46 protein-coding genes (1 of these 46 running past the window's edge) are annotated in these 57,671 nt (G+C 55.3%); 25 read left to right on the forward strand and 21 right to left on the reverse strand.

The annotated features are described in order from the left end of the window. Together ABQ298_14300 and ABQ298_14305 are read left to right on the forward strand one after the other, a co-directional pair. The coding region (locus ABQ298_14300) for a glycoside hydrolase N-terminal domain-containing protein (protein MEQ9825553.1) at positions 1–2,034 on the forward strand (2,034 nt) is incomplete at its 5' end. Between the two features lie 52 nt (positions 2,035–2,086). Continuing rightward, on the forward strand, positions 2,087–4,930 hold the full coding sequence (locus ABQ298_14305; GenBank protein ID MEQ9825554.1) for a glycoside hydrolase family 2 TIM barrel-domain containing protein: 2,844 nt from the start codon (positions 2,087–2,089) through the stop codon (positions 4,928–4,930). Positions 4,931–5,500: 570 nt separating this feature from the next. Here the strand turns inward: ABQ298_14305 and ABQ298_14310 are convergent. Continuing rightward, a complete protein-coding gene (locus ABQ298_14310) occupies positions 5,501–9,340 on the reverse strand; it encodes a two-component regulator propeller domain-containing protein (protein ID MEQ9825555.1) in 3,840 nt (1,279 codons plus the stop codon). Positions 9,341–9,514: 174 nt separating this feature from the next. Continuing rightward, complete coding sequence (locus ABQ298_14315) at positions 9,515–12,607, reverse strand: glycoside hydrolase family 2 TIM barrel-domain containing protein (protein MEQ9825556.1); 3,093 nt, start codon at positions 12,605–12,607, stop codon at positions 9,515–9,517. A 268-nt stretch (positions 12,608–12,875) separates the two neighbouring features. Here ABQ298_14315 and ABQ298_14320 point away from each other — a divergent pair, with 268 nt between their 5' ends. Further along, complete coding sequence (locus tag ABQ298_14320; protein MEQ9825557.1) at positions 12,876–14,246, forward strand: BNR repeat-containing protein; 1,371 nt, start codon at positions 12,876–12,878, stop codon at positions 14,244–14,246. Between the two features lie 186 nt (positions 14,247–14,432). On the opposite strand, the gene ABQ298_14325 is transcribed toward ABQ298_14320, so the two are convergent. Both ABQ298_14325 and ABQ298_14330 read right to left on the reverse strand, forming a co-directional pair. Then, the gene (locus tag ABQ298_14325) at positions 14,433–17,015 is read right to left on the reverse strand and encodes a DUF3516 domain-containing protein (GenBank protein ID MEQ9825558.1); all 2,583 of its coding nucleotides are present in this window, start codon (positions 17,013–17,015) and stop codon (positions 14,433–14,435) included. Between the two features lie 97 nt (positions 17,016–17,112). Then, entirely contained in the window at positions 17,113–18,117 is a 1,005-nt protein-coding gene (locus tag ABQ298_14330) for a 3'(2'),5'-bisphosphate nucleotidase (GenBank protein MEQ9825559.1), read from the reverse strand. A gap of 224 nt (positions 18,118–18,341) precedes the next feature. Between ABQ298_14330 and ABQ298_14335 the strand changes: the two genes are divergently transcribed. Together ABQ298_14335 and ABQ298_14340 are read left to right on the forward strand one after the other, a co-directional pair. Further along, positions 18,342–19,181, forward strand: coding sequence for a hypothetical protein (locus tag ABQ298_14335; protein MEQ9825560.1), 840 nt, complete (start codon positions 18,342–18,344; stop codon positions 19,179–19,181). Between the two features lie 109 nt (positions 19,182–19,290). Continuing rightward, complete coding sequence (locus ABQ298_14340; protein MEQ9825561.1) at positions 19,291–19,854, forward strand: iron-sulfur cluster assembly protein; 564 nt, start codon at positions 19,291–19,293, stop codon at positions 19,852–19,854. Between the two features lie 35 nt (positions 19,855–19,889). Here ABQ298_14340 and ABQ298_14345 read toward each other — a convergent pair whose 3' ends face one another. The 3 genes from ABQ298_14345 to ABQ298_14355 all read right to left on the reverse strand — a co-directional run bounded on the left by ABQ298_14345 (position 19,890) and on the right by ABQ298_14355 (position 23,153). Further along, entirely contained in the window at positions 19,890–21,947 is a 2,058-nt protein-coding gene (locus ABQ298_14345; protein MEQ9825562.1) for a tetratricopeptide repeat protein, read from the reverse strand. A gap of 24 nt (positions 21,948–21,971) precedes the next feature. Then, positions 21,972–22,610 (reverse strand): riboflavin synthase subunit alpha, encoded by a 639-nt coding sequence (locus tag ABQ298_14350; protein MEQ9825563.1) that lies wholly within the window; start codon positions 22,608–22,610, stop codon positions 21,972–21,974. 99 nt (positions 22,611–22,709) lie between these two features. Then, positions 22,710–23,153: a bifunctional nuclease family protein gene (locus ABQ298_14355; protein ID MEQ9825564.1), complete on the reverse strand. Its 444-nt coding sequence runs from the start codon at positions 23,151–23,153 to the stop codon at positions 22,710–22,712. Positions 23,154–23,432: 279 nt separating this feature from the next. Here ABQ298_14355 and ABQ298_14360 point away from each other — a divergent pair, with 279 nt between their 5' ends. Then, the gene (locus ABQ298_14360) at positions 23,433–23,987 is read left to right on the forward strand and encodes a shikimate kinase (protein ID MEQ9825565.1); all 555 of its coding nucleotides are present in this window, start codon (positions 23,433–23,435) and stop codon (positions 23,985–23,987) included. A gap of 29 nt (positions 23,988–24,016) precedes the next feature. Here ABQ298_14360 and ABQ298_14365 read toward each other — a convergent pair whose 3' ends face one another. Together ABQ298_14365 and ABQ298_14370 are read right to left on the reverse strand one after the other, a co-directional pair. Further along, the gene (locus ABQ298_14365) at positions 24,017–24,667 is read right to left on the reverse strand and encodes a hypothetical protein (GenBank protein MEQ9825566.1); all 651 of its coding nucleotides are present in this window, start codon (positions 24,665–24,667) and stop codon (positions 24,017–24,019) included. 130 nt (positions 24,668–24,797) lie between these two features. Next, positions 24,798–25,211, reverse strand: coding sequence for a DUF2721 domain-containing protein (locus tag ABQ298_14370; protein ID MEQ9825567.1), 414 nt, complete (start codon positions 25,209–25,211; stop codon positions 24,798–24,800). 286 nt (positions 25,212–25,497) lie between these two features. On the opposite strand from ABQ298_14370, the gene ABQ298_14375 reads away from it, so the two are divergent. From ABQ298_14375 to ABQ298_14400, 6 genes are all read left to right on the forward strand, one after another. Next, complete coding sequence (locus ABQ298_14375) at positions 25,498–25,872, forward strand: VOC family protein (GenBank protein ID MEQ9825568.1); 375 nt, start codon at positions 25,498–25,500, stop codon at positions 25,870–25,872. Further along, on the forward strand, positions 25,872–26,237 hold the full coding sequence (locus ABQ298_14380; protein MEQ9825569.1) for a DUF2200 domain-containing protein: 366 nt from the start codon (positions 25,872–25,874) through the stop codon (positions 26,235–26,237). The genes ABQ298_14375 and ABQ298_14380 overlap by 1 nt, the downstream gene beginning before the upstream one ends. A gap of 9 nt (positions 26,238–26,246) precedes the next feature. After that, on the forward strand, positions 26,247–26,945 hold the full coding sequence (locus tag ABQ298_14385) for a class I SAM-dependent methyltransferase (GenBank protein MEQ9825570.1): 699 nt from the start codon (positions 26,247–26,249) through the stop codon (positions 26,943–26,945). Between the two features lie 342 nt (positions 26,946–27,287). Beyond that, positions 27,288–27,923 carry a hypothetical protein gene (locus ABQ298_14390; GenBank protein MEQ9825571.1) on the forward strand — a complete coding sequence of 212 codons (636 nt, stop codon included), beginning with the start codon at positions 27,288–27,290 and terminating at the stop codon, positions 27,921–27,923. A 120-nt stretch (positions 27,924–28,043) separates the two neighbouring features. Then, the gene (locus ABQ298_14395; GenBank protein MEQ9825572.1) at positions 28,044–28,505 is read left to right on the forward strand and encodes a cupin domain-containing protein; all 462 of its coding nucleotides are present in this window, start codon (positions 28,044–28,046) and stop codon (positions 28,503–28,505) included. 106 nt (positions 28,506–28,611) lie between these two features. Continuing rightward, complete coding sequence (locus ABQ298_14400) at positions 28,612–29,523, forward strand: sugar phosphate isomerase/epimerase (GenBank protein MEQ9825573.1); 912 nt, start codon at positions 28,612–28,614, stop codon at positions 29,521–29,523. A 409-nt stretch (positions 29,524–29,932) separates the two neighbouring features. On the opposite strand, the gene ABQ298_14405 is transcribed toward ABQ298_14400, so the two are convergent. Continuing rightward, positions 29,933–31,261 (reverse strand): serine hydrolase domain-containing protein, encoded by a 1,329-nt coding sequence (locus tag ABQ298_14405; protein MEQ9825574.1) that lies wholly within the window; start codon positions 31,259–31,261, stop codon positions 29,933–29,935. 419 nt (positions 31,262–31,680) lie between these two features. Here ABQ298_14405 and ABQ298_14410 point away from each other — a divergent pair, with 419 nt between their 5' ends. Next, a complete protein-coding gene (locus ABQ298_14410) occupies positions 31,681–32,133 on the forward strand; it encodes a hypothetical protein (GenBank protein ID MEQ9825575.1) in 453 nt (150 codons plus the stop codon). Positions 32,134–32,551: 418 nt separating this feature from the next. Beyond that, positions 32,552–33,247, forward strand: a complete 696-nt coding sequence (locus ABQ298_14415; protein MEQ9825576.1) for an SDR family NAD(P)-dependent oxidoreductase — start codon at positions 32,552–32,554, stop codon at positions 33,245–33,247. A 19-nt stretch (positions 33,248–33,266) separates the two neighbouring features. On the opposite strand, the gene maoP is transcribed toward ABQ298_14415, so the two are convergent. Together maoP and ABQ298_14425 are read right to left on the reverse strand one after the other, a co-directional pair. Next, positions 33,267–34,898, reverse strand: a complete 1,632-nt coding sequence (gene maoP / locus ABQ298_14420) for a DUF413 domain-containing protein (protein ID MEQ9825577.1) — start codon at positions 34,896–34,898, stop codon at positions 33,267–33,269. 5 nt (positions 34,899–34,903) lie between these two features. Then, positions 34,904–36,028, reverse strand: a complete 1,125-nt coding sequence (locus ABQ298_14425) for a fatty acid desaturase (GenBank protein ID MEQ9825578.1) — start codon at positions 36,026–36,028, stop codon at positions 34,904–34,906. Positions 36,029–36,366: 338 nt separating this feature from the next. On the opposite strand from ABQ298_14425, the gene ABQ298_14430 reads away from it, so the two are divergent. Beyond that, positions 36,367–37,695, forward strand: coding sequence for a cytochrome ubiquinol oxidase subunit I (locus tag ABQ298_14430; protein ID MEQ9825579.1), 1,329 nt, complete (start codon positions 36,367–36,369; stop codon positions 37,693–37,695). Continuing rightward, the gene (locus tag ABQ298_14435; GenBank protein MEQ9825580.1) at positions 37,692–38,702 is read left to right on the forward strand and encodes a cytochrome d ubiquinol oxidase subunit II; all 1,011 of its coding nucleotides are present in this window, start codon (positions 37,692–37,694) and stop codon (positions 38,700–38,702) included. Before ABQ298_14430 ends, ABQ298_14435 begins: the two co-directional genes overlap by 4 nt. A 77-nt stretch (positions 38,703–38,779) precedes the next feature. Here the strand turns inward: ABQ298_14435 and ABQ298_14440 are convergent, their stop codons facing one another. Continuing rightward, the gene (locus tag ABQ298_14440) at positions 38,780–39,928 is read right to left on the reverse strand and encodes a cellulase family glycosylhydrolase (GenBank protein MEQ9825581.1); all 1,149 of its coding nucleotides are present in this window, start codon (positions 39,926–39,928) and stop codon (positions 38,780–38,782) included. 466 nt (positions 39,929–40,394) lie between these two features. Between ABQ298_14440 and ABQ298_14445 the strand changes: the two genes are divergently transcribed. After that, on the forward strand, positions 40,395–41,795 hold the full coding sequence (locus ABQ298_14445; protein ID MEQ9825582.1) for a Gfo/Idh/MocA family oxidoreductase: 1,401 nt from the start codon (positions 40,395–40,397) through the stop codon (positions 41,793–41,795). Here ABQ298_14445 and ABQ298_14450 read toward each other — a convergent pair. Then, a complete protein-coding gene (locus ABQ298_14450; protein ID MEQ9825583.1) occupies positions 41,740–42,945 on the reverse strand; it encodes an alkaline phosphatase D family protein in 1,206 nt (401 codons plus the stop codon). The genes ABQ298_14445 and ABQ298_14450 overlap by 56 nt on opposite strands. A gap of 437 nt (positions 42,946–43,382) precedes the next feature. Between ABQ298_14450 and cls the strand changes: the two genes are divergently transcribed. The 3 genes from cls to ABQ298_14465 all read left to right on the forward strand — a co-directional run bounded on the left by cls (position 43,383) and on the right by ABQ298_14465 (position 47,184). After that, positions 43,383–44,792, forward strand: a complete 1,410-nt coding sequence (gene cls, locus ABQ298_14455) for a cardiolipin synthase (protein MEQ9825584.1) — start codon at positions 43,383–43,385, stop codon at positions 44,790–44,792. 468 nt (positions 44,793–45,260) lie between these two features. Further along, positions 45,261–46,724, forward strand: coding sequence for a RimK family protein (locus ABQ298_14460; GenBank protein ID MEQ9825585.1), 1,464 nt, complete (start codon positions 45,261–45,263; stop codon positions 46,722–46,724). Continuing rightward, positions 46,714–47,184: a GNAT family N-acetyltransferase gene (locus ABQ298_14465; protein MEQ9825586.1), complete on the forward strand. Its 471-nt coding sequence runs from the start codon at positions 46,714–46,716 to the stop codon at positions 47,182–47,184. The genes ABQ298_14460 and ABQ298_14465 overlap by 11 nt, the downstream gene beginning before the upstream one ends. Positions 47,185–47,217: 33 nt before the next feature. On the opposite strand, the gene ABQ298_14470 is transcribed toward ABQ298_14465, so the two are convergent. The 3 genes from ABQ298_14470 to ABQ298_14480 all read right to left on the reverse strand — a co-directional run bounded on the left by ABQ298_14470 (position 47,218) and on the right by ABQ298_14480 (position 51,426). Next, positions 47,218–48,330 (reverse strand): Gfo/Idh/MocA family oxidoreductase, encoded by a 1,113-nt coding sequence (locus ABQ298_14470; protein MEQ9825587.1) that lies wholly within the window; start codon positions 48,328–48,330, stop codon positions 47,218–47,220. Positions 48,331–48,454: 124 nt separating this feature from the next. Continuing rightward, a complete protein-coding gene (gene panC / locus ABQ298_14475; GenBank protein ID MEQ9825588.1) occupies positions 48,455–49,297 on the reverse strand; it encodes a pantoate--beta-alanine ligase in 843 nt (280 codons plus the stop codon). A gap of 1,031 nt (positions 49,298–50,328) precedes the next feature. Further along, entirely contained in the window at positions 50,329–51,426 is a 1,098-nt protein-coding gene (locus ABQ298_14480) for a methylated-DNA--[protein]-cysteine S-methyltransferase (GenBank protein ID MEQ9825589.1), read from the reverse strand. Between the two features lie 497 nt (positions 51,427–51,923). Between ABQ298_14480 and ABQ298_14485 the strand changes: the two genes are divergently transcribed. Together ABQ298_14485 and ABQ298_14490 are read left to right on the forward strand one after the other, a co-directional pair. Continuing rightward, positions 51,924–52,196, forward strand: a complete 273-nt coding sequence (locus ABQ298_14485; GenBank protein ID MEQ9825590.1) for a BrnT family toxin — start codon at positions 51,924–51,926, stop codon at positions 52,194–52,196. Beyond that, positions 52,193–52,519, forward strand: a complete 327-nt coding sequence (locus tag ABQ298_14490; protein ID MEQ9825591.1) for a hypothetical protein — start codon at positions 52,193–52,195, stop codon at positions 52,517–52,519. Before ABQ298_14485 ends, ABQ298_14490 begins: the two co-directional genes overlap by 4 nt. Positions 52,520–52,948: 429 nt before the next feature. On the opposite strand, the gene ABQ298_14495 is transcribed toward ABQ298_14490, so the two are convergent. Then, positions 52,949–53,482 (reverse strand): hypothetical protein, encoded by a 534-nt coding sequence (locus tag ABQ298_14495; GenBank protein MEQ9825592.1) that lies wholly within the window; start codon positions 53,480–53,482, stop codon positions 52,949–52,951. 140 nt (positions 53,483–53,622) lie between these two features. On the opposite strand from ABQ298_14495, the gene ABQ298_14500 reads away from it, so the two are divergent. After that, positions 53,623–53,808 carry a BrnT family toxin gene (locus ABQ298_14500; protein ID MEQ9825593.1) on the forward strand — a complete coding sequence of 62 codons (186 nt, stop codon included), beginning with the start codon at positions 53,623–53,625 and terminating at the stop codon, positions 53,806–53,808. Beyond that, positions 53,798–54,079 (forward strand): hypothetical protein, encoded by a 282-nt coding sequence (locus ABQ298_14505; GenBank protein ID MEQ9825594.1) that lies wholly within the window; start codon positions 53,798–53,800, stop codon positions 54,077–54,079. Before ABQ298_14500 ends, ABQ298_14505 begins: the two co-directional genes overlap by 11 nt. Positions 54,080–54,579: 500 nt before the next feature. Here ABQ298_14505 and ABQ298_14510 read toward each other — a convergent pair whose 3' ends face one another. Genes ABQ298_14510 through ABQ298_14520 form a run of 3 tightly spaced genes read right to left on the reverse strand, consistent with a single transcriptional unit; the run spans position 54,580 to position 56,743 of the window. Further along, a complete protein-coding gene (locus tag ABQ298_14510) occupies positions 54,580–55,158 on the reverse strand; it encodes a helix-turn-helix domain-containing protein (protein ID MEQ9825595.1) in 579 nt (192 codons plus the stop codon). Further along, positions 55,155–55,724, reverse strand: coding sequence for a redoxin domain-containing protein (locus ABQ298_14515; GenBank protein MEQ9825596.1), 570 nt, complete (start codon positions 55,722–55,724; stop codon positions 55,155–55,157). The genes ABQ298_14510 and ABQ298_14515 overlap by 4 nt, the downstream gene beginning before the upstream one ends. 2 nt (positions 55,725–55,726) lie before the next feature. Next, positions 55,727–56,743, reverse strand: a complete 1,017-nt coding sequence (locus ABQ298_14520; protein MEQ9825597.1) for an NAD-dependent epimerase/dehydratase family protein — start codon at positions 56,741–56,743, stop codon at positions 55,727–55,729. A gap of 281 nt (positions 56,744–57,024) precedes the next feature. Between ABQ298_14520 and ABQ298_14525 the strand changes: the two genes are divergently transcribed. Next, a protein-coding gene (locus ABQ298_14525; protein ID MEQ9825598.1) for an alpha-L-fucosidase crosses the window boundary here: on the forward strand, positions 57,025–57,671 show its 5' portion. The gene runs 451 nt beyond the window's last position; only the first 647 of its 1,098 coding nucleotides appear in the window; its start codon is at positions 57,025–57,027; its stop codon lies off the right edge, out of view.

The raw sequence follows: 57,671 nt of genomic DNA on the forward strand, positions 1-57,671 counted from the left end.
TACCAGATGCTGGCCGCCCTGTACCTGAGCTTTCCCCACGACTCAGCATCGCAATACCGGCGCGAACTCAACCTGCTCGATGCCACCGCGCGGATTTCCTACTCCCACAGGGGTATCCACTTTCAGCGCGAATTTTTCAGCAGTTTCCCCGACCAGGTGATGGGTATTCGCCTCAGTGCGGACCAGAAGGGCGCACTCGACTTCACGGTCTCGTTGCGGCGCCCACAGACCTCTGCCACTGTGAGTCATCCTGCAGCAAATCGCATCCTGCTAAGTGGACAAATGCAGGAACCGTATGGGGCTGAGGGGCTGCGCTATGCGACCTTGCTCTCCATTGAACTGAGGGAAGGTACGATCCAATCCCTCGAGGATGGCTCCCTCTCGATCAGTGGTGCTGACGAAGCGATTCTCTGGATCACGACCGCCACCAACTACGCCGGGATGCTCTCCTATCCCAACTTTCTCAGCAATGACGATCCCGTGACAACTGTGACGCACACTCTCGACGGACTCGATCTATCCGACTGGAGCACCCTGCACCAGCGGCATGTTCACGATCACCGCTCGCTCTACGAGCGCACCACGCTCAAGCTCTATCCTGACAGTGCCAACCCCGCCGCCCCGCTGCCCACCGACCAGCGCCTGCAGCGTGTGATCGAGGGCAGTCCCGACCCGGTGCTCGATCAGCTCTATTTCAATTTTGGCAAATACCTGCTCATTGCCTCCTCCCGTCCCGGGGCACTGCCCGCCAATCTTCAGGGACTGTGGTCCGATGCGATCTGGGATGCGAAGGAGCAATCCTGGAACTACTACACGCCCTGGAACGGAGACTACCATACCAACATCAATGTGCAGATGAATTACTGGCCCGCTCAAGTGCTGCAGCTCTTTGAGTGCGCCGAGCCTCTCAATGACCTGATCCGTGGCATGGTGGCACCCGGAGAGCAGACAGCACGCATCCAGCATGCCTGTGGTGGATGGACGGTGCACACCCTGCACAATGTCTGGGGTTCCACAGTGCCGGGAGGCTGGGCAACATGGGGTCACTTCCCGATGGCTGGACCATGGATGACCTCCCACCTCTGGGAACATTACCGCTTCACACAGGACGAAGCCTTCCTTGCTTCCGTTTGGCCAGTGATCGAAGGTTCCGCACGCTTTGTGATGGATTGGCTCGTGCAGGATCCGGAAACAGGGAAATGGGTATCCGGACCGTCTGCTTCCCCCGAAAACAAATATACCCTGCCCGATGGCACCGAAGGGTTCTTTTGCATGGCTCCCACCATGGATCAGATGATTGCCTGGCAAATGCTCACCATTGCCGACACCGCCCAGCGCAAGGTGTTGCAAGCCGACCAGTGGAATGATGCCTACCTCACCCTGCGCAAGCATCTCAAGGCTCCAGAAATCGGTCCCGATGGTCGCCTGCTCGAGTGGGCAGAAGCCTACGACGAACCCGAACCGGGACACCGTCACATTTCCCACCTCTATGGCCTGCACCCTGGTGATCAGCTGACCCTGGAACAAACTCCGGATCTGCTCGAGGCCGCCCGAAAATCCCTGGAATATCGTCTGGCACACGGTGGCGCACAGACCGGATGGAGTCGAGCCTGGGTGATCAATTTCTGGGCGCGCTTGCACAAGGGTTCCGAAGCCCACCACCATCTGCAGCAGTTGTTTCAGCACTCCACCCTGCCCAACTTGTTCGACACCCACCCGCCGTTCCAGATTGACGGAAACTTCGGGGCCACTGCCGGAATCTGTGAGATGCTGCTGCAAAGTCACGAAACCAACACGACGGGAAATCCCCTGTTGCGCTTGCTGCCAGCACTTCCCGAAGAGGCTTGGTCCACAGGCAGCATGGAGGGCCTCATGGCGCGCGGTGCGATCCAGGTGGATCTGCAATGGGAAAAGGGCACCTTGCAATCCGCAATCCTGACTGCGCAAGCGGATCAGCGCGTAACCGTGGTCTACCGGGATACCCGGCAAGAACTGCTGCTGCCTGCCAATACTCCCATTTCGCTTTCACTCTAACGGAATAAGTTTCACTCTCTTCGAGCACATCCCGCAACATCTCATCCACATCATGAAACGTTACCTCAATCCACTGCAGTGCTGCACCTTGCTCACCGTTCTGCTGGCCCTGAAACTGAGTGCCTCAACCGTCACCACGCTCTCCGACGGCTGGTATTTTCAGCATGGAGAACTTCAGGAAACCGACTTCAATCCCGACCTGCCACTTGACGATTGGCTGGCAGTCACCGTGCCACACGACTGGGCAATTGCGGGTCCGTTCGACACCACTCCCGATGTGCATGGCGGCACGGGTCGCCTGCCCTGGAAGGGGATTGCGCGATATCGCCGCAGTATTGAGTTTTCTGAAACCGCTGCCGATCAGCGACACTACCTCGACTTTGACGGGGTCATGGCCAATGCAAAGGTTTATCTCAATGGCGAACTCGCGGGTCAATGGGACTACGGATATACGCCTTTTCGCATCGACCTCACACCGCATGTCCGCGCTGGGCAACGCAACCTGCTGGTCGTCGAAGTGGATACACGCGAGTGGTATTCCCGCTGGTATCCAGGCGCCGGAATCTACCGCAAGGTACAGCTTGTGAGCACTCAACCGGTTCACTTTGCCAACTGGGGGGTATTCTCGCGTCTTGCCGATCCCGAACGCGTGGACCTGCTTCACGTCGAAGCCACTGTGGAAAATCATCGGCAGATAAACAGCGCCGTTCAAATCCGTTTCACCCTGCGCGATGGTTCCGAAACCATAGCCTCTGCCGATACCACCCTTGAGCTTTCCGCCGATTCGCAAGCCACCACGAAGGTTGAACTCATGATCGACAATCCGCGTCGCTGGGATATTGACGATCCGCACCTCTACCAGCTGCACAGTGAGCTGCTGCTCGACGGTGTGGGGGTTGATGCGATGACCACTCCCGTGGGGTTGCGCACCATCCGCTTCACCGCAAATGATGGATTCTATCTCAACGGTCGTCGGGTACAACTCAAGGGCGTCAACCTGCATCACGATCTCGGACCGCTCGGAGCCGCGTTCAATACTTCTGCAGCCCGACGCCAGCTCGAGATCATGCAATCCATGGGCGTGAACGCGATTCGCACGGCGCACAACCCTTCGGCCAGGGAAGTGCTTGAACTCTGCGATGAAATGGGGCTGCTCGTCTGGGACGAAGCGTTCGATAAATGGGAGGCCACCGCAGGTCGCCGAGCAGTCGATGATCCGCCACTCGACACCTTTGGCAAGCGTCACCTTGAGGCGATGATCTACCGTGACCGCAACCATCCCAGCGTGATCGTCTGGTCCATTGGCAATGAATTGCTCGGCGGAGAAATGGGCATTACTCCCGAAAATGTGTCCATGATGACCGCCTTTGCCAAGCAGGCCGACGACAGCCGCCCCATTGCACTGGGTTGCCACATTCCCAGCCTGAGCTACGGCGGCAACTTTGACGCACTCGACCTCACGGGTTGGAACTACGCTCGCCGCTATGCCACCTTTCGCGAGCAATACCCCGACAAACCCATTCACTACAGCGAGTCCGCCTCCACTCTCAGCACGCGTGGGTATTATGCCTTCCCGCTGCCAGTGCGTCACACCGATACGCTCGACAGTCATCAGATGAGTTCCTACGACCTCGGCTCAGCCGCATGGTCCGATATTCCCGATGTGGAATTCCAGCTGATGGAGCAGGATGACTGGGTACACGGAGAGTTTGTGTGGACCGGATTCGACTACCTCGGTGAACCAACGCCCTACGATCTGCACGCACGCAGCTCCTATTTTGGCATCGTCGATTTGTGCGGGTTCAAGAAGGATCGTTTCTACCTCTACCAAAGCCATTGGCGGCCCGATCATAACAGTGTGCACATCCTTCCCCACTGGAACTGGCCCGACCGCATTGGTAAAACTGTTCCGGTCTTCGTTTATACCAACGGAGACAGTGCCGAACTCTTCCTCAATGGAAATTCCCTCGGCATGCGCCGCAAGGGGGAGCGCCCTGATCGCCCCGCCAATCTCCTCGACTCTGCCAAGCTCACGCTCAACGGTGAACCCGCCAACGATGCCCTTCAGGCCCTTCGGGATGGTGACCCGGAAACCCGTTGGAATGGTGCTCAGCCCGGCCCTGGTGACCGCCTGATCTTTGATTTTGGTGAAGCGCAAACCGTCGGATACCTCGCCCTGCAATTTGGAGAACCCGAAAAATACTACGGTTACACGGTCTGGGGAAGTGAGGATGGAGAAAACTGGCGTTTTCTGCTCGAAAAACCGACCAGCTCCATTCCCCAATGGGGAGGTCCAGAGCGCATCTATCATGCAGTTGAGGGAGAGTTTCAGCTGCTGCGCATCCAGTTCGAGCGCGTCATGCAGGAAGACCGTAACCGCTCCGTCTCCCTGCGCGAACTCGCCATCTTTCCCGAAGCGGTAGAGTCCGACTATTTTGACGTCACCTACGACTATCGCCTGCGCTGGAATGAGGTGAGCTATGAACCCGGAGAACTTCGAGCAGTTGCCTACAAGAATGGTGAAGTCATCGCCGAAAGCACCGTCGAAACCACGGGTGACCCGGTATCTGTTCGCCTGAGTCCGGACCGGCAGTCCATCAACGCTTCACAGGACGAACTCGTGTTCATCACCGTCGAGTTAATCGATGCCGAAGGACGCCCCTGTCCAACCGCAATGCACGAGATTGCCTTTGACATCTGCGAAATGGGGCAGCTCGCTGGTACCGGCAATGGCAATCCACTCTCATTTGAGTCCTTCCACAGCTCCACCCAAAGCCTTTGGGCGGGCAAGGCCTTGCTCATCGTGCGTGCCGCTCCCGGTGCAACCGAACCCATCACCATTCACGCCCACGCTGAGGGCATGCAGTCCGCCACCATCACCGTGGACCTCGATTGACCGTTCCGATCTCCGATTGTGCATAGCGAATCTCAAATTCAAGCATACCGGATCTGCATTCCGATCATCTCAAATTCTTAGCATTCCACACATCAAGTTCGTAGCATATCGCATCCAACCTGAACACACCCATCCCCATCGTAACCGTATCCCGACCTGAACATCCTGAACATACCGGATCTCCACCTGTAACCGTACCCCACCTGTAACCGTAACCCCCACCTGCAACCGTAACCCCACCTGCAACCGTACCCCACCTGCAACCGTACTCCACCTGTAGCCGGATCCCCCCATCTGTAGCCGGATTCGGAAGAATTCGGTATCCGTCTCTCAGGGCGAACCCGCAATCTCCCGAATCCTCGAAGATCCCCATTTCGGAATTTTTCCAAATTCCGCTACGGATGCATTGATTGCATCTCCAATCTGGCATTCTGTATCCTCAAATTTAGCCGTATTCCCCATCGTTTCCGTATCTCCATCAATACAGGATCCCCATCATTTCAGGAACATCTTTGTGGCCGTAACCCTGCCGCCTGCAGGCGGATTCGGGAGAATCCGGCATCTGCTGGTTCACTCCATGAATGGAGCAATGACACTGAGAAAACGTTCGATCTGGAAGGGTTTGGTAATGCACTGCTGAAATCCCTGCCCAAGGATTTCGTGTACCTCCGTATCCATGGCATGGGCGGTTTGGGCTACGGCTGGAATGTCTGGTGACAGTTTTCGAATTTGGGTAAGGGCTTCCACACCCGTGAGTTTTGGCATTTTGATATCAAACAGCAACAGGTCCGGCTTAGGGTCACATTGCTCAAACAAGCGCACCGCCTCTTCTCCATCTCTGGCTCGAATGACAGTGACTCCGGTGGGTTCCAGAATTTTGCAGATCAGCATGTAATTGAGGTCGATGTCCTCGGCCACCAAGATGAGACGGTCCGACCAGTCGGGTGCGTTACATAACACACTTTCCTCTACAGACTTTCCATGCAGTTCTCCCTCAGTCAAACCTACGCCATGGATGGGCATCCGGACCTCAAATACAGAACCCTTGCCCGGTGTCGACTGCAAGCCCAACTCCACCCCGAGATGTTCGGCAAGGCTTTTGCAGATCGACAGACCCAGCCCCGTTCCGGGAATAAACGCTCCTTCGCCATCCACGACCTTAAAAAATCGCTCAAAGACCGCCACCTGGTCTTCTTCACGAATGCCACGTCCACTGTCGGCGACCCAAAACCTCAGATTGGCAAGGTCCGTCATCTCGACCCCCAATACCACTTCACCACGCACGGTGAACTTACAGGCGTTTGAAATGTAGTTGGAGAGGATCTGACGCAAGCGGATGCGGTCCGTCATCACCACAGGTATGGCGTCCGGCGGCAAGCGGTTGTCAAACCGGAATTGCACCTCAGCCGATGCACGTTCACGCACATACTGCTCAAAATCAACGCTGAGACTTTCGGCAAACTCCACCACATCCAACTCCGTCAGAACCAGTTTCACGTTGCCCGATTCAATGATCGAAAAATCGATGATGTCATCGAGCAAATGCACCAGCATCTCCGAGTTCTCCGCAATGCGCTGCACATATTCCTCAAACTCAGGATTCCCCTCCGACTCCTCCGCGATGAGATGGGAAAATCCCATGATCGCATTCAGCGGTGTTCGGATTTCGTGGGACATGTTCGCAATAAAGGCAGATTTCAGGCGGTCCGATTTCTCCGCCCGTTCTTTTGCGGTCTCAAGCTCAAGCGTTCGCTCCCTGACCGTCTTTTCAAGATCCGTCTTGTTCAGCAACAGTTGCCGGTTTTGATGCTCAATCTCCCTCCCCTGAGACGCCAACTGTTCCTTCTGCTCGCGAAGTTGTGCGTTTACACGCTGAAGTTCTCCCGTGCGCTCTGCAACCTGAGCCTCGAGCCGTTGCTTTTGGGCACGCTCACGACGGATGCCGCTGAGGTGAATGGCAATCAATACCATCAGGAGGGTTAGCAACACAACATAGCGAAACCACGCCTTTTTCCAGAAGGGGTTTAGAACGGTAAACGCAAATGAGCCTTTGCCCCCGTGAGAATAATCAGATTCATTCGGGTTCACTCCATAAACTTCAAATCGATATTCCCCAGGGGGGATGGAGGTATATCGCACCGCATTTCGGGATCCCGATTCGATCCAATCGGCGTCAATGCCATACAGACGGTATCGGTAGCGGTTTGAACCTGGAAAACTGTAGTCGAGCAGAGAAAAATTGATGCTGACCACGTTCTCATGATGTTCCAGCATCAACTCCGGGACCTCCGTTCCGTTACGGAAGCGATCTTCCCCATTTATTCGGATCGATGAGAACACCAATGGTGCTTCATAGCGAAGCCGTCTCACTTGATCCGGTTTGAACTGATTGAAACCATTGGCCCCACCGAAAAAGATCCAGCCATTTTCCGTCTGAGCAGCACTGTGATTCTCAAAAATCATACCCTGAATCCCATAGGCCATATCGAACACTTCGGCTTCGGATGATTCCGGGTTGAAGCGAATGATACCCCGGTTTGACGACAACCAAAGTGTGCCATCGGTATCGGTCACAATTCCGTAGATCGACTGTGTTGGCAGTCCATCTTCTACACCATACCGACGAGCCTGAAGCGTCTCAGGATCCACTCCAAACAACCCCTCCAGTCGAGTACCGATCCAAAGTTTCCCCTGTTCATCTTGCTCAAAAAACCGGGGTGTGCGCACTTGAGGAAGTTTGGCTTTAGTCCCTTGTTCGGCAAAGAGTGTAATTTTTTCAAGCTGATCGCGGACCGGATCATATCGCCACAGTCCATGGAGATAGGTGGCAATCCAAATACTGCCGCTGCGGTCCCTGAAAAGGGTTCGCGTGTCGATTTCAGCAAGTAAACTCAGGCTTTCCCGTCCTGCCGGGGAGCGCGAATCAAAAGTTCCACTCGACGGATCAAAGAAATAAACCCCGTTTGAGGTTGCAACGAGGTATTGCCCATCCCCAATCGGCGATATGCTGCGGCACACCCCAAAAGGATAGTTGGTAATCTCATTCGTTTGTGGATTAATCAGGGTCAACCCACCAAGCGTGGACAGCCAGACGTTCTGCGGATCCTCCACTTGTATGCCCTCGACCCGACTGGCAACAATACCGTGGCTATGCTCGGTTTTGGGAGCATAGTGCACGCTCTCCCCGGTCTCCGGGTCGTAGCGATAGGCTCCCGAATACAAGGTCCCCACCCAGAGTTCATTTCCCTGTGCAGCGAGCGCAAAGACAGCCGAGTCCTTCAATCCGTCTTCAAACCAGGGCGAACCCTGAACATGCCTGAACATTTCCCGACGGGAATCATAGAGGTGGATGCCGCCAAATTTGGTACCAATCCAGATCAATCCATTCTTATCCTCATACAGGTCCCGTATGAAATTACTGCGCATCCCTTTGGAAATACGAGGATCATCATAACGTCCCACCATTTCCCCACTTTCGGGATCGATAATGCGCAGACCCGCATTCCAGGTGCCCACCCAAAGGAATCCACGCCTGTCGAGCAGCATGCAGGAAACATCGGATTCTTTCGGTTCCCTTCCATGCTCGGACAGGTTGAAGAACGCGTCTTCACCCGAATTGAAATCGTAGCGGATCAACCCCAAATCGGTTCCGATCCAGAGTCCACCGTGCAGATCCTCGCAAACCGCAAAAAACTCTGTCGGCTTTTTTCCTCCGCTGCGCTGTGCAGTACACTTGATGCGCTGACAGTCTCCAGTGTTGGGATCAATCCTGAACAGTCCACCTGAGCTAGCAACCCACAGGATTCCCCGGTGATCCGAATAGATTCCATACACCAGCGGTAAAGTTCGTCGTTCAGGCTGTCCTTCCACTTCATAGCCAACACTGACAAAACGTTCCTGGCTCTCATTGAAATAAAAGATCCCGCGCTCCGTTCCAAACCAGAGAACTCCGTTCACATCTTCCTCAATGGCATACACCGTATTGCCTGACAGAGCATTAGCTGCAGAGTCAGTCGCCACAAATCGCTCAAATGTCTCCGTTTCTGGATTGAAGCAGTTCACACCGAGCATCGTACCGACCCACAAACGATTCCGGGAATCGATAAACAGCTCCTCCACGTTGTTGTTGCTCAGCGAGGTCGGATCTGCCGCATCATGCTGGTAGAGTCGATAATCGTGCCCATTGTATTTCGCCAGTCCGACACCTTCGATTGCAATCCAGATCAGCCCGTTGGAATCCTGCTCAATGCTGCGAATGGTCTCTCCAGGCAACCCCTGGTCAGTTGTGATCTGCAGAAATTTGGAAAAATCCGGCATCGGACGGGAAACAAGATTTCCCGCAAATCCGAACACCGCCAGTGCGATCCAAACACATCGTCTCAGGAGGATGGAATGCAGCCTGCCGTACATTAAATCGATTATAGAATGGGGTAGGTCACGTCCGCTGAAGTGACACAAACAGATTAAACGTTATAGGGTTATCGTCAAAACGAACCTTTACCCAAGAAAAACTGTTCGAAAATTGAAGAAACTGTCAGGGTGCCGCAAACGGTCTGCGATTCCGCGCTACCAACTCCATGCATTCTATTCGATTCGAAACTGGTAGTGATAGCTCTTAAAGCGTCCCAATCGGTAGCCTTCCAAGGGGAGTGCTCCCCACGAATTCGTACCACCGACCCCACTCTGCCCAAGATCCAGGTGCAAGCTGTAGGCGTGACTCTCGGGCAACTGCACGGCATGAGTTGCTTCTTCAATTTGTTCCTGAGTCCAGGGGGTCAGGGAAAATTCGAACCCATCCCCCGAAAGCGCACGCACTGTAAAGCTGCGTCCATCATTCGCCGACAGATTCACCCAGCGTACTTCGGTGCGATTGCCGCTCTCCTGCGGATCGGTATACCGATGAAATAGCGCATCGCTGGGCATATGGAATGCGGCCTTCCACGCACCAGCCTTACGGTCCACATAGGTTTCGAAGGGACCGTTACCATACCAGGACGTTGCCGCAAAATCTCGGGAGACCTGCGTTCGCAACCCGATGCGGGGGATCAGTGGACTTTCACCCAAATCCGGGTGCAGCAGCAATTCAATATCCAAAGCCCCAGCTGCGTGCATCGCATAAGTGAGGGTCGCCCGTGACGATCCCATTGGGATCTCCAGATCGACCTCAACCCGTGCCAGGCTTTTTTCCAGCACCTGACGCACATCGATCACTTTGGCGTTTGCTCCAGCTTCCTTCCATCCCGCGCAGCGCTCTTCGATCTTCCAGCCACGCTCATTGTTCAGCGGTGCACGCCAGAAATTGAGTTGCAGTGGTTGATCCAGCAAATCGATGCCATCACGCCGCAACGCGGATATCCAACCCCTCGAAGAGTTGATCACTGCCTCAAGCTTACCCGCTTTCAGGATTAGTGTCTCTCCCTCTTCGCTGAGCACCACTTCTGCTCCTTCTGCAGTCACAGGAGGAGTCGCATGAAGCGCTGATGGCGTTACGGATCGCAGCACCAGCTGATCATGTGCTACCTCAGTCCCAGCTTTCGCCCAGGGACAATCCGTTTTTTGCACAAATCCGACGCGCAGCAGCAACTCTCCGTGCTCGGGCATGGCCGTCTCCAAGGTCATCACCTTTCGTTGCTGCGGTGCGATGTCGAGCACTTCAATGCGACCCGAATCGATGGAGACACCATCCTGAGTCAGCACCCACTCCAATTCGAGGTCCGAACTGTCGGCGAAGAACCGTTCGTTGTAGATTTCGATGTCATGCACGCCCTCTTGACTCGAAAGCAGACTCACGTGCAGGTTCTGCATCAGGTAGGCCGCTTCATGAGCCTGTGGACTCAGCGAACGATCCGCCATGACCAGGCCATTCAAACAGAAGCTTCCATCATTGGGAAAGTCTCCAAAGTCCCCGCCATATTTGAAGTCTTTGGCATCCCGTGTCGCTGCATCCTGCGCCGGGTCACACAACCCCTGATCCACAAAATCCCAGATGAAACCACCCTGCAAATTCCGGTGCTTGCGAAAGAGATCCCAGTATTCTCTCAGGTTGCCACTGCTGTTACCCATGGCATGACTGTATTCACAGAGCACCGCTGGGCGCTGTAGGTGCGGTGGCAGAGCCTCCTGTTCCTGTGCGTAGCGCTCGAGATCATTCACCGAGGTGTACATTTCGGAAAACAGGTCGGTGTAGGGCTGACGGCTCGCACGGTCATAATGCACCAGTCGCGTTGAGTCGCGTTCACGGATCCACTCCCCACCCTTGCGAAAGTTTTCCCCATCACCGGATTCGTTACCCATCGACCACATCACCACACTGGCGTGGTTTTTGGAGCGCTCCACCATGTTGCGAATCCGGTCAAGGTGTGCGTCAAGCCACAGGGGGTCTTCCGCAAGCGGATTGACCTGCCAGCCCATGTCGTGGCTTTCGATATTGGCCTCGTCGATCACATACAGTCCCAGCTCATCGCACAGTTCATAAAACCGGGGGTGATGCGGGTAGTGGGACAGTCGCACCGCATTGAGGTTGAGGCGCTTCATCACCAGGATGTCCTCACGCATGCGCGCTTCCGAAACCGTATGACCGGTCGCAGGGTCATGTTCGTGACGGTTCACCCCTTTGAAGAGCACCGGTTGCCCATTCACCCGTATCTGTCCGTCGCTCACCTCGACACGTCGAAACCCAACCTTCGAGGCATAAAACGTCGACGTCCCGTCCGGTCCCTTCAGTTCGATCACCAGATCATACAACTGCGGGGTCTCCGCACTCCATGGCTGCACGTTCAGATCCTGCATCACCGCAATCACGCGTTTGCGGTTCAAAGCATTGCCCTGCTGCTCCGTCTCGGCGAGCATTTGCTCCCCATTCCAAAGCGTTGTGGTGAGCTGGTAGGTGGGTGATTCCTTCACATGGTTGGCAAAGGAAAAATCCACCTGCAGGCTTGCCAGAGAGGTTGCGGGATCCCAATCGGCCACGATGGTGTAGTCCCGCAGATCCAACAGGGGTGCCGACCAGAGATACACATCGCGAAAAATACCGGAGAGGCGCCAAAGATCCTGATCCTCCAGATACGAGCCGTCGCAAAATTGGTATACTTCCACCGCGAGCTGGTTGCGTCCAGATTTCAGGTAATCCGTGATGTCAAACTCCGCCGCCGTGCGACTGTCCTGGGAATAGCCAACCTTGCTTCCATTTACCCAGAGGTAAAATGCGCTGTCCACTCCTTCAAAGACGAGCTGTACCCGTCTGCCGTCCCAAGCCTCCGGCACCTCAAACTCGTGGCGATAGGAACCCACCGGGTTTCGGTTCGCTTCCGGATAGTGCGTGTAGTGCTCTTCCGGTTCGCCCATCACCAATGGCGGATCCTTTTTGAAGGGATAGACGACGTTTGTGTAGAGCGGAATGCCATAGCCCTGCATCTGCCAGTTTGACGGAACCGGAATGCGGTCCCACGTACTGTCATCAAAATCGGTTTCATAAAAATCCTTTGGTCGCGCATCGGGATGGCCCACGTAGTGAAACTTCCAGTCGCCGTTGAGCAGCTTGCAATACGGCGACTCCATGCGGCTCAATCCGCGCGCCATCTCCTCGTCGGGAAAGGGCATCTTGGTCACGTGCGGCTCGTTTTTGTTGATTCGAAAGACCTGAGGGTCTTGCCAGTCCTGGGAGAAAAGGGTATGCATTCCGACGAGAAGTGCGGGCGCACAGAGAGCTAAGACGCCAATTTTCATAATCAACAAATCAGGGTTGGGATAGGTCAAACGCGTTGCAGTCATTTCCGCTGCAACTCACTGCTCATTCAAGAATCGTGCTCAAATCGAGTCAATCATCGAACTGTCCGGAAATCCTGCAGACTGTAAACCTTGAATCGGGTTTCGTTCCCGTGGTAAGGAGTCCTGCATTTCCACAAAACTCCACTGAACTCACTGTCACAAAGCCTAGCTCCCCGTCATGAAATTCCCCGTGCTCCACCCCAAATCAGTCACCTTGCTTCACATCGCACTCGTCTGCGTCGCATTGTCGGATTTCTCACTGCTGCACGCTGCCAGCCAAACCACAGTGCCCGGGACCGTTACACCGCCGCCAACTGTACTTGATGTCGGGCCGGGGTGGGCGCGCAACAGTGTCAACGCCCCCATCTTTCGCCGAAATTCCATCATCTCGGACGCCCACTGGCAGTTCACTGCCTACTACGATGCAGAGGGGCGTGTTGTGCTTGCGCGCCGCCGTCTCGACTCCGAACGCTGGGAGCTGCATACCACTGCATTTCAGGGAAATGTGAATGACGCGCACAACAGCATCAGTCTCGCGCTTGATGGTGACGGATACCTTCACCTGAGCTGGGATCACCACAACACACCGCTGCGCTACACGCGTTCGTTGGAACCCTACGGGTTTGACTTTCCATCACAATCGTTGCCCATGGTCGCACGCAACGAGCAGGTTGTCAGCTACCCCGAATTTTACCGTTTCTCGAACGGAGACCTGCTCTTCGCCTATCGCGAGGGCGGTTCGGGCAACGGTAACCTCGTGCTCAACCGCTACGATGTCGACACAGCCAGCTGGCAGCGCCTGCAGAGTCTGCTCATTGATGGAGAGGGCGTGCGCAACGCCTACTGGCAACTCTGCCTGGATGCACAGGATCGCATCCACCTGAGCTGGGTCTGGCGCGAAACCCCCAACGTCGCCTCCAACCACGATCTCTCCTACGCCGTTTCCCCGGACGGTGGCCTCAGCTGGCAGCGCAGCAATGGCAGTACCTATGATCTGCCGATCCGACTCTCCAACGCCGAGGTCATCCATCCCATCCCGCAAGGCAGCAACTTGATCAATCAGACCAGCATGAGCACCGACTCCTCGGGTAACCCCTACATTGCCACTTATTACCGCGAACACCCCGATGCAGTGACGCAGTTCCATTTGATCTATCAGCACAAGGGTGCCTGGCATCACAGCACCGCCACACAGCGAACGCTCGACTTTGAACTCGAGGGCATCGGCTCGCGCAGCATCCCAATCAGCCGCCCACAGTTATTGCTCTGGCAACCCCACGCGAACACGACGCGCATCGCCCTGCTCTATCGCGACGAGTCCTTCGCCAATGCCGTCTGCCTCACCCAGGCCGACTTGCCTGAGCTGCAATGGACAACCCAACTGCTGCACGACAAAAACATGGGACGGTGGGAACCCAGTTTCGATCCCTTCCGATGGCAATACCATCACGAATTGCATCTCTTTCTGCAAGCAGTCGGACAGGGTCAGGCGGAAACCCTCGAGACCCTGCCTCCCCAGATGGTGCGCGTGCTTGAGTGGACGCCGTAGGGCGAACCCCCTGCATTTCAGCTCTGCAGATTCTCAGTTCGGAATTTTCCCAAATTCCGCTACAGTTCCGTGACAAGGATGTCCCATGCCTGATCTCGAATTTGCAGCATGCGAATCTCCAATGCAATCATCTCAAATTTGACTATCTCAGATCTCAAATTTCAAATTTCCCACCCCGCATCTGCATCAGGAAATCCCAGAATCCCCGCAACCCAGCGACACCAGCTCAAGTCGCACCTCATTAGCCTGGCGACTGGCTTCCAGATCCACCTTCACCGTGAGCACCCAGTCGTTCATATCGGCGCCATCGACCAAAATCTGTTCCACGCGCCATACTCCCGGTTCATCCTCGGTATCAAAGCGCGTGTTCTCCGCCGAGCGTGCTTCGGGGTCGAGTCGAATCCATCCGCGCTCCTCAAAAAAGGGCTGCATTTTCGCCTCGAGTGCAGTGGGGATGGGTGTGCGATTCACATCGTCCACATCCACGAGCGCCTCTGCTCCGCAGCTCTCATGCAGCTCGATGTAGTCCCGGTTCGCCAACAGTCGCACAACCGCATAAATGCGCTGTCGAACGAGTTTCTGAAAGGCGCGCCGATCCCGGGTCAGATCCACCGGACGCGGCTCCGCGTGAGGAATCACGTCGCGTTCTGCCGGAACATAGTCCGGATCCCGCAACTGCTCCCACTCATCCAGTAAGCTTGAATCGGTGTTGCGGATCAGGAGATCCAGATACTGGATCACGTCCTCCACAGGTTCTGTCCGGTAAAGAGGGGGGAGTGTATTCTCCAGCACGCGATACACACTGGTCAGGTGTCGCAGGAGTAACCCCTCCGAGCGCATCAGTCCATAGGTTTTCACGTAGTCCGCAAAGGAGCTGTAGGTCTCAAACATCTCTCGTGCGATAGACTTCGGGCGGATGTTCTCCTGCCCCACCCACGGGTGTTCGCGTGCAAATGCATTGAAGGTATCGTAGATGAAATCGCGCTCCGGCTTGGCATACTCCATGCGTTCCAACCGCTCCATGCGTTCCTCATACTCAACACCCTGCGCCCGCATCTCCGCCATGGCATCGGTTTTCAACTTATCGAGCTGGCGGCGCAGGATAAGGTCCGGATCTTCCAGAATTGACTCCACCAGGCTCACCACTTTCTGCGCATAGTCCGGCGCTTCCATGTCGAGCAGGGCCAGGGTATCGATGCAATAGAGTGCCAGGGTCTGGTTGAGGGAAAAATCGTCCTGCAACTCCACGTTGACACGCAGCTTCTGGGCAGGCGCACCTTGTGCTTGTTCACCCGTTGGCAGGATTTCCACAATGTTGCGCTCCAAGAGGGAGCGAAAGAGCTGAAATGCGGTGCGCCTCAGTGCGCGCCGGTTGCCTTCGGGTTCGTGACAGTCGCGAATGAGCTGACGCATCGCGCGGCAGCCGTCGCCTTTGCGGCTGAGCACGTTGAGCAGCAGTCCATGATTTACCTGAAAACGGGAAACCAGCGGCTCCGGTCGCGCCTGCTGCAGGTGCTGAAAGGTGTCCGCATTCCAATTCACAAATCCGCGCTCCGGCGGTTTTTTCCGCACGAATTTCTTCTTCTTTTTCGGATCGTTCGCCGCACGGGTTTCCATGCGTTTGTTGAGCACCACATGCTCCGGCGCGAGGCAGACTACATAACCGACATCATCAAATCCCTTGCGCCCCGCTCGACCTGCAATCTGATGAAAATCCCTCGCGGTCAGGGTAGCGGTCTTGCGGCCACTGAACTTGCAGAGCTGCGTGAACAGGACCGTGCGAATCGGCACATTCACCCCCACTCCAAGTGTGTCCGTCCCACAAATCAGTTTGAGCAGCCCCTTCTGCGCCAACTTTTCCACCAGGACGCGGTATTTGGGCAGCAGCCCCGCATGGTGTAGCCCGATACCGCTGCGCAGGAGTTTATGAATCTCCTTGCCAAAGGGGGAGCTGAATTGCACGCCCTCAAGTTCCTGCTGGATTTGTGCCTTTTCCTCCTTGCTGCTCACATTCACACTGAGCAGATTCTGCGCGGTCTCCGATGCAGAACGCTGTGTGAAATGCACGATGTACACAGGCAATTGACCTTTGGACTTGAGCTTGTCAATAGCCTCGGTCAGCAGATCCTCCCAGTAGCTGAACTCCAGCGGCACAGGCCGGTCCTGGTGGCTGACAATGGAACAGTCCTGCCCCGTCAGACGCTCCAACTCACGTGCAAAAAAATGGGTCTCACCCAGTGTTGCCGACATCAGCAGGAAGCGGGCCTGTGGCAGCGTCAGCAGAGGGATCTGCCAGGCAACCCCGCGCTCCGGATCCGCGTAGTAGTGAAACTCGTCCATGATCACGTCATGCACTTCGGCTGCTTCCCCATCGCGCGCGGCAATATTCGCGAGGATCTCCGCCGTGCAGCACAGGATGGGAGCATCCCGGTTGACACTCGCATCCCCGGTCATCATTCCGACATGTTCGGGTCCAAACGCACGGCAGAGGGCGAGAAATTTTTCGTTCACCAACGCCTTGATCGGACAGGTGTAAACCGAACGTCGACCACGGGAGGCCGAATAAAAATGCATCGCCGCCGCAACCAGGGATTTGCCGGAACCGGTCGGTGTGTTCAGGATCACGTTGTTCCCGGCGAAGAGTTCGAGGATGGCCTCCTCCTGCGCAGGATACAGCTCCAGACTCTGCGCCTCCACATACGCGAGGAAGCATTCGAGCAGGGCATCCGGATCGGTCACATCGGGGCGGGGCTGAAGCGCAGCAGTCATCTGCAACGACCTATGGCATCGGGCTTGAGATTCCAAGCCTCAATGCGGTTCACGCCACAGTTTGCCTGCATCCCACTGCATTGCAGCTGCGGTCCGCTCAACCCTCGAGTTCCTGCTGCACGGCAGCAATGACGGCTGCGTGAATGGATGCAGGGGCAGCCACAATTCCCCGATTCTGAGCCAGCGTATGGCCCAGGGAAAAATCGAGTGATTTCCCTTGAACATCGGTGACTTCAGCCCCGGCCTCGCGGGTGACCCTCCAACCGGCTGCATGATCCCAAATTTTCTCACGGTAACTCTCAGACGTGGGCAGGCGCAGGTAGATCGATGCATCGCCGCGCGCCACCGCACCATACTTGCACTGACTGTCCATGCGCAGGGAGGGTTCGCTGATTCCCAGGTGCTGCGCAATCGCTGCTGCAGCACCATGCGCGGAGTGTCCGCTCTCAACGGACTCGCACAACCGTGCCTGCCCCGCCGATGTGAGTTTGCTCACGCCAATGGGCACGGCCTGCTCCCAATCCAGCTGGCCCAGTGGCAGCTCCCGGGCACCCATTCCCTGCACCGCAGCAAACACGACGCCGCAGCTCTGCGCGTCCTCAACTCCGAACCCACCGAAGGGATAGTTCGGACAGGCGAGCACACCCAGCACGGGCATGCCGTTGTCGATCAGTGCAAGCGCCACGGCATACTGCTCGTTGCGCAAAAATCCCTTGGTGCCATCGATCGGGTCAATCGTCCAGAATCGCCCCTGCGCACCCCCCGTTGCATTGCCGCGATCCACCCAGGTCGTGATCCGTTCCCAGCTTGCATCCGGCGCGACCGCCTGCACAGCCTGCACCATCTGCTGCCCCAGCTCAGTTCCGCGCAGCGGCTCCATTTCTCCGGAATCCTCCTCAGCCACAATGGCAGCCTCGGGAAAAGCCTGCAACAGTTCGCGAATGATGACAGCCTGTGACCCAAAATCCGCGATCGTGACCGGAGAGCGATCCTGCTTCGAAATGGCCGCTTCACAAGCACTGGAGCTACGAATGGAAACACAGACCGATGCGGCCTTGTGCACGGCCCGCAGGGCCACTTCAAGTTCGTGAGAGAGATTCATGATGGCATGGATTGGGTTTCGCTCAGATTCATCAGACGATGCGAGGTCTGAGCAAGATTTCCAGTGAGTTTCGGTGGCGGTTCATGCGTACGCTGGCCACCACCCGAACACTCCCCTTCACCGCAGGGTATCTTGCACCCGCCGTCAATCCTTTCGTTTCCGTCGTGAGGCGAAGCGGTAAATTCCATTTTACATCCTGAACTCCAGTCTGCAGACTCTGCACCGTGATCAAAACCATCCTCCCCAGACTCTTTGCTTTCGACATCGAATGGATTCCCGACCCCGACGCAGCACAGCGACTCTACGGTGTAGACATCAGCACGCGCCAGGGCATTGAAAATGCCTTTCGCAAACTTTGGGCAGAAGGCGGTGCCACTGAAGAAAAACCCCGACCCTTTCTCAAACTGACGGTCAGTCGCATCGTGTCGATCTGTGGCATCTACCGGGAACAACAGCGCTCAGGCGAGCTAAACCTGCGTCTGGTCTCGCTGCCGAACGATCCTCACAACCCCGAACTCTGCAGCGAAAAGGCGATCCTTCAGGGTCTGCACCGTTCGCTCTCAGAGCGACAGCCCCAACTCGTCGGCTACAACTCCCTGCGCTCTGATCTGCCCATCATCGTCAATCGCAGCATCGTGCACGGTCTCAGCAGTCACGGCTGGGCCAAGCGTCCCGACAAGCCATGGGAAGGCGCCGACTATTTTTCCGCGCATGGCGATTATCACATCGATCTGGGTCCGCTGCTGGGTTGGAGCAACCAGATGCCCACTCTGCACGAGATCGCCACCACAAGCGGAATCCCCGGGAAAATTGATGTCTCCGGTGGTTCTGTCGCAGACTTGTGGCTCTGCGGAGATCTTGAAGCCATCGTCAATTACAACGAATACGACGCGTTCACCACTTATTTGCTCTGGGCACGCGTTGCCCACTTCTCCGGACTGCTCGACGAAGCTGCTTACGAGGCCGAACTTGAGCAGGTACAGGCCTTACTCGAAAGCGAAATCGCCAATGGAAAATCCCACCTGCAGCGCTACCTCGAGGTTTGGCAACAGATGCGGTTCTAGCCAGTGCACTTGCACGAAACCCTTCCAGTTCCCATCCGTATTTCCAGATTTTTCCGTTGAAATGCTGCAACCGGTTGCACCTTGCAGAAATTCCCTGCATGCTTGATTCATGGCTGATTCCCTGATTTCTCTTCCCATCGACTGCGAAGCAACCGTGATCCCTGCCGGTGATGCCTGTACGCTGCCCGCAGGCACCGACATTGAGCTGGTTCAGAACCTCGGAGGTTCCCTAACGGTCAAATCCAGGGGCATCCTCTACCGGATTGATGGCTCGCAGTTGCAGCAACTCGAACCCGTGCTCAAGGAAGCCTGGGGAGTTGATATCGCCACAGCATCTACACCTGCCGTTAGCGAGGGTGAATTTTCGGAGCAGCAACTCTGGGATGCCCTGAGCACCTGCTACGATCCGGAAATCCCGATCAACATTGTGGATCTTGGGCTTGTCTATGATTTGAGTTTTCAGCCCGCTTCTGAGAACACCTACAGCGTGGCGGTCAAGATGACGCTCACCGCCCAGGGTTGCGGCATGGGTCCGGTGATCGCCGATGATGCCCGGCGCAAGATCGAAGCCCTGGCAAGCGTCGAGTCTGCCACCGTCGAAATCGTCTGGGATCCACCCTGGACTCCGCACATGATTTCCCAGGAAGGCCGACAGCGTCTGGGCATCGCCTGATCCGTGCAATATCCCGGGGAACAGGCAGTGGAGGATCAATGCTCCACCCCACCCTGCCACAATTGCTGCAGGGTTTTCAGGAATTTTTCCGCAAAAGCGGGTCCATCCCCAATCGCAGATGCCTGAACCTTCTCCCGAAGGCACAGTCGCAGGGCATTCAACGCCTGCACATCTCTCGCCCATCGCTGCGCAATGGCTACAAACTCCGCTTCATCGCTCGCCACCCAGTCCGCAAGCCCCGCATGGGTCAGCAGGCTCGCGCCCGTGCGTGAGCGCTGCGTATCACCCGCTATCGTGAGCACGGGCACTGCCATCCAGAGGGCTTCGCATGTCGTAGTGGTTCCGTTGTAGGGGAAGGTATCCAGCGCGATGTCTACCCGTTCGTAGCTTCGGTAATGGGATTCGAGATCGCTTTGAAACCCCATCATCTCGACACGCTCCTGCTCCAGTCCCAGCTGTTGCAATACGCGATTCCAGTGCTCACGGTTGCGTTCATCGCTCAGCTGTTGGTTCTTGAGCAGCAGGCGCGAACCCGGAACCGCGTCGAGCACCCGCTTCCAACGCCGCAGAGTCAGGGCATTGATTTTGGCCTGATTGTTGAAACTGCCAAATGTGAGAACGCCGTTCTGCAGAGCAGGAGTCGACACGGGTTTTGGCAGATCGAGAGGTGGCTCAAAGCAATGAAACCCATCGGACAGGCGCACCAGTTTTTCCGTGGAAAGCGCATCGCTTCGCCCCGGTGGATCCGCAATTTCGTCGGTCAATCGGTAATCGATCGTTGTCAATCCCGTCGTATTGGGGTAACCCAACCAGCTCACCTGAAGCGGAGCTGGTTGGCGCGCGAAGACGCGCAGGCGATGGTTCCCCGTGTGCCCGGCAAGATCCACCAACACATCAATCGCATCGTCGCGAATGCGCTGTGCCAAGGCTTCATCGGTCAGGCCATTACAGTACACCCACTCCCCACCAATGGCCTGCAACCGCTCTGTAAAGGAATCGGTCCGCTTCACATCGCTGTAACAGATGACCTCAGCACCTGCACCAGGCAAGTGGCGCAACAGCGGCGTCATGAAGCGGCTGACAGAATGATTTCGAAAATCCGGCGATACCATCCCGATGCGCAAGTGTTTGGAGGCTGTATTCCTCGCAACCGTTCTTGGGGATGCAACGGGTTGTGCATGAACAGCAGCCCACTGGCGATGCAGGTCAAAGAGTTCCAACTCGTCCGTATCTTCGAGGTAGTGTGCCGCAAGGATCAAGCCATCAAATGCGTCCATGCGCTCGGGGTGCTGCTGCACAACTGGAAGCAAAGTCTGCACGGCGTCCGCCGGAAAACCCGCCGACAGGTAAGCTGTGCCCAGACGATGTGTGGCATCGGGCAAACCTGGCTGCTTTTCAAGTGCTTGCTGCAGCAACGCAATCGCATCCCTTGCGCGCCCGCTCTGCGCGAGCAAATCTCCAAGTGATACCCGAATCGCAGGGGCATCGGGTGTCAGCTCGAGTGCACGGCGGTAGCATCGTTCCGCCTGCTCTGCATCCCCGACAGCCGCTTGCAAATTTCCACGCATGTGCAACAGCTCCGCCTGTTCACCCAAATGCTTCAGTGCGTAGTCACAATGCATCAGTCCTTCCTCAAATCGTCGAAGGAACCCCAGAGTTCCCATGAGCGCCAACCATGCCTTGACCTCCTTGGGTGCCATGCCAACGGCTTGTTTCGCCAGTTCGAGTGCTTCGTCCCAGCGCTCCATGCGCTGCAACAGCAAGGCAAGATTCACCTTCGCCTGCAGGTGATCAGAGCGGTGATGCAGGCAGCGCTGATAGGCCTCAACCGCTTCGGGCAGGCAGCCGCGACGGTTCTCCAAATTGCCCAGACTGAACCAAAAGTCCGCACGTTCCGGTTCCAACTCCAGCGCTCGCTGCAGTGACTCCCGCGCAGCGTCGAGCTGTCCACCTGCCGCTTCGAGTGCTGCGAGGAATTGATAGCTGGGTGCATGACACACCGAGCCGCGAAGGGCCTGATGCATCTCCGCTATGGCACCTTTCAAGTCTCCCTTGCGCTGCAATGCGATGGCTTTCTTGAGATGCGATTCCATGCGCGAAAAGGGTTCGAAAAGTGTTTAACGGATCCCGTGTTCCTTCCGAAAATCCGGATCTTTGAGCAGATCGGTGATGGTATCAACAATGACCTGAGTCTGACGCTCTACTTCGATGTTGATGGCATCGCCGACCTGTTTTTCACCAAAGGTGGTAAGCGCAAGCGTTTCGGGAATCAGCCACACTTCAAATTCTCCGCTCTGCTTGTCCGCGTTGACCACGGTCAGGCTGCAGCCGTTGATGGCAAGAAACCCCTTGGAAAAGATGTAGCGCATCCACTTTGGATCGACTGCAAAGCGCAGGACGCAATTGTTCTCCGGACGCTGTATCGACACGACCCGTGCCAGGGTGTCAATGTGCCCCGAGATCAGATGACCTCCAATCTCCTGCCCTGCCTTGGCAGAGCGTTCAATGTTCACCAACGAACCTGCTTCCAGGCTGCCCAGGGTCGTGAGCGAGAGTGTCTCCTGCATCACGTCAAAACGGATGCGCTGTGACTCCATCGCAGCGACCGTCAGGCAGACGCCATCCATCGCTACGCTGGCACCGCGTTCGAGTCCCTGCGTCAGCGACTCAGGCAGCGAAATCCACAACGAGTGCAGTCCTGGTTTTTTGTCGACGGCGAGAAGGGGAAATTTTCCCTGAACGATTCCGGTATACATAAAATTCTGAGTTAAAATGTGGGTTCACAAACAAGTCCGTAACACGCGGTAGATCCCTGAAGTTGACCTGCCTGGCAGCCTCCATTCACCCTGTGGTTTCTAGCCCTGTTGTTTGATGATTTTTTCCATGATCTCGGTCATGTCTTCCACACTGTCGAGCACCTTGCGAGCCATGAAAATGGGTTTCCCGGTCATCAGAGCCAGCGTGATCGAGTCGCTGGGGCGTGCATCGATTTCCACAATCTTCGTTCCCAGTTCATTTTCCATTTCCAGCGTGAGTCGCGCATAAAAGGTGCTCTCCTGTACTTCATTGATCAGCACGCGCTTCACCTCAATTCCAAAGCCCTGCATGATGAACCCCATGAGATCGTGCGTGAGCGGGCGCTCCTTGCGCACACCGTTCTGGATCATGCGGATCGCATCGCCCGTGGTTGCATCCACGTAGATGATGATAGTTTTTTCATCGTTTCCAATGAACAGCGCATAACCGCTGGTGTGCTGGACCGGCACTTTGACGAACACCTCTACTGCATCCTGTTGCATACTCCCATACCATGCATCAGCTTCGCTGCACTCGCAATCTTGATTTTTTCATTCCCGACTCCACACCGTTGCGCAACTTTCAGTATTCACGATTCGGCATCCCAAATCCACTGCCGCCCCAATCCCGCTCTTCAACCTTCAACTTAGCTTTTCACTTTCAACTTCCAACTTTCGACTTTCGACTTTCAACTTTCAACTTTCGACTTTCCCCTTCCACTCCTTCCTTGCGCTTCGAGCGGTCTTTCGCTTAACAAACATCCGACGCCCGATCACCATGCCATGAGCAATCCATCTCAATCCCCTTTGAAACTACCCAACGACGCTCCCAATCTTTATCTGGTGGGTTTTATGGGTACGGGCAAGAGTGCGGTGGGACAACGCGTTGCCCAACAGCTTCACATGCCGTTCTGTGACTCAGACCACTGGATCGAATCCCACACCGGGCAGAGCATTCCTCAGATTTTCAGTGAGCAGGGAGAAGCGGGCTTTCGCGAACTGGAACGTCAATTCATTGAATCCGCGCAACCCGATCACCGCACGGTCATCTCGGTTGGAGGCGGACTGGTCACCAATGCCTCATTGCTCCAGCGCATGCAACAAGTGGGCATCGTGTTTGTGCTCTATGCCAGTGTCGACACGATCTATTCCCGCATCGCGCTCGACCCCAACCGCCCACTCATGCAGGTGGACGATCCGCGCGAACGCATCCAGTCCCTGCTTTCACAGCGCGAGGCCATCTACAAGCAGGCGGGTATTGGCATCATGACCGATGGTTACGGCATCCAGGAAGTGGCGGACAAGGTCGCCCGCATCTACCTTTCTCATGTTCCATAAGCCATCACCCATTTTTCAAACAGACTGACTCAGTCCAGAATGCGATTCACCATCGCGAACTTCTGGATCATTCCCTCCAATCGATAGTCAAAGCCGTGCAGGGATCTCCAGCTCTCCATGACGCGGCGTTCATTGGATCGGTTCGCATCGTCGAGCAGGATCGTGCAGGTATCCACAAGCTTAACCTTCATTTCCGGAATCAGTCCGTATCGACTGCCCTTGATATTGCCCGGAGGGCCATCACACACCACCAGCTGAATGCCCGAAGCGATGCGTGATTTGTCGACGTCATACCAGTCATAGTCACCAAAATCCTTCAAAGGGGCCTGCAATACCTGCACATGATCCATGCCGTAGCGCTGCAGGGTGCGGGTCATTTTCTGATGCCAACGCGGATGATGTTCCAGGCTGAAGATCTCAATGCCTCGGGATCGCGTCACCATGCCCATGAGCAGGGTCGTCGCACCACTGCCACACTCAAGTATCGGGCCATTCACCGCATGCGCCGCAGCAACCACTTTTCGCAGGTAGCTCATGCTGGCCATGAAGCCGAAGTTTCCCCAGCCCCATTGCAGGGCAATGAGCTCCTTCCAGCCAGGAAGCTGATCAGGGTAGCGTTCGGATATGCCTTGAACCGTTTGATCCAACAAGCGTTGCAGTGAAAAGAAACGGGGATTCATGAAAGGGTTGCGACAGATTCAAGAAGCGCTCTCAGGCCAAAACCGGCGAGACCCTAGGTCCATGATCTCCAGATTTCAAGCCCCCATTCTCAAGAAAGCGAGTTCCTCTCCCATTGACGCTGGAATTATATCAAGGATTTGATCCTGGCTTGGAATCAACCCCGGAGCGGATGCGGTCAATTTCGAGATTGATGGCCTCGGTGGAGACCTTGAGTTCCAACAGGGAAAACAGCAGGGAACCCAGCAGCGCGAGCAGGCTTGCACCAAACAGCACTTCTCCGATGACCTCCTGATCGAGAAAAAGTCCGCCCATCGACAGGGTGCACAGCACAAACGCTCCCACTCCGAGGATCTGCATGTTGCGGATCAGAGTCAACCGACGTCGCATCGAATCAATCTGCCGACGCACCAACTCTCCCGACACCGCATCACGATTTGACGCAAAGGAGCGGATGACCCCGGTCAATACTACAAATCGATTCGTGTAGGCCAGCAAGAGTAGCGAAATCGCCGGAAACAAAAGGGCAGGAGTCGTCAAATCCATACCACCAACCTATGTGTCTGTGTGGCAAAGACAACTTGAACACCATGAGAATTTTGAGCATCCATCGACCGATTACCCGAATTGGGGAATAAGGTTGATAAAGTTTCGGCTGTAGCGGAACGATGAAGATTACGGAGTTCGTTTACACAATCCCTGCGAGCGAGATGCTCCCGCTACCCAACACTAATGCGGTATACTGCCACTCACCTTGAGCACCGCTACCATACCCGGCGTTTTTCAGGCTGTACGACTTGCACATCTGGCCATCTGAGAAACAATTCCCTTCATGAACCTTGGTGCCTTTTCCATCAGCCTTGCCGTAAAGGACATCCATGCGTCACGAGCATTTTACCAAAAGCTGGGATTTGAGGATTTTGGTGGCGACATCGACGCAAACTGGCTCATCCTGAAAAACGGCGACCACCTCATCGGACTCTTTCAGGGTATGTTCGAGAGCAATCTTCTGACTTTCAATCCGGGCTGGGATCAGTCCGCTTCCAACCTGGAATCCTTCACCGATGTCAGGGAAATCTGCGCCCAGTTGAAAGAACAGGGTGTGGAAATTGAAGGCGACGATGCCTTTCCCTCACAGGGTCCCGCGTTCTTCTCCGTTCAGGATCCCGATGGAAATCTCATCGGTCTCATGGAGGAAATACGCTGATGAAACGCAGTCAAACTCACGACGAACGCATCGCAGAGCTGACATTTTCCGAAGTGTATCCGCACTATATTGCCAAGGTGGAGAAAAAGGGTCGAACCGTCGAGGAGCTGCACCAAGTCATCTTCTGGTTGACGGGATTTGAAGCAAGCGACCTCCAGCGATTGATCGATTGCAAAGCGACGTTCCGCCAGTTTTTTGCCGAAGCGACCCTGCATCCCAACGCCAGCTTGATCACTGGCACCATCTGCGGCCACCGCATCGAAGCCATCGAAAATCCGTTGACGCAGCAGGTGCGCTATCTTGACAAATTGGTGGACGAGTTGGCAAAGGGAAGGAAAATGGAGAAGATCCTGCGAACTTCCTAGTCCCAACTCATGAATCCAAGCGAACTCACCACCCTTTTTGATCAACAGGCAGCTTCTTATGATTCCCAATGGAGCCGCCTGGCTCCAATCAACCATACGCTGCACCTGCTCACCGGAGCCGTACTCGCACAGCTCCCGGCCACCGCGAAGATCCTCTGCGTGGGCGCCGGAACCGGAGTCGAAATCCTTTACCTCGCAAAGCACTTTCAAGGTTGGCACTTCACAGCCGTTGAACCGTCCTCAGCGATGCTGCAACAGTTCAGGCACAAGGCCGAACAGATGGGTATCCTGTCGCGCTGTGAGCTGCACACGGGCTATCTCGACTCGCTCCCCGAGGACCGAAAATTCGACGGTGCCACGTCCTTCCTGGTGTCCCAATTCATTCTCGACCGGCATGATCGCACGGCATTCTTCCAGCAGATCGCAAACCGTCTGCGCCCGGATGGGCTACTGGTGAGTTCGGATCTTGCAGGCGACCTCACCCTCCCCGAGTGCGAAAGTCTGCTCGAGATCTGGTTTCAGCTGATGAGCGGTAGCGGAATATCCGCTGAGGGCGTCGCACGCATGCGCGCAGCCTACCAATCCGACGTTGCTGTACTTCCTCCTGACGAGGTGAGCAAGGTGGTACAGCAGGGTGGATTTTTCGAACCCGTGCGCTTCTTCCAGGCAGGCATGATTCACGCTTGGTTTGCAAGGCGATCCAGGTGAAGCACGCGGAGAGTACGAAGGGATTGAAATCTGAGCGTTTTTAGATCAAGATCCTGAGGATTTTCCAACAATCTCCACCGCTCGGCATGAAAACGTTCGAAGGATATGCAACCCTGCCTCCCGAAGCCTATGAACGGAAAGTGGAACATACAAATTGGCCTCCATCGTGAGGTCTGGGCGGCGCAGGACAAACCCCACTCACCCGACGAACCCTCAAATGCCATAAGGCTACACCACACCCATGCACACCCAACCCAAAGAATCGGACTGGAAACGATTTGCCGAAAGCTGGGCCGAGTGGGACAATCTCTCGACGCTGCATACCCTCGGACACCTGAACCCATGAAATTCGCAACATACGCTGCCATTTCCTTGTCCCTGTGGATTTGGCTTTGCCTGCCCGCATGCCGGGCACCTGAACCCGTCACGCTGGAACAGCAGGTGCAAGCGGTCTTTCGCGAGCTGCGATCAGTTCGCATGATGCGTCCGGGAAAAACATATGAGGTGACCGTCAACGGGAAGGTTGAGTCTGGAACCAAGGAGCGGTTTTTACGCCGTCGCAACGCACATGAGATCTGGCAGAGTCGTCTGAGTTCCGGCTGCGGCGACTACAGCCTGGTGTTTGCGCAACGGCTGCAGGACTATGGGGTCGAAATCCTGATGATCGATGCAGCCGAACTGTCGCAGCCCTCGCTGGAGTCTCGATTTGCGGGTCATTCCGTCATTGCGGTACGCCAGTCCGGAACCCCCGCCCCGTGGTGGTTGGTTGATCCCTCCTCGCGCAGAATTCTTTCGCGGGAATGGGATCCACAGTCGACCGCTTTCGAAGCCAATGGAAAGCGTTTCTGGATCGGATTCTGTGGCTCCGTTGCGGACTACCCGGTTAACGGCCCCGAGGCTCTGCGTGACTTCTACGACCGCACACTCAACGGGCTGCCCGAATCCGAGCTGCAACGCTTGCATCTGCAGCGTCGATGAGGACCGGATACCGTCGTTGATTCCCACTTGGAATTCCAGACGAATCAAGCCTTCATGGCACAGATATCGAAGAGGTTCATCAACTTGAAAAAACAGTGTGGTGCGTTATACAGGATGAGCATGAATGCTTCTGCTTCCCCCAAACCTGTGTGGGTTCCCACTCCCCCGGGACCCGTTCTCAAAGCCTTCGGTGAAGAGGTTTCGATTCTCCTCACTGGTGAACAGACCGATGGCAAGTTGACGCTCTGGCTCGAGTCCGTACCGCCCGGTGGAGGTCCACCGCCCCATCGCCACCTGCGCGAGGAGGAATGGTTTGTCGTGCAGGAGGGTCGCTTCGAATTCCTGCTCGAAGGGACCTGGAAGGAAATGAAGCCGGGTGGCGTCGCCTACATTCCACGCAATGCCGTGCACACATTCCGAAATTGCGGGGATACAACCGGCAAACTGCTCGTCTCGACATCTCCTTCCGGATTCGAAACTATCTTCCAGCGAAGCGCGGATAAATTCTCCAAACCGGGCGAACCCAACATGGAGGCCATCCTAAAAGTCGCCTCGGAGCATGGCATCGAGTTTGTCACTTGATCTGAGTCTGCGGCTTTCGAGGGAAGGTGAACTTCGACGTTCTCCGTCGTGTTCTCCAGCTGTCGCTCCTTGACCTCATCACCCGCCCCAATTAAATCTCTGTACTATGAATACCACCCCCAAGCCCCGTTTTCCGACGCTCATCGCGCTCGCTGCGCTCACCAGCACCCTGCTGCTAACCGGTGCTCAAACCGGCGAGTCCAAACATGAACATTCGGAGTTCTGCTTCCACGACTCCATCGGCATCCAGCTCTGGTCCCTGCGTTCCATCAGCCAGGACGATCCCGAGCTGGCACTGGATCTGGTCAAGGCCTACGGTATCCCTCTTGTCGAGGCTGCGGGCAACTACGGCTGGAGTCCCGATGCCTTCCTTGCGAAGCTGGACGAGCGCGGTCTGAAAATGCCCTCCGCACACGTGCAGTACAACCAGATGATGGAGGATCCGGAAGCTGTGGTTGCAGAAATGAAAGCCCTCGGGGTGAAGGCATGTTTTGTGCCGTGGATTCCCCATGAAGAACTCTTTGACGTCGCCGAGATGAATCGTGCGGTGGAGCATTTTAACCAATGGGGAAAACTCTTCGCCGACGCAGGCATCCGCTTCGGATACCATCCGCACGGCTATGAATTTGGCCCCGGCGAGCTGGAAGGCGAAACCCTGCTCGACTCCATGATGCGCAAGACTAATCCCGAGCACGTCTGGTTCGAAATGGATGTCTTCTGGGTCGTGCATGGAGGTGCCGATCCGGTGGAGCTGCTCAAGCAATATCCGGATCGCTGGATCGCACTGCACATCAAGGACATTCGCAAGGGCGCACCCACCGGACTGCGCACGGGCGGCGCACCCGCCAGCGATAAGGTCGTCGTCGGTCAGGGCAGCATCGACTGGCCACGCGTGATCGGCACCGCCGTCGCCCAAGGCGTCGAACTGCATTTCCTTGAAGAGGAGTCCGAAAACCCACTGCTGCAAATCCCGCTCAGCCTGGAATACCTGCGCAAGCTCGAGCTGCAACCCGAATGAGTCGGGTGCTCAGCGCGTCAGCCTGTTCCCATCCTACCGCATCTTATCCAAACACCGTTCGTCCTAACGGACTCTCTTCATCCGGCTTCGCTGGAGCAGGATACACGTCGTTCCTCCGTGTAGCAGGTTCATGAATATGAGAATAAACAAATGCACCTGCGGTGCCCACATGACTTTAGGCAAGCCAAAGTCTCCTATTTCAGGGGAAGGAAATCTCCAATACTAAACCAACCGAAGCTTAAATCCTTCGACAGCAGATATTTCAACTTCGCCATTGCAGCTCCGCTGCGCCCTCTTCATCTGAGCAATCTGAGAAATCCGTGGTTCAAATTCTTTCTTTTAGAATCACTTCAGCGAAACGGCATTCAAACACTACCTGTCGGGTGCGAAGCAAATTGCACAGAGGAAACTACATGTGATGGTTGATCAGCTGTACCACCACTTCGTCGCTGATCTCAAAGGCATTGCTTCCACCATAGTTCAGGTAAACCACGCAGGCCCAATTGTTCGCTGGCGCGATCCAGACATTGGCGTAGTTGTAGGTATTGGAACCGGTATGCGACAACCATCCACTGGTGTGCTGGAGCCAACCCAGCGCATATCGGGAATTGGCATCCACAAAAGTGTGAAGCGTGTCAAATGAGCTGGGCTGAAGCAGCAGACCCGTTTCGCCCCTTTCCCCTCTCAAATGGAGTTCGAGATAGCGCGCCATGTCCACCAAGGAAGAGTGGGCGGTCGCGGAAGGACCGATTGCGGGAGGATTGTCAGAAATTCGTGAGGGTTCGTAAATCGTCATTTGTGCCAAATTTCCGCCGTGGCCGTAGGGTTGATTCAGCATGCGGGGAGTTGCGGCAACCCCAAATCCGGCATCATGCATTCCAAGAGGTGCAAAAAGTTTGTTGTGCATGAGCGTCTCCCAATCGATTCCCGTCACTTTCTCAAGCATCGCACCCGCGATGGAAAACCCGGCATTCGAATACGCGTAGGAGGTTCCCGGAGCGTAGGCAAGCGGAGTGGGAGTAAGTAGATCAATCAGGAAAAGCCGTGCATCGCGTGGCAGTCCCTCGTAGTTCCACACTGCGGTCCAAATCTCATTACTGAGCGATCCGGGGGCACCCGACGTATTCGACAACAGTTGCTTCAAAGTCACTTGAGACCACCCATCGGCCATGGCTGCAACTCTGCCTGGAAACACCTCCCCGAGCGTGGTTTCCCAGGCGATGAGCCCCTCTTCAACCAGTATTGCGGCCAAGGTTGCAGTCATTCCCTTCGTGACGGATCCATTGTGCCACTTATCGAACAGAGTGACCGGAGCAACGACCCCCTTGCATCGGGTTCCCGTAGCACCCATGGCCTGGACTTTGCCGTCCTTGAAAACGAGAGCGCTAACTGCGGGTATGCCATGCTTTTCAACAATGGTATTGAGCAGGGTGTTGAGATTTTGAATCGGGGTGGAAACCACCTGATGGGAGGCTGCCTCAGCACTGTTCTCAATCACCCACTGCTGTATCGATCCATCGCCCACCTTCCATTTCCCAACGGGAGTGGAGGTCAAACCCGATACTGATTGCAACTCATAAAATACAAAGGGTTCGGTCTGCACCTTGATGGTGGTGGCCGGAATGGTTTCGACCGCAACCTGTGCGGGTAATGACGCAACTGCAAAAGCGGCAGGAAGCACTGGAATCAGATGCCTGAGCATCTTTCCAGTTCGGAGGAGGGATTGATAGGAATTCATAATGCAAGAATCAATAAGGAGAATTACGAATCTAATAGCGGTCATAACTTTCCCTAATAGTCAAATCAAGTGGCGAAAAAATCCACTATCTTTCATCTGTTAATTGCTATAGCAGCGCTGTAACTCACTGCATGCTCTGGAATTTCAACCTTGATCGGAAGCCAGGCGAATGAATACGGGAGTGTCGCTCATTTCCAACGAAAGTTCATTTCCTTGAAGCTCGGTAGCAACCGCATCGCCAAAAAGAGTAGTGGCGCTGGCGACAGGCTGTGAGACCGGTAGCGTCACCACTACGGGCGGTTCCGCTTCGCCATGTTTGAACGCAAAATGCACAACGAGATTTTGAAATTGTCACGCTGCACAAATCCCCATAGAGTGAATGCACGACTTTTCCTCAACCCCATCTCCCCATTCTGCTTATGGTGCAAACCGACTCCAAATCCACTGAACGCGAAAGCCACCTGCGGCTGATTGTGATCTTCCACTACGTGCTTGGAGCCGTAGCGGGCATGTTTGCCATGTTCCCCATCCTTCATCTGTTGTTTGGTCTGATGATGCTGTTCTCCCCGGAATCGTTCGAAGGACAGGGAGAGGCTCCGCCCGCATTTCTGGGCTGGTTCTTTGTCGTCCTTGCCGGAGTCTTTATTGCCTTGGGTCTCGCATTTGCCGCCTGCGTGATCGCAGCAGGTCGCTGCATCCAGAAGCGCACACGCTATCTGTTCTGTCTCGTGATGGCGGGCGTTCAGTGCATGTTTGTTCCCTTTGGCACAGTCCTTGGCGTATTCACCATTCTACTCCTGATGAACGAGGACGTGAAGGCCATGTTCGCAAGCCATTCCAAGCCAACCGGATCGAATCTTTCGGTATCTTGATCTGAGGATTTCACAGAAGGAACATTCCTGTTTCGTCATTGCAGCTCTGCTGCACTCTTATCATCTGAGGAATTTGAGAAATCCGTGGTTCAAATTATTGAAGGGGAGTCGCCGTCAGCGGGTTATCATGCTTCATGAGAATCCCCCTACTCTTCTGTGCATTGACCTGGAGTGTGTGCATGCACGCACAACTGATGAAACCCCTCGCAATCGATGAACGGCACCCATGAATGGCAGGTTTGGAGAAAATGCCTGCATCGCTTCGCACCGCTGCTTTTCCGTGACGAACCCAAACCGCTGTTTCAATAGTCCGAAACATCCAGTTCTGCGATTCTTCATTGCTGACATCGCACTCAGTTGAATCTGAAAAACCCGAAGTGCAGTTGATTTTTCTCAATCGCGTTGCGAGGGTGTTTGCATGAAAACCCTTTTGATCACCGGGGCCAATCGCGGCATTGGACTGGCGCTGACCCGGGCGCTGCTGGAAAATGGCCACTCGGTCATGGGCACTTACCGTGACGCGGCCCGCTCGCAAACCCTGCTGGATCTAGCTGCCGAATCAAACCGACTGCACGCCCTTCAGGCTGATGTCACGCACGCCGGCGACCACACTCGACTGGCCGAGCAGATTGATTCACTGGGCGGACTCGACTGGGTCATTCACAATGCAGGAGTCGCCGCATGGGGGCCACTCGAAACCGAGAGCGAAGAACGCCTGCTCGACACCTTTCGGACCAATGTGGTTGCACCGCTCCTGCTAACGCGCGCATTACTGCCACTGCTGAGGCGAAGCCAGGACGCCAAGGTCTGGATGATTTCCTCCAAAATGGGTTCCATCACAGAGGCAAAACGCATCCCCGGCCCCAACTACGCCTACCCCATCAGCAAGGCTGCATTGAACATGGCAGGCGTGCAGCTCGCACGGGAACTTGCGCCCTTCAAGATTCCCGTTTTCCTGCAGACTCCGGGTTGGGTGCGCACCGACATGGGTGGGGAGAGCGCGGATTTGAGCGTGCAGCAGTGTGCCAGCGCGCTGCTCAAGCAGTTCCACTCACTCAGCTTCGCGGATTCCGGTTGTTTTCAGGAATTCGACGGCAGTCCTTTGCCGTTTTGAATGGAAGCGTTGCCGCAGCTCACTTCGCAAGCTCGGGAAAATCTTCTGTAAACTTTACCCATCCGGTCTCCGCTGGAGTCTGTGCTGGAACCTCAGGGTTCAAAGCCGCGAGAAATTGCTCCTGATGCGAACTCGCTGGCTCAACCTCGCCGTTGGCGAGCGCACGCAACAGGTAACCGAAGGTCTTCAGGATGTGCAGCTCGATTTCAGTATAACGACCCGGTTGTTGTTCAGAGTCCACCACAAACCCACCCTTCGAGATCAATTGCAGCTGCGGCTCAGGCAGAGGTGAGCGAATTACGGACAACCATTCATTCACCTGTTCCACTGCCACCGGATGGCTCAGTACTCCCGCATGGGAGGCGCGCATCCCGGTGATGGAAGAGTCCCCCGCCTGAATCAACGAACTGAGCTGACTGTCCACCGGAACCACACCGTCGCTTCCCTCCTGATTGGCCACATCCTCGTCTGTCAACGCACAGAAGAGCACCCGATGCTGCACCTGTCCACACAGCGATTTGCGGAACAAATTCTCAATGAAGGATGAGCCGGGAGCAAGGTCGCGCCAGGCGGGAACCACCAGCGGTGCCCGGGCGACTCCCACCGCAGCCGACTTTATTCCACCAAACGGAGAGGCGAGCGTCACAAACAACCCAACCTTGCGCTGCCCGTTTCGCTCCAGATGGAGATTCAGAGCATCGCGCACAATCAACCCACCCATGCTGTGGGCAACGATGACGCATGGGGTTTCGGATGGCGGGATGATCTGACCGGATAAAAAAATGTCGTAGAACAATTGACTCAATCGCCCCAGCTCCAATCCCGAGGGATAGTGGAAAAACCACGCTGCATAGCGATCTCGATCCAAGCGTTCCACCATCGACTCAAAATCCGCCGCCGTACCACCCATTCCATGCACAAAAATCACTGGCACTTTGTGAGGGCTGTCCTCCTCCAACGCATAAAACATCAAGGGAGCCATCTCCATGAAGGCAGAAGGATCATACATTCCGAGTTCGGACATGTATCGGGAGAAAATGGAATCGTCCAATGCGCGCAGGGTGCCCTCAGGGTAGAAGAGCGAACGTTCCAGCGAACGCGATTCAGCCGGGCCGTAGTCGACTGGAAAGGTGGATATTGTGATGCGTGTCTGCGGGTCACCCTCCAGATCCATGTTTGCGGCCACGCGACCGGGGTAGGTCTCTTCATCCAGTGAAAGGGTTGTGCTGCCGTCGATTTCATCGACCTGAAGCGTTCCATCACGATTTCGATCCGTCGCCATCACCAGATGATAGTTACCTTCCGGCAAATTCATCCCGTAGAAGGATCCGGAACGCCCCAGGCGGAACACATCCACAATCTCATCCGGCTGCAAGTCATTGGAAACCGCGAGAACCACAACCGGAGCTCCTGAATGATCAGCGGAATCACCCTCGATGCGTCCGTATACAAAAAACGTGGGTTCTTGCAGGATATGCTTTGCAGTCGCGAGCTTGGGTTCATGGCGGTGTGACTGCTCATAATCGCGTTGCGCCTTGACCTGTCCAAGGTAAGTACAGCCGCTTCCGAGCAAAACGCAAAGGCATGCGAGCAGTGCACCCCGCCGCCGGAACTCATCACAGGACGAATTCCTCCGAAAGACGGCAATCATCCCGTTCAGTGCGCGTGTTCGAGCTGATACTTGCGCCCGATCAACGCCGTAGTCTCCACCCAGGCCGACCAGGTTGAACGCAGTTGACGCTGGATCATGCGCATTTCCACCTGGATGAGCTTGCGTGTCTCCGCAGAAGCCGCCTTGCGCTTTTCCACAACCAGACGGCTCAAGCGTGAGGACTGCGTATTAAAAGTCTCATACAGATCGGAGAGCTTCTGGTGGAAAGCCGCAGCAGCGGGATCGGTGTGGTGGCGCAAGTGGTGCTCGAAGAAATCTGAAATCAGATGCAAATCCTTGCGCACAATGATCTTCTGCAAGCGTATGTTATCTACGCGTCGCAGGTTGCTTACCCATCCGAGTTTGGCTGCAGTCCAGATGATCCACTTGGTCGGATCAAAATGCCACCACTTCACGCCGTTGCGATAATCGTTGGCAAAAGTGTGGTGATAGTTGTGATAGCCCTCACCAAAGGTGAGCAGCGCAAGCACGGCGTTGTCCACCGCACTGAGTTCCTTGGCATAGGTGCGCGAACCCCAGGTGTGAGCAAGGGAGTTGATGAACCAGGTGCTGTGGTGGATGCAGAAAACGCGCAGCACAAACGAAAAATACAGGGCCGTCACGGGATGCATGAACAGGCACGCCAGACCGAGGACCGCCAGATTGACCACAATCGTCAGCAGCAGGAAGTGACGGTGCTGAAACATCACGCGTGGATTTTTGACAAGGTCGTCCACGACACTTTCGTCAATTTGCTGGCGGTAGTCGAGCAGCCAGAGAAAGTGCGCATACCAGAACCCTTTTTTGATGGAATAGGGGTCTTCATCCGTGTCCACATGCGTGTGGTGTTTGCGATGGTCGTAGGACCATCCCAGGGCAGACCATTGGAATGCAAGCGTTGCAAGGCACAACACAACGGCTTCAAAGATCGGATGCGCCTGATAGGTCTTATGGGAGAACAGACGGTGATACCCAACTGTGATTGAGAGTCCACCCAATAGGTTGGTAACGATGAAAAAGCCAACTCCCACCCATGAAAAATGCTGCACGACCCACGGCAGGAGTGCCAGCAGCAGGATGTGATAGGTCACCAAAAATGCCAATATGTCCCAGTTCTTAATGCGTTTCATTCCAATTCTACTTCCATTTCCAATACAGGGCAGTTGTGAGCGCTGGGCCATTTTTGATTCATCGCCTTTGATGCGCTCCACTCCTGCCTCGGAGAAACATTGCATTCACTTTTCCAAAATTACCAGCCCTAATGCCCAAAATCATTCCTTCTTATGATTCGCCGCGTAACTTGTCCTGTTTTGCATGAGCCATACTCAAGGTAGGAATGAACCCGCATCTCAACTGCGTGTGTCACACGCCTTGCATGCCCGCTCTTCAGTGCTATGCTGTGCGACGGAACCCGCGCAGCGTTTCCACTCGCGTTGCCAATCTGATGCCTACACCCTGACCCGCCGCCATGGACGCCTTCCTGCTCTCCCGCGTGCAATTTGCCGCCAACATCACGTTTCACATTCTCTTTCCCACGATCACCATCGCACTGGGCTGGATGCTGCTCTTCTTCAAACTGCGCTACCAGCGAACCCGTGACGACAAGTGGATGGAACTCTACTTCTTTTTCACCAAGGTCTTTGCGCTCACCTTCAGCCTCGGAGTGGTGAGCGGCGTCACGATGTCATTCCAGTTTGGCACCAACTGGCCGGGCTACATGAACACCGTCGGCAACATTGCCGGCCCCCTGCTCGCGTATGAAGTGCTCACGGCTTTTTTCCTGGAAGCCACCTTCCTGGGCATCATGCTCTTTGCGTTCCGCAAGGTGCCCAACTGGCTGCACACGCTCGCCACCCTGCTGGTCGCCAGCGGCACGACGCTCTCAGCCTTCTGGATCCTGGCACTGAACAGCTGGATGCACACCCCGAGCGGTTTCACCTTGATCGATGGGGTTGCCCATGCCACCAGCTGGTGGCAGGTCGTCTTCAACCCTTCCATGCCCTATCGGCTCACCCACACGCTGGTCGGCTCGGGGTTGACCGTCGCGTTTTTGATCGCAGGCCTGCTCGCCTATCGTTGGCTCCGGGGAGATGACCGCCCCGCCGTGCGAAGTGGATTGGCTTCAGCCTTGGTGCTCGCTGCCGTGCTCGCCCCATTGCAGGCCATTCTTGGAGACCTGCACGGTCTCAATACACGTGACCATCAACCCGCCAAACTGGCGGCCATGGAGGGACACTGGGAAAGCCATCACGGTGCACCGCTCGTGCTCTTCGCCCTGCCCGATGACGCCGAACGCCGAAATCATTTCGAAGTGGCAATTCCCAAACTGGGCAGCCTCATCGTCACACGCGATCCCAATGGTTTTGTCGAGGGCCTCGATGCACACGAGGGCAATCATCCCCGCGTGGCCCCGGTTTTCTGGAGCTTCCGCGTCATGGTCGGAATGGGACTGGTGATGATCGCGGTCGCATTTTGGGGAGTCTGGTGCCTGTGGCGTCGCGGCACCCAAACCCTGCCCCGTCGATTGCTGCAAGTGCTGGTAGCGCTCACTTTTTCCGGCTGGGTCGCCACCATTGCCGGTTGGTATGTGACCGAAATGGGTCGTCAACCCTGGCTGGTCACGGGCGTTTTGCTTGCGAAAGACGCTGCCGCTGACCTTCCTCCCGCCCACGTCGGACTCACACTCACGGCCTACCTCATCACTTATATCCTGCTGCTGCTCGCCTACATGGGTTCGCTCTTCTATCTGACTCACCACGAGATGCAAGCAACTGCAAAAGGAGGAACTCCAGCATGAACGAATGGATCACCACCGGGCAGTGGCTGCCCTTTGCCTTCGCGTTTCTGATCGGGCTTTCCATGCTGCTCTACGCCATACTCGACGGATACGACCTCGGCGTGGGCATGCTTTCTGCCCGGGTTGATCCGGAGCAGCGCGACCGCATGATCGCCTCCATTGGTCCGTTTTGGGATGCCAATGAAACCTGGCTTGTGCTCGGCGTGGGCCTGCTGCTCGTTGCTTTCCCTGCAGCTCATGGCATCGTGCTGCAGGCGCTCTACCTTCCCGTCACCCTCATGATTCTCGCCCTGGTCTTTCGCGGCGTGTCCTTTGACTTTCGGAAAAAAGTACCCGCCCACCGCAAGGCACTGTGGGATCGGGTCTTCTACTGGAGTTCACTGGTGGTCGCCCTGAGCCAGGGATACATGGTCGGACGCTTTGTCACCGGGTTTCAGTCTGGAGTAGCGGCCGAACTGTTTGCGCTCTTCTTTGGACTGCTGGTGGTCGCCGGATACGTGCTCATGGGCGCATCCTGGCTCATCCTCAAAACCGAAGGCGCATTGCAGGCGCGCGCGATCTGCTGGGCACGCCGTGCGATCTGGGTCATGGTGTTGGGCGCCATTCTCAGCAGCCTGGCCGCTGTGTTCACGGATACACGCATCTACGAGCGCATGTTTGCGATGCCCGAACTGACCCTGTTGCTTGTGATGCCGCTCATTTCGATTGCGTTAACCCTGCTGATGCACCAGATCTGCTCGATCCTTCCCCTTCCCGATGACCGGCTCGCCTGGCTGCCTCTCACCATCGCCGCCAGCATTTTTGCACTGGGATTCATCGGACTGGTCTACAGTTTTTATCCCTACATCATTCCCGGAGTGCTGCGCATCGAAGAGGCCGCTGCCGCACCAGAGTCGCTCTGGGTCATTTTAATCGGTGCGGTGCTGGTGCTGCCGTTCCTGATCGGTTACACCCTGATGGCCTACTACATCTTTCGCGGCAAAGCGAGTGACCTGCGCTACGACTGAGCGCAGTTGCATCACTCCTGCCCAACAGGCAAGCTCGGAAAAACACTGCCCGCCCAAGGCTCAGGCATCCACAAAACCTAGTAGCGCTGCATCAGGGTGAGCAGTTCCCGGTCAAGCTGGTGTCCATGCCAATCCTCGTAGTTCACATCGCTTCGCTTGGAATCAAGCACTCCAAAATCCCCTCGAAAATTCCACAGGGCAAATCCGATGTCGTGCTGCTTGAGCAGGGACAACACTTCTTCCATCCATGGTAAAAACACCTTGTGCGGAGTATAGCGGTAACAGCCAAACTCTCCGCAATGCACCCCGATGCCCTGCCGAACCAACTCGGCCCACGGGGCAAACTGGATTGCGAGTTCCTTCGCACCGGAGTACGATCCATCCTCATTCGCATACGGCCACTGCGGAACTGGCCAATCGGCATTCTCGCCCACCCACGTTGCCTTGTAATGCGTCAGGCGAAACGGATCGTAGGCGTGAAATGCCTGAGCAACCGGCTCATCAAGCAGATTCAACACCACCTCTCGCCCCACTCCCGTGCCATCGATGATCACGATGCGGTCAGGCGAGATGTCATGGATGATGCGCTGACCGCGCAGCATCACCCGTCGGTAATCCTGACGACTCATCTTCTCGCCCACGTTCGGAGCCTCGTTCACCAAATTAAAACTCAACTGTTCGCGGGAATACCCACGATAGCGGCGAGCCAGCAAGTCCCAGAAAAACGCAAAGGCGTCCTCAGCCTGCGCATCCTTGAAGAGATTAAATGGCTCCCGCTCCCACCCGTTGATGCAATATCCCGGCGCACGGTGCATGTTCACGGTCACGTGCAGTCCATACTGTGCGCAAAGCTCGACCGCACGGTCCATACGCTCAAGAGCGCGCTCATCAATATTGCGAATTTCATCGAGTGCCATGTGCCGGGTTTCACGCCAGGTTCCCTCTACAAAAAACCAGTAGTCAAAGGGCAGGCGCACATAATCAAAGCCCCAATCGCGAATCCACTGCAGATCACTTTCCTTCAACATCTGATCGCCATACTGGGAGTTTGACGAAAATGCGGAGAAAAACGCCATCAGGTTAAACCCACGCCAGCGCGGGATCGCGTTCTTCGCAGCAGGAGTTGCCGCAGTGGCAGCCTGAGTCGCCAAAGGCAGGCTGATGGTGGAAGCTGCCGTCGCAGCCAGACCCGCTTTCAAAAAATCACGGCGATTGGTCGGAATCATAGTGGGGTTTCCTCGGTTTGGGGTTAATGGGGATGCCACCAATCAACTGCTCGCAGACCTCCGGGTCAACGCAAGCAACTCGCAGAGTTGTTCATGTTATTGAACACTTCAATACCAGCCCGAGTGCCTATTCTGCGCTCTCACCCACCTCTATTCCATCGTAGCGGGAACTTCCAGCCCGCGCCTTCCATCCCCAAACCATCGTAGCGGGAGCTTCCAGCCCGCGCCTTCCATCCCCAAACCATCGTAGCGGGAGCTTCCAGCTCGCGCACCCACCGCGCGCCTTCATCCTCAGACGCACACACGGTGACACTTCCTGCTCGAATCACACCGTCCATTAATTCCAATTTGACAGCCAGCCGGAGTTTCGGAAGGTATCGCAACAGCGTGATGCGCATTGACACCCCCGCTTGATGCTGCATTCGCAAAAATCGACCCATACCAAACCCCAACAGTTACGCCCACTATGAACCCTGATCCATCACCCCGCGCCGTTGATCTGCCCTGGAGCCGACGTGAATTCATCAAAACCACTGGTCTCGCAGTCGGTGCCGCCTCAGTGCTTGGCGCGACCGGCACACTCAGTGCCGCACAGGGAACCTCACCCAAACCGGGCAGCAAGCTTCGCATTGCCATCGTCGGTGTCGGTGGACGTGGTGTGCATCACGTACGCGCCTACGCCAAAGAGCAGATCGTTGCATTTTGCGATGTGAATCGCAGCACCGAAAACACCACAGGACTCGGTTGGTACACCACGATCAAGGAGCCACTGGAGCGTTTTCCGGACGTACCACTGTTTGAGGACTACCGCGTGATGCTGCGCAAGATGGGGGATTCCATCGACGCGGTTTCCATCGCCACTCCCGACCACATGCATTTTCCCATCGCCAAGGCCTGTATCGAAGCGGGCAAACATGTGCTGGTGGAAAAACCGCTCACCCACACTGTCTGGGAAGCGCGCGAACTGCTGCGGCTGGCCCAGAAGCATGGGGTTGTCACGCAGATGGGCAATCAGGGCCACGCCAACGAGGGTACCCGCCTCGTGCGTGAATGGGTGCAGGCTGGAGTGCTCGGAGACATTCGCGAGGTTTTCCACTGGACCAACCGTCCCGTCTGGGAACAAGGACCTCGCCGCATCGACCACTCCAACGGTGCTCCCAAGATCCCCAAGGAACTCAATTGGAACCTCTGGCAGGGCGTTGCCAGGGAACAGGCCTATGATCCCGCTTATCTCCCCTTTGAGTGGCGCGGCTGGTGGGAATACGGCTGCGGCGCACTCGGCGACATGGCCTGCCATGTCATGGACTCTGCCTTCTGGGCGCTCGATCTCGGCTATCCGGAGACGATCGAAGCCAGCGCAACTTCCTTCAACGAATGGAGCGCTCCCAAGACCTCCCATGTCATTTATCAATTTCCGGCCCGGGGTTCCATGCCACCTGTCACGGTTCACTGGTTTGACGGCGACCTCAAACCACCCATTCCCGCACACGTGCCACGCGACTTCGATTTTGGAACCAGCGGCACATTTCTAGTGGGTTCCGAAATGACCGCCCACACCCCGGAATATTCGGAGAGTGTGCGTCTCTACCCGACAGAAAAATTCATGGAGGTGCGGCCAAAGCTGCCGCCCAAAACGATTCCCCGCATCAAGGATTCCAATCACTTTCAGGAGTTCATCGATGCCTGCAAGGGTGGACCGGCCTGCGGTTCACGCTTTGAATATTCCGCACCGTTCACCGAAACCGTGTTGCTGGGCAACATCGCGATCCGCGCAAAACAGCGCCTGCAATACGATGCTGAGCGAGCGCAATTCACCAACTCGGACTACGCAAACTCGCTGTTGACGAAGTCTTACCGTTCATTCTGAGGCAGGGATTACAGCGGACTCCACCGCTGTGGTGTCCGCAACCATTCACATGCACACCGGAGGCGACCCTCCGCACCCGCTTACCTGCATCAAGGGTTTGCACATACAGGGGAAACTGCAGCTCGCTGATCGGTTCACTTCCCTCGAGAAGGATCTGCACCGTTCCAACGCCTTCGGAGGGTCGCAGTGTGATCAGACCATAGTTGATCGCACCGCTGAACACCCCCACCCGCAGGGCATTGGGTTCATCTTTCAGTCCACCCGGTCGGTTTAATGCGCTTGAGGTCGCATCGATCAGTTGAGAACCATGCGATAACTCCAGCAGGGACAACTCCGAATGGTGGCGATCTCCCGAAATGACCAGAGCTTTGCCCGGACAGTTTGCATCAATCCAGTCGATCAGGCGCTGCCGCTCCCCGGGAAAATTGGCCCACTTCTCAAAAGCATGCTCGGCAGAGAGCAGCTGGATGCTGCTGCCGATAATGCAGAAATCAAATTCATCCCCGTTGAGCAGGGGTTGTAACCACTTCCACTGCGCCTCTCCGAGCAGGCTGCCTTCAGGGTCAGGCTGATACACCGCAAACGGTTCACCCTCACGCTGGATACGCTCGAGCGGACCACGAAAGGTTCGTGTGTCCAAAAGGATGAAGCGGAGCCGAAATCCATCGCCTACCACACGATCCACGTGGTGGTAGATGCCTTCCCGCGTAAAGATTTCATGTGTTTCCGGAAGATCCAGAAAGCGCGCAAATTCCAACTTGCTGGCCTCTTTCATCGCATATTCCCGACCGCCGTCATTCAGACCGTAGTCATGGTCATCCCAGGTGCCGAGCACCTCGGCGCGCTGCCGCAGCGCCTGGTAGCCGGGTTGCGCCTTGTTGCGCTCGTATTTCTCACGCATCACCGACATGTCTTCCGTGTCTCCGTAGATGTTGTCACCAAGCCAGACCCAGAACTGCGGCTCCTGCAGGAGGATGTCGTCCCAGAGGGGTTGCGGTAGATCCTGATGATTGCAGGAACCAAAGGCGATGCGGATGGAATCGTCCGAACCTTGCTCATCCGCACTTACTAGTGACCCTGCCCCAAGCAGCGCCATCGCCAACCCATTGACCACACCCCATCGCACCCACTCAAACCAAATTTTGTTCATACTCCCAAGCAAACCAAAGCGTTGGGTTTGGCAAAACCGAATGCTCCATCTCACGAAATTGTAACCTTTATTGGATTTTCTTCTTTCGGCGTGCCAGATACGCGCCCAACTCCTCTGCCCCGCTCTCGCACGAGCGGAATTTGGTAAAATTCCGGGCATTGCAGTGGAAGTATACCCGTTCCGCCATTCGCACCTGCACGCGGTCCGAATTTTTCCAAATTCGGCTACAAAGTCCATGCGTTGCGAGTGATCCTCACGAACTATCCGGATTACGTAGACGACTCCGATATGAGACCCTATCCCATACAAAGGGGATGCGGCTGTTTTCCCTACCCCATGCGTGTCCACTTTGCACGAAGCAGGTTGAACAAATCTGCGATTTGCTTCAGGCTGCAATACCAAACGATGCCCTGCGCTCGTCGTTGTTTCTCTCTACCATGATCCTGCAATTACTTCTGGGAATCGTTACCCTGCTCAGTTGGCTGAGCATTTTTCATGTCCTGCAGTCAGACCGCAAACCCGAGGTGACCATTGGCTGGGTGCTCGCGCTGTTCTTCATCACCCCGCTCGCACTGCCAGCTTACTGGGTCTTCGGATTTCGTCGCTATCGCGGATACACGCAAACCCTGCGACGCACCATTGCGATCAATCAAGACTACGTGCAAGGGTTTTTTGACAATCTTTCCCGCCACAGGGAGGAAGACTGCCCCGCATTTGATGGCCTGCAATCCCTGACCCCCTTCCCGCTGACACGCGACAACCACATCGAACTGCTCATCGATGGTCCGGCGACCTATCAGGCCATCTTTCATGCCATCAGCCAGGCCAAGCACTACGTCCTGGTGCAGTATTTCATCATCGAAACCGGCGAAACCGGCGATGCCTTTTTTGAATTGCTGCTGCAAAAGGCGCGAGAAGGCGTGAAGGTCTACCTGCTGCATGATTATTTTGGCAGTCGTCACATGCACCATCGATATGTGCAGAAATGCGAAGCTGCAGGGATTCGCATGCGCCCGTTTCGCAGCCCGCGCATCCATCGTTCGCTCTACCACATCAACTTTCGCAACCATCGCAAAATCGTGGTCGTCGATGGCCAATATGCATTCACGGGTGGACTGAATATCGGTGATAAATACCTGGGACGCAGTGCAGGTCTGCGGCACTGGCGCGACACCCATCTCAAACTCACAGGCCCTGTCGCATTCGAACTGCAGGCCTCCTTCATTTCGGACTGGCTCTGGACTACCGGAAACCTCATCAAGGACTTGAGCTGGAGCCGACAGGACCCCACTCCGCTTGGAACACAAACTGCCGCCATTTTTCCCACAGGCCCGGCAGATGCGCGCCCAGTCTGCATCCTCAAGCTGGTTGCACTGATCCAGGAGGCACGCGAACGCCTGTGGATTGCCACACCCTACCTGATCCCCGATGAAGCCATCATGGTGGCGCTCGAAGCCGCCGTGCGCCGCGGAGTGGAGGTGCGCATCCTCACGACAGGAGCCGTCGACCACTACATTGTATTTGCCGCAGGCTGGTACTATGCGGAACAATTGCGCCGGGCTGGCGTGCGCATCTATCGCTACAACGACGGATTCATGCACCAAAAGGTTTTGCTGGTCGACCAAAAGCTCGCGTCCGTAGGCACGGTCAATCTCGATCCACGAAGCTACAGCCTCAACTTCGAAGTCTCTCTGATCAGTCCCGACTCCCAAACCATCAGGCGCGTCGAAGCCATGCTTACCGAAGATTTTGAATCCGCGACCGAAAATCTCTGGGAATGGAAGGAAATTGGCGCCGTGCGTCGCACCACTGCCCGCTTCCTGCGTCTGTTCTCTCCCCTGATCTAAGGTGATCGGATTCCGACACTCGCCTGGTGTCGAGGGCATATACTGCGAAACCGAATTTTTCCAAATTCGGCTACAGGAGGGGAAATTGAACGACAGGAGGGGAAATTGAACGACAGGAAGGGAATTCAGCTACGGGAGGGGCATTCCGGCTATGGGAGGGGCATTCCGGCTATGGGAGGGGTAATTGGGCTACCAGAAGGCAGGAAACGCTACAATAATCAACCAGGCTGATAATCTACACACTGCCTGATAGGAGAATTTGGAAAAATTCCGCATTTGGCCTGCGTTCCTCGACCCACCTTCCCAAGATCTTCCCAACGCAGAAAAACAGGCGAATTTCGCAAATGGACCACAAGCTTGCGCTTTCATTGGGATTCCCGTCAGCTGCAAACTGCCCATGGAAAAAGAATAGACTTTGAGCCTGAGTTCCGCACAATGCGAAACCTTCTTCACCTTACCTGAAATTTCATGCAAAAATCCCTGATCGTCGTTGATGATCTCAAGCTCTGGAGGCCCTACTATCCATCCGAGATGGTCGTCAGTTTCCGGGATTACCTCGAACTCAAGGGGGAAACCCTTCAACAGACCCAGCGCGTCATCAACCTGTGCAACTGCGGAAAATACCTCGGCCAGGGCTACTATTGCTCCCTGCTCGCCGAGGCGCGCGGACATCGCGTCATGCCCACCGTAAACGCGATCAACGACCTGCGCTCCCGCCAACTGTATCTGATCGCGCTGGGCGAACTGAAGGATCTGCGCCTGCCCGCCCCCCAACCCCAGGGTGATGCCACCATTGCCTTCAAAATCTATTTTGGCACCTGCGGCATCGAATCCCTGCGCACGCTCAGTCGCCGCATGTTCGAGCGCGTTAATTTTCCCATCCTCGAAGCGGTGCTGCAATACCGTGACGGATGGAATCTGCGCAGTCTGAACGCCATCGCACTCGATGAACTCTCGGATACGGAGCAGAGCGAATTTGCGGAAGCCCTGGAGCGCTACAGTCAGGGCATCTGGCGAAAGGGTCGCCAACCCAAACATGCGCGCTGGCAGATGGCGATTCTGGTCAATCCCGAGGAAAAAATGCCGCCGTCAGATCCCGCAGCGATCAAGCGCTTTGTCAAGGCCGGCGCGAAGCTCGGTATCGAGGCCGAACTGATCTCCCCGAAGGACATGAACCGCCTCAGCGAGTTCGACGCGCTCTTCATCCGCGAGACCACCGAAATCAATCACCACACCTATCGCTTCGCACGCCGGGCACAGCTGGAAGGCCTCGTTGTGATCGACGACCCCATTTCCATCCTGCGTTGCTGCAACAAGGTCTATCTGACCGACGCCTTCAAACGCAGTCGGGTGCCCACGCTCGCCAGTCGCATCATCCAATCCAAGGATCGCAAGGTAGTCGAGAGCCTGGAACAGGACTTTAGCTATCCGATCATCCTGAAAATCCCCAACGGCTCCTTCTCCAGGGGCGTGTGCAAGGTGAAAAACCGCAGCGAACTCAAGGCGACGCTCAAGGAATTGTTCCAGCAGAGCGCGCTGCTGCTCGCCCAGGAGTATCTTTACACTGAGTTCGACTGGCGTGTCGGTGTGCTCAACCACAAACCGCTCTACGCCAATCGCTACTACATGGCCAAGGACCACTGGCAAATCTATGAGCATGGAAACGGTGCAGTGAAATCCGGCGCATGGGACTCCCTTCCCACGTTTGAGGTGCCCAAGGTCGTGCTCGATGCTGCCGTTCGCGCCGCCAATCTGATCGGTGACGGGTTATACGGCATTGATCTCAAACAGAGCGGCAACAGTGCCTATGTGATTGAGGTTAATGATAACCCGAGCATCGACCATGAGGTCGAAGATGCCTACATCGGGGATGAACTCTACATGCAGATCATGGGAGAGTTTGCACGTCGTCTCGAAACCCGTGGAAAATAATCACCAGAGGGATGCCTGCTCGGTGCGGGATGCCACGCCGGACGATCTGTCAGCCATCCTCGACATCGAGGCCCACAGTTTCAGAGGGGATCGCTTTTCACGGCGCCAATTCCGTTACCTGATGCAACGCGCGTTGGCATCCTTCGTGGTGGCAGTTGTCGACAGACAGGTGCGTGCCTATGCCATCCTCTTCACGCCCAGGCGCCATGCCGTAGCCCGACTCTACTCTGTTGCGGTGCACCCGGATGCCCAGGGCAAGGGTCTGGGCAAACACTTGCTGCTCCACCACCTGAAACTCGCTGCCGATCTGGGTTATCCGCGCCTGAGACTGGAGGTACGGCAGGATAATCACACCGCAATCGCGCTCTACGAGAAGCTGGGATTTCGGTGGTTTACGGACAAGCCCGACTATTACGAAGATGGTTGCGCCGCAAGCTGCTATGAAATACAGCTCGATTGAGCACCGCTCCACACGGCGTCGGCTCAGTGTGCATTACCCCAACATCACCTTTCGACCGGTACGGATCGATTCATGGATCGCATCGATAATGCGCGCATCCTGCAATCCCTCATGTGCTCCGACTTTTGACGGCGTGCCCTCGATCACACAGCGCGCAAAGTCCTCCATCTGCAGGCGCTGCTGGTTGACCTGGGGGAAATTGAAATCCCCTCGCGAGGTGCGGCACGCTTGGCCCGAGTAGGCGGTTGCGGGTTCGAAATTGATCCAACCATCCCTGCACCCTACAAACAGGCGGTCAATGCGCGCATTCGGTCCCGTGTAGCAGCTCGCGAGCGTGCCATCCTCCCACTCCAACTGCCAGGTGTACATTTCGGGAAATTCCGAAAAATACTCGGGGCGCTTCGTGCTGGCCTGTGCCGTGACCGCAATCGGTTCACTGCCCTTGGCATGGCGCACGTTCTGGATCGGATACACACCCAAATTGTAAAGGGAGCCACCACCCATCGATTTTTTCAGCTTCCAGCTGCCAAGTTGTGGTGTGTAGGAATACCCCAGTGCCGATTCCAGGTAGTTAACTGGCCCCATCTCTCCGCTTTGTGAGAGTCGCTTCATTTCGATGAAATAGGGATCATACGGCATGCGATACCCGACCGCCAGCAGGCGACGGTTTTCCTCGGCCACCGCGATCATCTGCTCACATTCCGCCGCCGTCAGCCCCATGGGTTTTTCGCAGATCACATGCTTTCCAGCGCGCAGTGCGCGGATCGAATACTCCGCATGCATGCTGTTCGGCAGCACGACGTAGACGACATCGATCTCATCATTGTCCACGATGGTATCAAAATTCTCGTAGTTGTAGATATTGCGCTGCGCGATGTCATACTCCCGCGCCCATCGCTCCGCCTTGGCCGGAGTTCCCGTCACGATGCCTGCGAGATAGCAGTTGTGGGTTTCTTTCAACGACGGCCCCAGTTGCCCCGTGCTGTAGCTCCCCAGTCCGACCAGTGCAAATCCCAGTTTGCGGCGGTTTGCAGCGGCAATGGCAGTCAGCGGGGCCATGGAGCTGGCAAGCACGGTGGCTCCCGCAAATCCCACTGCGGTTTTGAGAAATCGGCGACGGTTGGGCAGTGTGGCATCTGGATTCATGGTCGTGTGAAATGGGCGGTTTGTGTCCCGCCAAACCTAAGCGCGCCCGCCGAAGCTTCAAGCAGGCGAGGCACAATTCACATCCAAAAAGCAGTGTGACGACACGCCGTACGGTCGATCAGACTCACACTTCGAGGTTGTCAATCAGCCGGGTTTTCCCGACAAATACCGCACCCGCCAGCAACAGGGTTCCGGGAATAGCTTCTGTTGCAGGTTGCAGTGTGTGGCGATCCACAATCTCCAAATAATCCACCCGCAGCAAGGGTTCACTGGCCAACAGCTCGCGCATGTGTTCCAGCACAGCGGCAACCGAGCACTCCCCTGCCTCAATGCGTGCACGTCCCCGTTGCAGGGCCTGCTGCAGAAGCGGCGCGACCACGCGCTGTTCCGCCGTGAGGTAGGCGTTGCGCGAACTCATCGCCAGTCCGTCAGCTTCCCGCTCGGTCGCTCGCCTCACGATGCGCAGCGGCATGTTGAGTTCGCGCACCATCTTTTCAATCAGGGTGACCTGCTGGGCATCCTTTTGCCCAAAGACCGCAACGTCGCAGCGCGTGAGATTGAATAACTTGCAGCACACCGTGAGCACTCCCTTGAAATGACCCGGACGACTCGCACCGCACAGTCCAAGGCTGGCGGATTCTTCCATCACATAGGTCGAGTGGTCGGAGGCATACATGTCGCCTGAGGTAGGACAAAACACCAAATCCACCCCTCGCGCATCTGCAAGTTTCAAGTCCCGCTCAAGATCGCGTGGATAAGCATCCAAATCCTCTGTCGGACCAAACTGGGTCGGGTTCACAAAGATGGTGAGAATGACGACATCCCCGTGCTCACGGGCCACATCCACCAACCCCAAGTGCCCCTCATGCAAATACCCCATGGTCGGCACCAGCGCAATGCGCTTGCCAGCACCGCGATACTCCTCCACTGCGGTTTTCAACTCCTCCAGACTGCGAGCAACCTTCATCCCCAAACCCTACGCCCACACACCCCAAAATCAATCGGGAAAATCCAGATTCCTGGGGCCTACCCCATCCCAAAAATAGGAGTCCCGATACCTCGAGAGAAACCATCTAATGTTCGGCCTGATGGATCAAGGGTTCGCTACTAACGCAAGTTCCAATTGGATTCCTCTGAAATTTCCAATTCTGAACCAACCGAAACACAGATTCTTCGCCATCAGCGATTTCCCTATCTTGCGTAGGACTCCCGCTCGCCGGAAGCCGCACGAACCACCACGCCCTCCCCAAGCGATCAGATCCCCCGTTGCGAAATTTGGAAAAATTTCGACCCCCTGGGCACTCGAATACCTCAACGGTTCGACCTCTCCCAGCAACAGGTTCAAGAACCACCCACAAAAAACCTGTTGCGCTCAGCACATCCTGTTGGACTGGCCCCGCCAGTCCATCCAGTGAAGCACAGCGAAACGATGTTCCAACTCACAGCAGCCAATCAGCCTTGCCAGGCAAAACCGATATTGAAAGAACCATACCCAGACATTTACTAACCACAAGGTGTCAACTTTTGATCAGGACGAGAGACCTGTCCCATAACCTATCGCCTATAACCACCCAAGCTAACACCGTTCGTCCTACGGACTCTCTTGATCCGGCTTCGCCGGAGCAGGATACACGTCGTCCCTCCGTGTAACAGGTTCAAAAACAATCTTTTTTGTTCCGTAGCGGAATTTGGAAAAATTTCGACCCCCTGGACACTCGAAAACCTCATCGGTTCGACCTTTCCCAGTAACAGGTTCAAGAACCACTCACAAAAACCTGTTGCGCGCAGCGCATCCTGTTGGACTGGCCTCACCAGTCCATCCAGTGAAGCGCAGCGAAACGATGTTCCAACTTCCAGCAGTGCGTCAGCCTTCGCCATCAATCTGGATCCTGAACTTGTGAAAGACATAGGGGTGCTCTGGCCCTCTGGCCTGAGCACATCAGATCTCTGAATTTGCCATCCCACCATCCGTCATTCGCCTTTTGCAGCTCCGCTGCATCAGACAGGCATTTGCAGTTGTCCGGAGGGGTCGGAGCTGCCCTCAAGTTTGAGCAGGAACTGCTTGCGCCAGAGTCCACCGCCGTAGCCAGTGAGGCTGCCGTCTTTGCCGATGACGCGATGACAGGGGATGAGGATGGAGATGCGGTTGTCACCGTTCGCTCGCGCGACGGCACGGATGGCAGCCAGGTTGCCGATTGCAGCAGCCTGTTCCTGATAGGAGCGGGTCTGCCCATAGGGGATGGTGAGCAATTCCTTCCACACTTGCTCCTGGAAGGGAGTTCCCGCCAGCTGCAGAGGAATGTCAAAATTCTTCCGCTTGCCCTCAAAATAGGCTGCCAGTTGCTCCGACAGCTGATCCAGAAGCGGATGTTCCCCAGGCAAAAACTCCGCTCCGATGGCCTTGCGTAGGCGCAGGATCTGTGTCTGCAGCATGCGTCGGTCGGTGAACTCCAGCAGGCAGATGCCTTCGTCGGTCGCGCCACACAGGAGCGGTCCGAGCGGCGAAAGAATGCGGGTGACGGTCACCAGACTGCGGCTGCCACTCTGGGATGGCTTGAAGCCAGTGATGTTGCGAAAGGCCTCATTAAAGGCACTCAGCGAATCAAATCCATTGTCGTATGCAGTGTGAATCACAGGATCCTTGTGTCGAATTTGCCCAAAAGCGCGGTTGATGCGAAGGCAGCGCAGGTAGGCTTGAAAGGTCATGCCATGCTGAGTCTTAAACCAACGCCGAACCCGCACCGGGTCAAGGCCACGGTGACGCAGATCCGCATCCCGATAGATTCCGCCAGGTTCGGCACGGATCGCTTCCAGCAACTCCCGAATCCAGCTCGGTGTGCTGCCCAGTGGCTCCATCGGGTGACAGCGGCGACACGAGCGGTAACCATGGGCAAGCGCTTCTCGCGCAGTGGCAAAATACTCCACATGCTGACGCAGTGGTTTGCGGGCACTGCACGAGGGTCGGCAGAAGATGCCAGTGGTTTTGATCGCAGCCACAAAGATGCCCTCATACCGGCTATCCTTGTCCAGTAGGGCCTGGTACATTTCTGCTTCCGGTGGCAAACGGGAATCCTCCATCGATACGGTGCCTTTCATGGTGCCGATGATGCCAGCTGGACAAAAGATGCGCCACCGGAAATTGAACATCGAATTCCGATTTTCATCACCTATCCCCCATCACCACCCAACCCAACATTGTTCTCGTCGAATTTTCTCTCATGGCAACTTCCCTATCTTGCGTAGGACTCCCGCTCGCCGGAAGCCACCGTCCCAACCCGCCATGCCCTTACCCAAGCGATCAGATCCCCCATAGCGGAATTTGGAAAAATTTCGAACCCTGGACACTCGAATACCTCAACGGTCCGACCTTTCCCAGTAACAGGTTAAAGAACCACCCACAAAAAACCTGTTGCGTGCAGCGCATCCTCTCCCTCTTCATCTGAGAAATCTAAGTCATTTGCTTCGCACCCAACAAGTAGGGTTTGAATGCCGCTTCGCTCTGAAGTGGTTCAAAATCTTTCTTTTATAACATCACAGAGCAACAAAACGCGGAGGGCTGTTGACATTCGGCACACAGTAAGCAAATTTGGGGCATGTATGACTGGTCGGATGAAAAAGATCAGATCCTAAAACAAAAGAGAGGTATTGGTTTTGAGGATATCGTCTTCCATCTCGACCAAGGTGACCTGATTGCGGTTTCGGAACATCCAAATAAGGAAAAATACCCTGATCAGAGGGTCATGTATGTTCGGGTAGACGATTACATTTACTTGGTTCCCTTTGTGCAATCAGGGAGGAAAATGTTCCTGAAGACCATCATACCGAGCAGAAAAGCAACGAAGAAATATCTGGAGGAGACAAGATGAACTACGACGATTTTGAAAAAGAATTGCTTGAACATGAAGATGAAATCCTGGCAAACGCTAGAACGCCTACGGATCAGGAAAAAGATCGATTCCGAGAGGCGGCCCGCCATACCTTGAATAAAGACAAAAGGATCAATATTCGGATTTCATCACGAGATCTCGGCTCTCTGCAGCGCAGGGCGAATCGCTACGGAATGCCGTATCAAACCCTGATTACAAGCATCCTGCATCGTTACATCTCCGGCGAAATCAAGGAAGTTGGAATCGAACAAGATGCGACGAGGAATTCCGAATCAATTCGGGATTCATCATCCTCGAACTAGTGTCCCATCACCCATCAACCCAACCCCGTTCTCGTAGCATCTTCTCTCATGGCAACTTCCTTATCTTACGTAGGACTCCCGTCGCCGTGAGCCGCCGCTCCAACCCGCCACGCCTCTCCCCAAGCGATCAGATCCCCCATAGCGGAATTTGGAAAAATTTCGAACCCTGGACACTCGAAAACCTCAACGGTTCCACCTTTCCCAGCAGTAGGTTAAAGAACCACCCACAAAAAACTGTTGCGTGCAGCGCATCCTGCTGGGCTGGCACCGCCAAAGTCCCCAATTTTCAGGGAAACAGAATCTCCATCCGAGAAAGGCGAAGGATCACATCCCTTCATGAGAAATGCGGGCTAGGGGTGACGCCAGGAAAGCTTTGTTAATAGGTTCTGGTTGATCTCGGCTTTAGATCAGCAGTGCCTGGTGGCATCCTTACTGTCCGTTTGCGGCACGCAGGTCAGCAATCTCGCGTCGCAGTGTTTCCACCTTCCGGTAAAGCTCCAGCGCCTTGTCGTCAAAGACCCATTTTGATTCGTTTGCTGCCTCCATCGCTTGAATGTAGGTCTTCTCTAAGTCGACGAGTTCCGGAACTTCTTTTGCAAGGGTACCGAGTTCACTCATTGCAGCGTTAATTTTCTTTTGGATTTCTGCTTTTTGTGCGTAATCCCCGGACTGAATGGCAGTTGCGAGTTTCTCCTGCAGTTCATCGATCACTGCATTTTTTGCGGCGAGTGCTGGGTGCGCGCGCTTTGCCTGATGAAACTCAATCCCCAAGTTTTCGGCCTTTTTTTTCAGCTCATCCGAAGGTTCTGCCGCCTCCATGTCTTTTGTGTAGTCTTTGAAGGATTTGTCCGCTGCCTGCCACTTATAGTAAAGTTCGCGATACTCCGTAGCGTAGTCTGCGCTAAGCACGGTTGTAGCAACGGCAAAAATGAGTGCAAAGATGTTTCGAGAGATCGTTTTCATGCGTTGAGTTTTGATACAGCAAAGAGATGCTGAATCATGGATTGTCAACCCCACGGCATGAACCGACGACATCGGTAACACTTTTTACAAACTCGGCGGATGGCCTGGAGCGAACCGGCAGCACACACTGAGGTGGTCGGATGTTTTGGAAAGATTCAAAGGCAATCGGTTTTCCAGCGAATTCAGAAAGTGAGCCTAGATTTGCGATTATTCGAAAAATTTCCAGCAAGTTTTGGGTTGGCTTTTACACCCTCAGAGAAGGAAAAATAAGAATTATCTCGGTTAGGCGAGCGAGGAAGGGAGAGAAGATACTCTATGAAGGCTGAAGATTTAGATAAAATTTTTGATGACGGCGAAGTGGACATGACTGAGCAGGGTATCGATGGCTCCCTTCACACTGGGCCGGTCAATGGCAACGCCATAGGTTTTGTAAACAGGTTCAAGAACATGAAAAAACCTGTTGCGCGCAGCGCATCCTGTTGGCTGGCCCCCAGTCCATCCAGTGAAGCGCAGCGAAACGATGTTCCAACTCCAGCAACCAATCAGCCTTGCCAGGCAAGACCAATATTGAAAGAACCATACCCAGACATTCACTAACCATAAGGTGTCAACTTTTGATCAGGACGAGAAAAACCTATCGCCCATAACCTATAACCACCCAAGCTAACACCGTTCGTCCTAAAGGACTCTTTTGATCCGGCTTCGCCGGAGCAGGATACACGTTGTCCCTTCGTGCAGCAGGTTAACAATACCATTATTGTTTAAACAACTGAATCCCATAACATCGGCTGGCGAATGCCAGCCTATAAGGCCTATGGCCACATAACGCTGTTACACAGCGCCAAAAAGGGTTTGTTTCCCCGACTCGTCGGGGTTTTTACAGCTCCGTGCCGAACAGTGTTTTGTCAAATCATGGGTTCAGTATCTCAACCAATCATTCGTATTGGAATCTCGAACTGCAACAACGCTCCGAATTCTCCCGAATTCAGCTACGCTCGATTGGGAGACTTGGGAGTACCAGTGGCTTGATGATGAGACGCGAGCTGGAAGCTCCCGCTACGATTTGCAACTTTCGTGCGAAAAATCTGCTCTTCCATTCAGGCATCGCCGCAAACTCCCCTAAGCCAGAGACGAATCTGATTGGCCTGCCTTTGGATCATCTGCGGGTCGCGATAGGCATGACCCAGCACGGCCACTCCTTCTGCCATTGCCAGGAGTTGCTCGGCGTGAATGAGCGCATCTTCTGGCGTCATGAATGAAGAGAATCGAGCAGTCATCCAGCGCAGAAGGAAATCAAAGCTGTCCCGCACTTCAGCCTGCAACTCCACGTTGCCCTTGCCGAGCTCATCGCAAAGGGTTCCGATCGGACAGCCGTATGCTGCCAGTTCGGCGGCGGCGGATTCCATCATTGCAATGACCCGTTCCAGACAGTCGTAAGCTTTGCCACATTCGAGCGACCATGCTTCGATTTGAGATCGAATCTGGTCGGTCTTTAAGGTGGCAACTGCACTCATCAACTCAGATTTGCTCTTGAAATAATACGACAGATGTCCCTTTTGGATTCCCAGTTTCTTCGCCACATCACTCAGCGATGTAGCCGCATATCCTTGCTCGTAGATCAATTCCCGGGCGACCTCCACGATGCGAGTTCGATTCAACTGGCTTTTATCTGTCATGCTCCTGTCCGCAAATGCCCATTGTTTAGAATGTTCAATCGCTCTTCGATCAACGACAAAGGCACATGGTCTCCGACATCCTTTCCATAATAGACTAAATCGATAATGCCAGATGGAGCGATAAGGAAATCTGCAGGCATGCGATGAAGCGGTCCCTCAACAGCACCTGGAAGATATCCACCTCTAAACGCTCTCAACACCTGCCCCAAACGCGCGAAGGCGGCTTTTGCAGCTCCGCTCCAGCTGGTTTCAACGCTCCATTCACGATAGTGGATCATTTCGGGATCTGCAATGATTGGGAAAGGCGCATCCTGACGTCCGACGTACCGCGCAATGGCCGATGCGGGCGACTGAAACACCGCAATGATGGAGAGTCCTTGGTCTGACAATCTTTCGTGCGAAGAAATGAGTTCCGCCATTCTCATGTTACAAAGCGGGCACGATGCATAGCGATAGAAACTCAGCAATACAACTCGACCCTGATATGCGCTTAACGAAATAGGCTGGCCGAGAAAATCAAGCGATTCGAGCTTCGGAGCGCTGGTGTTGGCAACAAGACGTGACATGGTCAGATCGCCTCCTTGGGTAGCGGTTTGAACATGCGCATCTTCTCGCTACTTCTCGATTTCATTTCCTGCATTTGCAGATCAATCGTCTCTTTCCAGTGACATTGCGGTTGATAGCCCAACAATGCTGCAGCGCGCTGATGGGTGAGCTGGCGCGGTGTGATCAGATGCACAAGGCTACGGGTCAGCAGCGGATCGCCGGGCAGGATCGAGTGAACTTGCTCCATCAGCCATGCAAACGCATACGCCACTGGATAGGAGACATTCACCATCGGAAGCGGAACCGCATGCTGCTCATGCAGGTATTCGACAACCTCACGCATCAGGGGAATCTCGGGTCCAACAATGTTGAAGCTTTCAAAGTTACCCAGTTTGCTCGATTGAGTGGCAGCAGCAAAGGCCGCAGCGATATCCCGTCCATCCACCAACGGCAAGGGCGCCATGCCCCGGCCCACCCAAGGCACTAACCTCGCGCGCAGCTTGGGTACAAGGATGGGAAGAATTCCCAGACTGTAGCGCCGCCCCACAAAGAATCCCAATCGCATCACAACCCCCTGAAATGCAGCATCGCTCAACGCACGCAAGCGGTTCTCAATTTTCACCACATTGGCCTCATGAGGCCAAAATTTTCGCTCCACTCCCAATTGCATGGCATCATCAGCCAATGCACTGGGTGCTGCGGTCAGTGTGCTCGCAAAATGAAACCGTTTCACACCAGCCCTCTTTGCTGCCTCCAGCAATGCAAGCGAAGGATTCAGAAACAACTCCCGTGATTCGCACTGATGCCCCCATAGTGCAGACCAGGCCGCAGCATGAACGACTTGATCGATCCCTTCCACCACATGATTGACATAAGCAGCATCCCGAAGGTCCCCCACCCGCACTGCTGATCGAAATGCCGGCAATAGTCTCGAAGGATTTCGGCAGGCGGCGATCACCTCAATCCCTGGAATTTTCGCAAGCGATTCGAGAACATGACTGCCCACAAATCCATTGGCTCCTGTAACAAGTATTTTCATTACCAATGCACTTCACCCTATATTTGACGTTCGTCAAATTATATTTTAACTTTCGTCCAATTCCTTACCTTCAATTCAAGCAATGCGGCAAACCCATGGAACATCGGGGCGTTGTCGGAAGTTGGCTTTGCAGACGATACCGCCATCTCTCAAGGAACCGAATTCCAGTGAAATTTTGAAAAAGCATGCAATTGCATGTTTTTTCTGACAGAGATGAATCCGAACCCAAACACCCCCCAAAACCCCAGTCATCGCTTCATCACGATTGTTCCCCTACAACCATGAATCCATCCAAAAGACCCAGACTCCTGCACGCTCTGCTGCTGACCGCTCTTCTCGCCTGCAACGCCTGGGGCATGACGCCAAAAACAGAATCCCTGGACGATTACCACACACGCCTGAACTGGTTCGCACAGGCCCAATACGGCATGTTCATTCACTTCGGACTTTATTCGCAGTTGGGCGGCGAATGGAAGGGCGAGCAGGTGGGTGGGTATTCCGAGTGGATCCAGGCCCACAAGAGCATTCCGCGCGAAGTTTATGCGGATCTCATCAAAGGGTTTAATCCGACTGCATTTGATGCCGATTTCATCGTGCAAACGGCAAAACAGGCAGGCATGACCTATTTGGTCATCACCGCCAAACACCATGAAGGCTTCTGCCTTTGGGACAGTGAATACACCGAATTTGACGTTGCCAACTCACCGTTCGCACGTCGCGATATTCTCGCCGAACTCAGGAAGGCGTGCAAGCAGCATGGCATCAGGTTCGGTCTCTACTACAGCATTATCGACTGGCATCATGCTTCCCAAGCACCACGAATGGCGCAAACAGATGCGTTTCAGCGCTGGGGCCAAACAGTCATGCTCGACGGGAAGAAGCAGGACTACATCACCTACCAGACCCAGCAGGTTCTCGAGCTGATCAA

Source organism: Puniceicoccaceae bacterium (assembly GCA_040224245.1).
Taxonomy (GTDB): Bacteria; Verrucomicrobiota; Verrucomicrobiia; order Opitutales; family JAFGAQ01; genus JAKSBQ01.

What these genes read in the sequence shown, in the direction of transcription:
- ABQ298_14305 (MEQ9825554.1), top strand. Translation starts at nt 2,087, where the DNA reads ATGAAACGTTACCTCAATCCACTGCAGTGCTGCACCTTGCTCACCGTT.
- ABQ298_14430 (MEQ9825579.1), top strand. Translation starts at nt 36,367, where the DNA reads ATGGACGCCTTCCTGCTCTCCCGCGTGCAATTTGCCGCCAACATCACG.
- ABQ298_14405 (MEQ9825574.1), bottom strand. Translation starts at nt 31,261, where the DNA reads ATGAATTCCTATCAATCCCTCCTCCGAACTGGAAAGATGCTCAGGCAT.
- ABQ298_14470 (MEQ9825587.1), bottom strand. Translation starts at nt 48,330, where the DNA reads ATGAATCCAGATGCCACACTGCCCAACCGTCGCCGATTTCTCAAAACC.
- ABQ298_14390 (MEQ9825571.1), top strand. Translation starts at nt 27,288, where the DNA reads ATGAAATTCGCAACATACGCTGCCATTTCCTTGTCCCTGTGGATTTGG.
- ABQ298_14440 (MEQ9825581.1), bottom strand. Translation starts at nt 39,928, where the DNA reads ATGATTCCGACCAATCGCCGTGATTTTTTGAAAGCGGGTCTGGCTGCG.
- ABQ298_14500 (MEQ9825593.1), top strand. Translation starts at nt 53,623, where the DNA reads ATGTTTTGGAAAGATTCAAAGGCAATCGGTTTTCCAGCGAATTCAGAA.
- ABQ298_14340 (MEQ9825561.1), top strand. Translation starts at nt 19,291, where the DNA reads ATGGCTGATTCCCTGATTTCTCTTCCCATCGACTGCGAAGCAACCGTG.
- ABQ298_14515 (MEQ9825596.1), bottom strand. Translation starts at nt 55,724, where the DNA reads ATGTCACGTCTTGTTGCCAACACCAGCGCTCCGAAGCTCGAATCGCTT.
- ABQ298_14365 (MEQ9825566.1), bottom strand. Translation starts at nt 24,667, where the DNA reads ATGAATCCCCGTTTCTTTTCACTGCAACGCTTGTTGGATCAAACGGTT.
- ABQ298_14435 (MEQ9825580.1), top strand. Translation starts at nt 37,692, where the DNA reads ATGAACGAATGGATCACCACCGGGCAGTGGCTGCCCTTTGCCTTCGCG.
- ABQ298_14425 (MEQ9825578.1), bottom strand. Translation starts at nt 36,028, where the DNA reads ATGAAACGCATTAAGAACTGGGACATATTGGCATTTTTGGTGACCTAT.
- ABQ298_14325 (MEQ9825558.1), bottom strand. Translation starts at nt 17,015, where the DNA reads ATGACTGCTGCGCTTCAGCCCCGCCCCGATGTGACCGATCCGGATGCC.
- ABQ298_14415 (MEQ9825576.1), top strand. Translation starts at nt 32,552, where the DNA reads ATGAAAACCCTTTTGATCACCGGGGCCAATCGCGGCATTGGACTGGCG.
- panC (MEQ9825588.1), bottom strand. Translation starts at nt 49,297, where the DNA reads ATGAAGGTTGCTCGCAGTCTGGAGGAGTTGAAAACCGCAGTGGAGGAG.
- ABQ298_14395 (MEQ9825572.1), top strand. Translation starts at nt 28,044, where the DNA reads ATGAATGCTTCTGCTTCCCCCAAACCTGTGTGGGTTCCCACTCCCCCG.
- ABQ298_14490 (MEQ9825591.1), top strand. Translation starts at nt 52,193, where the DNA reads ATGAACTACGACGATTTTGAAAAAGAATTGCTTGAACATGAAGATGAA.
- ABQ298_14400 (MEQ9825573.1), top strand. Translation starts at nt 28,612, where the DNA reads ATGAATACCACCCCCAAGCCCCGTTTTCCGACGCTCATCGCGCTCGCT.
- ABQ298_14505 (MEQ9825594.1), top strand. Translation starts at nt 53,798, where the DNA reads ATGAAGGCTGAAGATTTAGATAAAATTTTTGATGACGGCGAAGTGGAC.
- ABQ298_14495 (MEQ9825592.1), bottom strand. Translation starts at nt 53,482, where the DNA reads ATGAAAACGATCTCTCGAAACATCTTTGCACTCATTTTTGCCGTTGCT.
- ABQ298_14385 (MEQ9825570.1), top strand. Translation starts at nt 26,247, where the DNA reads ATGAATCCAAGCGAACTCACCACCCTTTTTGATCAACAGGCAGCTTCT.
- ABQ298_14485 (MEQ9825590.1), top strand. Translation starts at nt 51,924, where the DNA reads ATGTATGACTGGTCGGATGAAAAAGATCAGATCCTAAAACAAAAGAGA.
- ABQ298_14345 (MEQ9825562.1), bottom strand. Translation starts at nt 21,947, where the DNA reads ATGGAATCGCATCTCAAGAAAGCCATCGCATTGCAGCGCAAGGGAGAC.
- ABQ298_14460 (MEQ9825585.1), top strand. Translation starts at nt 45,261, where the DNA reads ATGCAAAAATCCCTGATCGTCGTTGATGATCTCAAGCTCTGGAGGCCC.
- ABQ298_14450 (MEQ9825583.1), bottom strand. Translation starts at nt 42,945, where the DNA reads ATGAACAAAATTTGGTTTGAGTGGGTGCGATGGGGTGTGGTCAATGGG.
- ABQ298_14360 (MEQ9825565.1), top strand. Translation starts at nt 23,433, where the DNA reads ATGAGCAATCCATCTCAATCCCCTTTGAAACTACCCAACGACGCTCCC.
- ABQ298_14510 (MEQ9825595.1), bottom strand. Translation starts at nt 55,158, where the DNA reads ATGACAGATAAAAGCCAGTTGAATCGAACTCGCATCGTGGAGGTCGCC.
- ABQ298_14410 (MEQ9825575.1), top strand. Translation starts at nt 31,681, where the DNA reads ATGGTGCAAACCGACTCCAAATCCACTGAACGCGAAAGCCACCTGCGG.
- ABQ298_14330 (MEQ9825559.1), bottom strand. Translation starts at nt 18,117, where the DNA reads ATGAATCTCTCTCACGAACTTGAAGTGGCCCTGCGGGCCGTGCACAAG.
- ABQ298_14380 (MEQ9825569.1), top strand. Translation starts at nt 25,872, where the DNA reads ATGAAACGCAGTCAAACTCACGACGAACGCATCGCAGAGCTGACATTT.
- ABQ298_14445 (MEQ9825582.1), top strand. Translation starts at nt 40,395, where the DNA reads ATGAACCCTGATCCATCACCCCGCGCCGTTGATCTGCCCTGGAGCCGA.
- ABQ298_14320 (MEQ9825557.1), top strand. Translation starts at nt 12,876, where the DNA reads ATGAAATTCCCCGTGCTCCACCCCAAATCAGTCACCTTGCTTCACATC.
- ABQ298_14310 (MEQ9825555.1), bottom strand. Translation starts at nt 9,340, where the DNA reads ATGTACGGCAGGCTGCATTCCATCCTCCTGAGACGATGTGTTTGGATC.
- ABQ298_14355 (MEQ9825564.1), bottom strand. Translation starts at nt 23,153, where the DNA reads ATGCAACAGGATGCAGTAGAGGTGTTCGTCAAAGTGCCGGTCCAGCAC.
- ABQ298_14350 (MEQ9825563.1), bottom strand. Translation starts at nt 22,610, where the DNA reads ATGTATACCGGAATCGTTCAGGGAAAATTTCCCCTTCTCGCCGTCGAC.
- cls (MEQ9825584.1), top strand. Translation starts at nt 43,383, where the DNA reads ATGATCCTGCAATTACTTCTGGGAATCGTTACCCTGCTCAGTTGGCTG.
- ABQ298_14375 (MEQ9825568.1), top strand. Translation starts at nt 25,498, where the DNA reads ATGAACCTTGGTGCCTTTTCCATCAGCCTTGCCGTAAAGGACATCCAT.
- maoP (MEQ9825577.1), bottom strand. Translation starts at nt 34,898, where the DNA reads ATGATTGCCGTCTTTCGGAGGAATTCGTCCTGTGATGAGTTCCGGCGG.
- ABQ298_14480 (MEQ9825589.1), bottom strand. Translation starts at nt 51,426, where the DNA reads ATGAAAGGCACCGTATCGATGGAGGATTCCCGTTTGCCACCGGAAGCA.
- ABQ298_14315 (MEQ9825556.1), bottom strand. Translation starts at nt 12,607, where the DNA reads ATGCATACCCTTTTCTCCCAGGACTGGCAAGACCCTCAGGTCTTTCGA.
- ABQ298_14520 (MEQ9825597.1), bottom strand. Translation starts at nt 56,743, where the DNA reads ATGAAAATACTTGTTACAGGAGCCAATGGATTTGTGGGCAGTCATGTT.
- ABQ298_14370 (MEQ9825567.1), bottom strand. Translation starts at nt 25,211, where the DNA reads ATGGATTTGACGACTCCTGCCCTTTTGTTTCCGGCGATTTCGCTACTC.